54 protein-coding genes and 1 tRNA gene (2 of these 55 cut by a window edge) are annotated in these 55374 nt (G+C 66.8%); 28 read left to right on the top strand and 27 right to left on the bottom strand.

Annotated elements, in window-relative coordinates; genetic code table 11:
• The 3 genes in view from C0V75_RS08935 to C0V75_RS08925 are tightly spaced (at most 41 nt apart) and all read left to right on the top strand, a layout consistent with a single transcriptional unit that may run on beyond the window.
• Window positions 1-203, top strand: partial view of a DUF6778 family protein gene (locus tag C0V75_RS08935; RefSeq protein WP_101920523.1) — the 3' end only. The gene continues 487 nt to the left of window position 1, outside the view; 203 of the gene's 690 nt are visible here — the last part of the coding sequence; its start codon lies off the left edge, out of view; the stop codon is at window positions 201-203.
• Between the two features lie 41 nt (window positions 204-244).
• Entirely contained in the window at window positions 245-1474 is a 1230-nt protein-coding gene (locus tag C0V75_RS08930) for an RSP_2647 family RNA methyltransferase (protein ID WP_101920785.1), read from the top strand.
• Window positions 1474-2034 carry an RSP_2648 family PIN domain-containing protein gene (locus C0V75_RS08925; protein ID WP_101920522.1) on the top strand — a complete coding sequence of 187 codons (561 nt, stop codon included), beginning with the start codon at window positions 1474-1476 and terminating at the stop codon, window positions 2032-2034. The genes C0V75_RS08930 and C0V75_RS08925 overlap by 1 nt, the downstream gene beginning before the upstream one ends.
• Here C0V75_RS08925 and C0V75_RS08920 read toward each other — a convergent pair.
• The 7 genes from C0V75_RS08920 to C0V75_RS08895 form a co-directional block, all read right to left on the bottom strand.
• Window positions 2010-2714, bottom strand: a complete 705-nt coding sequence (locus C0V75_RS08920; RefSeq protein ID WP_101920521.1) for a M48 family metallopeptidase — start codon at window positions 2712-2714, stop codon at window positions 2010-2012. The two genes, C0V75_RS08925 and C0V75_RS08920, sit on opposite strands and share 25 nt — an antisense overlap.
• Before the next feature lie 42 nt (window positions 2715-2756).
• Window positions 2757-3350, bottom strand: a complete 594-nt coding sequence (locus C0V75_RS08915) for a DedA family protein (protein ID WP_101920520.1) — start codon at window positions 3348-3350, stop codon at window positions 2757-2759.
• A complete protein-coding gene (locus C0V75_RS08910) occupies window positions 3347-3679 on the bottom strand; it encodes a hypothetical protein (RefSeq protein WP_101920519.1) in 333 nt (110 codons plus the stop codon). Before C0V75_RS08910 ends, C0V75_RS08915 begins: the two co-directional genes overlap by 4 nt.
• A complete protein-coding gene (locus C0V75_RS08905) occupies window positions 3676-4857 on the bottom strand; it encodes a VWA domain-containing protein (RefSeq protein ID WP_101920518.1) in 1182 nt (393 codons plus the stop codon). Before C0V75_RS08905 ends, C0V75_RS08910 begins: the two co-directional genes overlap by 4 nt.
• Window positions 4858-4867: 10 nt before the next feature.
• A complete protein-coding gene (locus C0V75_RS23165) occupies window positions 4868-5035 on the bottom strand; it encodes a hypothetical protein (RefSeq protein WP_173861058.1) in 168 nt (55 codons plus the stop codon).
• 41 nt (window positions 5036-5076) lie between these two features.
• A complete protein-coding gene (locus tag C0V75_RS08900) occupies window positions 5077-6462 on the bottom strand; it encodes a DUF2927 domain-containing protein (RefSeq protein WP_101920517.1) in 1386 nt (461 codons plus the stop codon).
• A 492-nt stretch (window positions 6463-6954) separates the two neighbouring features.
• Window positions 6955-7794, bottom strand: a complete 840-nt coding sequence (locus tag C0V75_RS08895; protein WP_101920516.1) for a MoxR family ATPase — start codon at window positions 7792-7794, stop codon at window positions 6955-6957.
• A 172-nt stretch (window positions 7795-7966) separates the two neighbouring features.
• Between C0V75_RS08895 and dksA the strand changes: the two genes are divergently transcribed.
• Window positions 7967-8389: an RNA polymerase-binding protein DksA gene (gene dksA, locus C0V75_RS08890; RefSeq protein WP_101920515.1), complete on the top strand. Its 423-nt coding sequence runs from the start codon at window positions 7967-7969 to the stop codon at window positions 8387-8389.
• Window positions 8390-8502: 113 nt separating this feature from the next.
• Window positions 8503-9684 (top strand): FAD-dependent monooxygenase, encoded by a 1182-nt coding sequence (locus tag C0V75_RS08885; protein WP_101920514.1) that lies wholly within the window; start codon window positions 8503-8505, stop codon window positions 9682-9684.
• Between the two features lie 168 nt (window positions 9685-9852).
• Here C0V75_RS08885 and C0V75_RS08880 read toward each other — a convergent pair whose 3' ends face one another.
• The 4 genes from C0V75_RS08880 to erpA form a co-directional block, all read right to left on the bottom strand.
• Entirely contained in the window at window positions 9853-10179 is a 327-nt protein-coding gene (locus C0V75_RS08880; RefSeq protein WP_101920513.1) for a hypothetical protein, read from the bottom strand.
• Between the two features lie 138 nt (window positions 10180-10317).
• Window positions 10318-11100, bottom strand: a complete 783-nt coding sequence (gene xth / locus C0V75_RS08875; RefSeq protein WP_101920512.1) for an exodeoxyribonuclease III — start codon at window positions 11098-11100, stop codon at window positions 10318-10320.
• Between the two features lie 66 nt (window positions 11101-11166).
• A complete protein-coding gene (locus C0V75_RS08870) occupies window positions 11167-11883 on the bottom strand; it encodes a hypothetical protein (protein WP_101920511.1) in 717 nt (238 codons plus the stop codon).
• Between the two features lie 78 nt (window positions 11884-11961).
• Window positions 11962-12294 (bottom strand): iron-sulfur cluster insertion protein ErpA, encoded by a 333-nt coding sequence (gene erpA, locus C0V75_RS08865; RefSeq protein ID WP_101920510.1) that lies wholly within the window; start codon window positions 12292-12294, stop codon window positions 11962-11964.
• 77 nt (window positions 12295-12371) lie between these two features.
• Here erpA and C0V75_RS08860 point away from each other — a divergent pair, with 77 nt between their 5' ends.
• Entirely contained in the window at window positions 12372-13544 is a 1173-nt protein-coding gene (locus C0V75_RS08860; protein WP_101920509.1) for a deoxyguanosinetriphosphate triphosphohydrolase, read from the top strand.
• Window positions 13541-14458, top strand: coding sequence for a hypothetical protein (locus C0V75_RS08855; RefSeq protein WP_101920508.1), 918 nt, complete (start codon window positions 13541-13543; stop codon window positions 14456-14458). Before C0V75_RS08860 ends, C0V75_RS08855 begins: the two co-directional genes overlap by 4 nt.
• A 30-nt stretch (window positions 14459-14488) precedes the next feature.
• Here the strand turns inward: C0V75_RS08855 and C0V75_RS08850 are convergent, their stop codons facing one another.
• Window positions 14489-14974, bottom strand: a complete 486-nt coding sequence (locus C0V75_RS08850; protein WP_101920507.1) for a disulfide bond formation protein B — start codon at window positions 14972-14974, stop codon at window positions 14489-14491.
• A gap of 122 nt (window positions 14975-15096) precedes the next feature.
• Here C0V75_RS08850 and C0V75_RS08845 point away from each other — a divergent pair, with 122 nt between their 5' ends.
• Both C0V75_RS08845 and C0V75_RS08840 read left to right on the top strand, forming a co-directional pair.
• Window positions 15097-15951, top strand: coding sequence for a neutral zinc metallopeptidase (locus tag C0V75_RS08845; protein ID WP_101920506.1), 855 nt, complete (start codon window positions 15097-15099; stop codon window positions 15949-15951).
• 54 nt (window positions 15952-16005) lie between these two features.
• A tRNA-Leu gene (locus C0V75_RS08840) sits at window positions 16006-16089 on the top strand.
• A gap of 114 nt (window positions 16090-16203) precedes the next feature.
• Here the strand turns inward: C0V75_RS08840 and C0V75_RS08835 are convergent.
• The 3 genes from C0V75_RS08835 to C0V75_RS08820 all read right to left on the bottom strand — a co-directional run bounded on the left by C0V75_RS08835 (window position 16204) and on the right by C0V75_RS08820 (window position 21166).
• Entirely contained in the window at window positions 16204-17727 is a 1524-nt protein-coding gene (locus tag C0V75_RS08835; RefSeq protein WP_101920505.1) for a methyl-accepting chemotaxis protein, read from the bottom strand.
• A gap of 144 nt (window positions 17728-17871) precedes the next feature.
• Entirely contained in the window at window positions 17872-18480 is a 609-nt protein-coding gene (locus C0V75_RS08830) for an NTP transferase domain-containing protein (protein ID WP_101920504.1), read from the bottom strand.
• 259 nt (window positions 18481-18739) lie between these two features.
• A complete protein-coding gene (locus tag C0V75_RS08820) occupies window positions 18740-21166 on the bottom strand; it encodes an FAD-dependent oxidoreductase (RefSeq protein WP_101920502.1) in 2427 nt (808 codons plus the stop codon).
• A 254-nt stretch (window positions 21167-21420) separates the two neighbouring features.
• Between C0V75_RS08820 and C0V75_RS08815 the strand changes: the two genes are divergently transcribed.
• Complete coding sequence (locus C0V75_RS08815; RefSeq protein ID WP_101920501.1) at window positions 21421-23466, top strand: methyl-accepting chemotaxis protein; 2046 nt, start codon at window positions 21421-21423, stop codon at window positions 23464-23466.
• A gap of 68 nt (window positions 23467-23534) precedes the next feature.
• Here C0V75_RS08815 and C0V75_RS08810 read toward each other — a convergent pair whose 3' ends face one another.
• The 5 genes from C0V75_RS08810 to C0V75_RS08790 all read right to left on the bottom strand — a co-directional run bounded on the left by C0V75_RS08810 (window position 23535) and on the right by C0V75_RS08790 (window position 28654).
• Complete coding sequence (locus C0V75_RS08810; RefSeq protein WP_101920500.1) at window positions 23535-24833, bottom strand: branched-chain amino acid ABC transporter permease; 1299 nt, start codon at window positions 24831-24833, stop codon at window positions 23535-23537.
• Entirely contained in the window at window positions 24830-25840 is a 1011-nt protein-coding gene (locus C0V75_RS08805) for a branched-chain amino acid ABC transporter permease (protein ID WP_101920499.1), read from the bottom strand. The genes C0V75_RS08810 and C0V75_RS08805 overlap by 4 nt, the downstream gene beginning before the upstream one ends.
• A 3-nt stretch (window positions 25841-25843) precedes the next feature.
• Entirely contained in the window at window positions 25844-26554 is a 711-nt protein-coding gene (locus C0V75_RS08800; RefSeq protein WP_101920498.1) for an ABC transporter ATP-binding protein, read from the bottom strand.
• Entirely contained in the window at window positions 26547-27341 is a 795-nt protein-coding gene (locus C0V75_RS08795) for an ABC transporter ATP-binding protein (RefSeq protein ID WP_101920497.1), read from the bottom strand. Before C0V75_RS08795 ends, C0V75_RS08800 begins: the two co-directional genes overlap by 8 nt.
• 131 nt (window positions 27342-27472) lie before the next feature.
• On the bottom strand, window positions 27473-28654 hold the full coding sequence (locus C0V75_RS08790) for an ABC transporter substrate-binding protein (protein WP_101920496.1): 1182 nt from the start codon (window positions 28652-28654) through the stop codon (window positions 27473-27475).
• 185 nt (window positions 28655-28839) lie between these two features.
• Here C0V75_RS08790 and C0V75_RS08785 point away from each other — a divergent pair, with 185 nt between their 5' ends.
• Window positions 28840-29952 (top strand): PQQ-dependent sugar dehydrogenase, encoded by a 1113-nt coding sequence (locus tag C0V75_RS08785; protein ID WP_101920495.1) that lies wholly within the window; start codon window positions 28840-28842, stop codon window positions 29950-29952.
• 4 nt (window positions 29953-29956) lie between these two features.
• Here the strand turns inward: C0V75_RS08785 and C0V75_RS08780 are convergent, their stop codons facing one another.
• Together C0V75_RS08780 and C0V75_RS08775 are read right to left on the bottom strand one after the other, a co-directional pair.
• Window positions 29957-31285, bottom strand: a complete 1329-nt coding sequence (locus tag C0V75_RS08780; protein ID WP_254216411.1) for an NAD(P)/FAD-dependent oxidoreductase — start codon at window positions 31283-31285, stop codon at window positions 29957-29959.
• 8 nt (window positions 31286-31293) lie between these two features.
• Complete coding sequence (locus C0V75_RS08775) at window positions 31294-32310, bottom strand: GlxA family transcriptional regulator (RefSeq protein WP_101920494.1); 1017 nt, start codon at window positions 32308-32310, stop codon at window positions 31294-31296.
• Window positions 32311-32467: 157 nt separating this feature from the next.
• On the opposite strand from C0V75_RS08775, the gene C0V75_RS08770 reads away from it, so the two are divergent.
• Window positions 32468-33838 (top strand): class II 3-deoxy-7-phosphoheptulonate synthase, encoded by a 1371-nt coding sequence (locus tag C0V75_RS08770; RefSeq protein ID WP_101920493.1) that lies wholly within the window; start codon window positions 32468-32470, stop codon window positions 33836-33838.
• Window positions 33839-33865: 27 nt separating this feature from the next.
• Here C0V75_RS08770 and C0V75_RS08765 read toward each other — a convergent pair whose 3' ends face one another.
• On the bottom strand, window positions 33866-34483 hold the full coding sequence (locus C0V75_RS08765) for a PAS domain-containing protein (RefSeq protein ID WP_158241809.1): 618 nt from the start codon (window positions 34481-34483) through the stop codon (window positions 33866-33868).
• 136 nt (window positions 34484-34619) lie between these two features.
• On the opposite strand from C0V75_RS08765, the gene C0V75_RS08760 reads away from it, so the two are divergent.
• The 8 genes from C0V75_RS08760 to iolB all read left to right on the top strand — a co-directional run bounded on the left by C0V75_RS08760 (window position 34620) and on the right by iolB (window position 43340).
• On the top strand, window positions 34620-35519 hold the full coding sequence (locus C0V75_RS08760) for a YicC/YloC family endoribonuclease (RefSeq protein WP_101920491.1): 900 nt from the start codon (window positions 34620-34622) through the stop codon (window positions 35517-35519).
• A 2-nt stretch (window positions 35520-35521) separates the two neighbouring features.
• Window positions 35522-36157 carry a guanylate kinase gene (gene gmk / locus C0V75_RS08755; RefSeq protein ID WP_101920490.1) on the top strand — a complete coding sequence of 212 codons (636 nt, stop codon included), beginning with the start codon at window positions 35522-35524 and terminating at the stop codon, window positions 36155-36157.
• Window positions 36154-36672, top strand: a complete 519-nt coding sequence (locus tag C0V75_RS08750) for a gamma carbonic anhydrase family protein (protein WP_101920489.1) — start codon at window positions 36154-36156, stop codon at window positions 36670-36672. Before gmk ends, C0V75_RS08750 begins: the two co-directional genes overlap by 4 nt.
• Before the next feature lie 181 nt (window positions 36673-36853).
• On the top strand, window positions 36854-37657 hold the full coding sequence (locus tag C0V75_RS08745; RefSeq protein WP_101920488.1) for a MurR/RpiR family transcriptional regulator: 804 nt from the start codon (window positions 36854-36856) through the stop codon (window positions 37655-37657).
• A gap of 97 nt (window positions 37658-37754) precedes the next feature.
• Window positions 37755-39671 carry a 5-dehydro-2-deoxygluconokinase gene (iolC, locus tag C0V75_RS08740; RefSeq protein WP_254216410.1) on the top strand — a complete coding sequence of 639 codons (1917 nt, stop codon included), beginning with the start codon at window positions 37755-37757 and terminating at the stop codon, window positions 39669-39671.
• Window positions 39668-41497 carry a 3D-(3,5/4)-trihydroxycyclohexane-1,2-dione acylhydrolase (decyclizing) gene (gene iolD / locus C0V75_RS08735; RefSeq protein WP_101920486.1) on the top strand — a complete coding sequence of 610 codons (1830 nt, stop codon included), beginning with the start codon at window positions 39668-39670 and terminating at the stop codon, window positions 41495-41497. Before iolC ends, iolD begins: the two co-directional genes overlap by 4 nt.
• A gap of 14 nt (window positions 41498-41511) precedes the next feature.
• Window positions 41512-42420, top strand: coding sequence for a myo-inosose-2 dehydratase (gene iolE / locus C0V75_RS08730; protein WP_101920485.1), 909 nt, complete (start codon window positions 41512-41514; stop codon window positions 42418-42420).
• A gap of 110 nt (window positions 42421-42530) precedes the next feature.
• On the top strand, window positions 42531-43340 hold the full coding sequence (iolB, locus tag C0V75_RS08725) for a 5-deoxy-glucuronate isomerase (RefSeq protein WP_101920484.1): 810 nt from the start codon (window positions 42531-42533) through the stop codon (window positions 43338-43340).
• Window positions 43341-43355: 15 nt separating this feature from the next.
• Here iolB and C0V75_RS08720 read toward each other — a convergent pair whose 3' ends face one another.
• Window positions 43356-43760, bottom strand: a complete 405-nt coding sequence (locus tag C0V75_RS08720; protein ID WP_101920483.1) for a hypothetical protein — start codon at window positions 43758-43760, stop codon at window positions 43356-43358.
• A 72-nt stretch (window positions 43761-43832) separates the two neighbouring features.
• Between C0V75_RS08720 and C0V75_RS08715 the strand changes: the two genes are divergently transcribed.
• From C0V75_RS08715 to phoB, 7 genes are all read left to right on the top strand, one after another.
• Window positions 43833-44852, top strand: coding sequence for a cell wall metabolism sensor histidine kinase WalK (locus tag C0V75_RS08715; RefSeq protein ID WP_101920482.1), 1020 nt, complete (start codon window positions 43833-43835; stop codon window positions 44850-44852).
• Between the two features lie 151 nt (window positions 44853-45003).
• Window positions 45004-46065, top strand: coding sequence for a PstS family phosphate ABC transporter substrate-binding protein (locus tag C0V75_RS08710; protein WP_101920481.1), 1062 nt, complete (start codon window positions 45004-45006; stop codon window positions 46063-46065).
• 58 nt (window positions 46066-46123) lie between these two features.
• The gene (pstC, locus tag C0V75_RS08705) at window positions 46124-47584 is read left to right on the top strand and encodes a phosphate ABC transporter permease subunit PstC (protein WP_101920480.1); all 1461 of its coding nucleotides are present in this window, start codon (window positions 46124-46126) and stop codon (window positions 47582-47584) included.
• The gene (gene pstA / locus C0V75_RS08700) at window positions 47581-48930 is read left to right on the top strand and encodes a phosphate ABC transporter permease PstA (RefSeq protein ID WP_101920479.1); all 1350 of its coding nucleotides are present in this window, start codon (window positions 47581-47583) and stop codon (window positions 48928-48930) included. Before pstC ends, pstA begins: the two co-directional genes overlap by 4 nt.
• Window positions 48931-48941: 11 nt before the next feature.
• Entirely contained in the window at window positions 48942-49736 is a 795-nt protein-coding gene (pstB, locus tag C0V75_RS08695; protein ID WP_101920478.1) for a phosphate ABC transporter ATP-binding protein PstB, read from the top strand.
• 10 nt (window positions 49737-49746) lie between these two features.
• Window positions 49747-50454, top strand: coding sequence for a phosphate signaling complex protein PhoU (phoU, locus tag C0V75_RS08690; RefSeq protein ID WP_101920477.1), 708 nt, complete (start codon window positions 49747-49749; stop codon window positions 50452-50454).
• 7 nt (window positions 50455-50461) lie between these two features.
• Window positions 50462-51148, top strand: a complete 687-nt coding sequence (gene phoB, locus C0V75_RS08685; protein WP_101920476.1) for a phosphate regulon transcriptional regulator PhoB — start codon at window positions 50462-50464, stop codon at window positions 51146-51148.
• Between the two features lie 27 nt (window positions 51149-51175).
• On the opposite strand, the gene C0V75_RS08680 is transcribed toward phoB, so the two are convergent.
• The 3 genes from C0V75_RS08680 to mazG form a co-directional block, all read right to left on the bottom strand.
• Window positions 51176-52123: a nucleoside hydrolase gene (locus C0V75_RS08680; protein ID WP_101920475.1), complete on the bottom strand. Its 948-nt coding sequence runs from the start codon at window positions 52121-52123 to the stop codon at window positions 51176-51178.
• Between the two features lie 201 nt (window positions 52124-52324).
• Window positions 52325-53326 (bottom strand): Fe(3+) ABC transporter substrate-binding protein, encoded by a 1002-nt coding sequence (locus C0V75_RS08675; protein ID WP_101920783.1) that lies wholly within the window; start codon window positions 53324-53326, stop codon window positions 52325-52327.
• Window positions 53327-53494: 168 nt separating this feature from the next.
• Complete coding sequence (mazG, locus tag C0V75_RS08670) at window positions 53495-54340, bottom strand: nucleoside triphosphate pyrophosphohydrolase (RefSeq protein WP_101920474.1); 846 nt, start codon at window positions 54338-54340, stop codon at window positions 53495-53497.
• A gap of 57 nt (window positions 54341-54397) precedes the next feature.
• Between mazG and C0V75_RS08665 the strand changes: the two genes are divergently transcribed.
• Window positions 54398-55374: the 5' portion of a M20 aminoacylase family protein gene (locus C0V75_RS08665; protein WP_101920473.1), read on the top strand. The gene runs 199 nt beyond the window's last position; only the first 977 of its 1176 coding nucleotides appear in the window; its start codon is at window positions 54398-54400; its stop codon lies beyond the right edge, outside the window.

Genomic DNA, 55374 nt, shown 5'->3' with positions numbered 1-55374 from the left:
CGCGCCGGATCGAGGCGGATGCCCGTGCGGCGGGCGGTCAGGCGGCGATCCAGGAGGAACTGGCCGGGCGCACCCAGAAGGTGGTGGTGACCGAGAAGCTGGTCGAGACGCTGCGGCGCGAACTTTCCGGCACGGTGACGGACCCTGCGCTGGTCGCGCGGGCGATGCAGAACCCGGCGCAACCGGTGCTTGTCACGCGCTGAGACTTTCACAATCGAGCAGGACGGGGTAAGGGGAGGGCATGATGTCCTCCCCTTCCTCATTTCCCGAAGATGGGGCCGCGGCGCGCGGCCTTCCCGTGGTGCGGCTGAAGCCCAAGGCCGAGGCGCGGGCGATCCGCCACGGCTTCCCCTGGGTCTATGCCGACGAAGTGGTGATGGATCGCCGGACGGGGAATATCCCGCCCGGCGCGCTGGCCTTGCTGGAGGATGGCGAGCGGCGGGCGCTGGGTCTGGTCACGGTCAATGTGCAGTCGAAGATCGTGGCGCGGATGATCGACCGCGATCCCGCGGCGGTGGTGGATGAGGCCTGGTTCGCGGCGCGGCTGACCCGTGCGCTGGCCCTTCGGGAGCGTCTGTTCGATGCGCCTTTCTACCGGCTGGTCCATGCCGAGGCGGATGGTCTGCCCGGTGTGGTGATCGACCGTTTCGGCGATGTGGCGGTGGTGCAGCCGAATGCGGCCTGGGCGGAGAGGCTGCTGGAGCCGCTGGTCGCGGCCTTGCGGGCGGTGACGGGGGTGGCGACGGTCGTCAAGAACGGCACGGGCCGGGCGCGGGCTCTGGAGGGGCTGGCGGAAGAGACGGTGGTCCTGTGCGGCGGGGTCGAGGGGCCGGTGCCGGTGCCGATGAACGGGGCCGTCTACATGGCGGATGTGACGGGGGGGCAGAAGACCGGCCTCTTCTATGACCAGCGGCCCAACCATGCCTTTGCGGCGCGGCTGGCGCGCGGGGCGCGGGTTCTGGATGTCTTTACCCATGTGGGGGGATTTGCCCTTGCCGCGCTGGCGGGTGGGGCGGTGTCGGCGCTGGCGGTGGATGCCTCGGCCCCGGCGCTGGCGCTGGCAGAGGCGGGGGCGAAGGCCTCGGGCGTGGCGGATCGCTTCGCCACGCGGCAGGGCGATGCCTTTGCCGTGCTGGAGGCGCTGGGCGGCGAGGGGGCGCGGTTCGATCTGGTGATCTGCGACCCGCCCGCCTTTGCGCCCGCGAAACCTGCGCTGGAGGCGGGGTTGCGCGCCTATGAGCGGATCGCGCGGCTGGCGGCGCCGCTGGTTGCGCCGGGGGGGTATCTCGTCCTCTGTTCCTGTTCCCATGCGGCGGATCTTGCGGCTTTCCGCAATGCCAGTGCACGGGGGATCGGGCGCGGGGGGCGGCGCGGGCAGCTTCTGCATACGGGCTTTGCCGGGGCGGACCATCCGATGCTGCCGCAACTGGCGGAAAGCGGTTACCTGAAGTCGCTCTTCTTCCGTCTGGATTGATGCGCGCGGTTCTGGATGCCTGCGTCCTTTACCCGCCGGTGCTGCGGGACCTGTTATTGGGTTGTGCCGAGGCGGGGCTTTATGAGCCGAAATGGTCGGAGCGCATTCTTGAGGAATGGGCGCGGGCGGTGGTGAAGCTGGGGCCGGCGGCCGAGGTGCAGGCGCGGGGCGTTGCGGTGGTGATGCGCGAGGTCTTTCCCCGTGCCATGGTGGGGGCCGCGCCGGGGATCGAGGGGCGGCTGGTGCTGCCCGATCCGAATGATGCCCATGTGCTGGCCGTGGCGATTGCCAGCGGGGCGGATGCGATTGTCACCTTCAACGCGCAGGATTTTCCCCGCCATGTGCTGGCAGGCGAAGGGGTGGATCGGCGCGACCCGGACGGGTTTCTGTGGGAGCTTTGGTCGGGCGACCCGGCAAAGGCAGGCGCGGTGATCGCGCATGTCCATGCGCGGGCCGAGGAGATGGCGGGGGGGCCCGTGTCGCTGAAGGCGCTGTTGAAGCGGGCGAGCCTGCCGCGGCTGGCGAAGGCCGTGACTCAGGAGGGCAGTCGGGCGGGTTGAAGCCAGCGGCGTTCGTTCGCCTCGATCTGCGCGATGCGGTCGGCGCTGGAGGGGTGGGAGAGCAGCCAGGCGGGCATGTCGCCCCGGTTCGCCTTGGTCATCGCATCAAGCTTGCGGAAGAGCGATTTCTGCGGCCCGGTGCCGATGCCCGATTTCAGAAGCAAAGCCGTGGCATAGGCATCCGCCTCGTATTCGTCGCGCTGCGACAGGCGGGCGGCGAGGGCGGCGGAAATGAGGTTGGCGATCCAGAAGCCGATGAAGGGCAGGAAGCGGTTCAGGACCGCCGACAGGACGACGAAGACGGCGTTCTGACCGGTGAAGTCGATCATCCGGCGGCGGGTATGGCCAAGGGCCACATGCCCCATCTCATGCGCGATGACGGCGGCGAGTTCTTCGGCCGTCACCTCGCCCCGGACCTTGCGGTTGAGGAAGCCGCGCGTCAGGAAGATGCGCCCGTCGGGGGCGGCGAGGCCGTTGACAGGTTCCACCTCGAAGACATGGACGGGGATCGACGGCAGGTCGAGGGCTGCGGCCATCCGGTCGGCGAGGCGGGTGATGGAGGGATCGGTCAGCGGGCGGGACTGCTGATCCAGCATCTTGTGCGTCCGCCAGACGGAAAAGCGGTACATCATCAGCGCATAGCCGATGGCGATGAGGGTGGGGATGATCAGCGCGGCCATGCCCAAGCATATGGGAGGGCCGCGCCGGATGGGAAGGGGCGGTCAATCACGCTCTTGCGCGTTGCGCCAGAGGATGCGGCCGAGGATCATCGCCACGACAGCCGAGGCGATGGCCGCCGCGAGATTGCCCAGCACCGCGCCGAGTTCCTGGATGTCGGAGGAAAAGGTGTAGCCCAGCCCGATATAGAGCGAGACCCAGACGCAGGTTCCGGCCATGGCGGGCAGGGTGAAGCCCGCCCAGTTGATGCGCGCCGCCCCCGCCGAGAAGTTGACATAGGGGCAAAGCGCCGAGACGAGCCAGCGCGACAGGAAGATCGCGGGCAATCGGCGCTGTTCCAGCCAGGTCACGGCGCGGTCCACCAAAGCGGCGGTGCGACGGCGGCGTTGCAGCCTTTCGATCAGGCGCGGGCCGAAGGTGCGGCCCAGCCAATAGCCCGACTGGTCGCCGAGGGCGGCCCCGGCCATCGCCCCGAGCCAGAGCGGCAGCGCCGACAGGTCGCCCGCGGCCGCGAAGGCCCCTGCCGCCAGCATGACCAGCGAGGCCGGGATGGGCAGGGCGAGGCAGGCGAGGAAATTCGTCAGCGCGATCAGCAGCGCCCCCCAGGTCGGGACGAGGGCGAGCAGGGTTTCGGTCATTCCACACCCTCCTGCGCATCCACCAGCGCCTGCACCTCGGCGATCAGGTCGGCGACGGGAAGGCCCTGTTCCTGTGCGAGGGAATAGAGCGGCTGGCGCGCATCGTCGCGGTCGGCAGTGGCAAGCACGGCGGCCAGGTCTTCGCGTTCCAGCCCGTAGGAGCGGGCGATGTAGCGCGGCGTCATCCAGCCTGCCACCGGCTTGTCGGCGCGGTTCGCAAGGATGAGCGCCATGTTCATGGCCCGCCCCGTGAAGAAGAAGCAGGCCGCCAGCGCCAGCAGGAAGGCCAGCGTCAGGATCGGGTTGCGCTGCCAGATGCGCCGGATCATCGCAACTCCTTCAACCCGCGGGCGATGCCGTCCAGCGTCATGGGCACCATGCGCGCGTTGAAGATATCGCGGATCAGGCGGATGGATTGGGTGTAAGGCCACTGCGCCTCGGGCAGGGGATTGATCCAGAGATGGCGCGGCCAGCGGGTGACGGCGCGTTCCAGCCAGACGCGGCCCGCCTCGCGGTTCCAATGTTCATTGGCGCCGCCGGGATGGGTGATCTCGTAGGGCGACATGGAGGCATCGCCTACGAAGATGCAGTGCCAGTCGGGGCCATAGGTGTTGAGCAAATCCATCGTCGGGGTCTGGTCGTCCCAGCGGCGGCGGTTGTCGCGCCAGACGCCTTCGTAAAGACAGTTGTGGAAGTAGAAGGGGGCGAGATGCTTGAATTCGGATCGGGCGGCGGAGAAGAGTTCCTCCATAACCCGGATGTAGGGGTCCATCGACCCGCCCACGTCGAGAAAAAGGATCAATTTCACGGCATTGCGGCGTTCCGGCCGGGTCTGCACGTCGAGCCAGCCGTGATCGGCGGTGGCGCGGATCGTGGCGTCGAGGTCCAGTTCCTGTTCCGCCCCGTCGCGGGCCCAGCGGCGCAGGCGGCGCAGCGCGACCTTGATATTGCGGGTGCCGAGTTCGACCCGGTCGTCGAGGTTGCGGAAATCGCGCCGGTCCCAGACCTTGACCGCGCGTTTGTGGCGGCTTTCGGCTTGCCCGATGCGCACGCCTTCGGGGTTGTAGCCATAGGCGCCGAAGGGCGAGGTTCCGGCGGTGCCGATCCATTTCGATCCGCCCTGATGGCGGGCCTTCTGTTCCTCCAGCCGCTGGCGGAGGGTTTCCATCAGCTTTTCGAACCCGCCCATGGCTTCGATCTGGGCGCGTTCCTCGGCGGTCAGATGCCGCTCGGCCAGCTTTTCCAGCCAGTCGGGGGGCAGGTCCACCGCCTCCATCAACTGATCCGGGGTGATCTGCTCCAGCCCGTTGAAGGCGGCGGCGAAGGCGCGGTCGAAGCGGTCGAGATGGCGTTCGTCCTTCACCATCGCCACGCGGGCGAGGTGGTAGAAGCCTTCGAGGTCATAGGTGACAAGGCCGGCGGCCATCCCTTCGAGGAAGGCCAGGTATTCGCGCAGGGACACGGGGATGCCTTCCTTCCGGAGCGTCTGGAAGAAGGGCAGGAACATCGGCGCGGCCTCAGAGGACGAGGCGGTCGAGGAGGAGGGTCGCGAAGAGGCCCAGAAGCGAGAAGGCAATGCCGAAGCCCGCCCCGTATTGCAGCAGGTCAAGCCGCTTGCCCCCGGCCTTGCGGGCCTTGCGGACGCCATAGACGGCCCCGAGAACGAACCCTGCGATGATGATCATGCCTTGCCCCTTGCCTTCCGGAGGGGCGGTGATCCTGCCCCTCAGCCGTCGCGCCCGCTGGCCGCCAGACCGGAAATGTCGGTCAGCCTGGCCCGCACCTCGGCCTCTGTGCCGAAGCCATAGCGCGCCCAGCCCAGACTGTCGAGACGGGCGGCCTCGGCCTCGGCGGGGCGGCCAAGGGCGGTATTGGCCTCGGAGCGGATCATCAGCAGGGTGGCGAGAAGGGCCGCATTCTCGGCCCGGCGCACCACGGGAATGGCGCGGTCGGTCAGGGCCAGCGCCTCGGCAAAGCGGCCATCGGCAAGGGCGAAGGCGGCAAGCTGCATGTCGATATGGGCGACGCGCACCTCGCCGCCCGGCAGGCGCTGCCAGATGTCCTGCGCGGCGCGGAAGGCGCGGGTGGCGGCGCCCATGTCCTTGCCCACCTGCGCGCGGCCGAGCGCGAACCAGGAGAAGGCGAGGCGGTTGTCCTGCCAGCCCTGCGCGCGGGCGATGGAGAGCATCCGGTCGGCGGCGCGGCGGCGCGCGGCATCCGAGACGCGGGGGGAAAGGGCGGTGTCCACTGCCTCGACCCAGGCGCGGGGGGCGATGGTCGCGGTGCCGCGCCCGCCGCGGCCTTCGCCGGCGGGGTTCAGCCGGGCGAGGATCTCGGGCAGGCGGGCGGCCACCTCGGCCTCGGTCATGCCGGAGGCGAGCGCGGGGTCGTAATGGATGCGCAGGACCAGCATGTCGAAGGCGGTCAGGACGGTGTGGAAATTGTCGTCGTTGAAGACGGAATCGGGCAGGCGATAGAGGTCGTTCAGCGGGCCGATGGCCTGGGCCAGTTCCTCGTGCAGGCAGTCGCGCACCTCTTGCGGCGAGGTGTCAGAGGGCACGATGATCGCGGCGCGGTCGCGCCGGGTGAGGCTGGCCCAATCGGTGGCCCCGCTTGCCCGCGCGGCACGGTATTCGGCGAAGGAGCCGACGCGCGGCACGACGAAGCAGGCCGCCGACGGGACGGCGCGGCGCATTGCCGCGCGGGGCTGGAAGTCGATGGTGATGCTGGCCGCCATGCCGCCGGGGGCCGGGCGGATGTCGATGCCAGCCTCGGCGCGGATGCGTGCCATGACGCGGGACAGGTCGGCATGGGCCGAGGGCGGCACCTGGCCTGCCAGCGCGACGGTGATCGGTCCTTCGAAGCGGGTCAGGACGGGCAGGCTGCGGCCGCTTTCCAGCCGGAAGCCGAGATCGAGGAAATCGCGGGCAATGTCGGCATTTCCGCGTGCCACCGGCTGGGTGGCATGGTTCTTGAAGCTTTGCATCGGTGCCAGCGCTGCGCCCCGCATCACGGGGGCGGCGGTGTTCATGGTGACCGGGGCGTCGGGGGTGGACTGGACACAGCCGGAAAGGACGAGGGTCAGGGCCGCGAGGGCCGGAAGAATGCGCATGAGTGGCAGCTCTGCATGAAAAGTGAACCCAAGGGCCTCGCGGCCCCACCGACATTCGGGACGGAGGAAGCGGCCCCCGCACCGTCACACCGGGAAAGGCGGCGCCCCCGCACCGCATTCCCGAAACCATTCCCGTTTCGACCATGACCTGCGCCCGGCGCGACAGCCTTGCGGCCCGCGCAGCGCGGGACGGGCGGCAGGTCAGGCCATTGGAGCACTGTCAACACGATCACCTACGAACACGGGAACGGATGCCCCCAATAGCATGTTAGCCAGTGTCGGTATCGGGACGTGCCGGTGTCAATTCCGGGAAAAGTCCGAGACGAAGGTCGGAACTACGGATCGTGGTGCCACAGGAGTTAACCCACTTCATCTGTGGCGGAATTGTGGCGGAAGATCACGGAATGTTACAAAAAAATCCGGCACTTGGCCGCAGGAGTTAAGGCAATGCGGCAGAATCGTGGCGGCGCGATGGCGAAACGGCCCGATTCGCTAGCGCCCGCTGCGGGCAATGAAGGCAAGCCTTTCGAAAAGATGAACGTCCTGTTCGTTCTTCAGCAGCGCGCCATGAAGTCGCGGCAGGGTCGGCCCGCCGTCGCGGCGCAGGTCTTCGGGCGACAGATCCTCGGCCAGCAGGAGGCGGAGCCAATCCAGCACCTCGGAGGTCGAGGGTTTCTTCTTCAGACCCGGTATGTCACGCAATTCGTAAAACTGCGTTAAGGCGGCGGTCAGAAGCGCGGGCTTGATGCCGGGGAAGTGGACTTCGACGATGGCGCGCATCGTGTCGAGGTCGGGAAAGCGGATGTAGTGGAAGAAGCAGCGGCGCAGGAAGGCGTCGGGCAGTTCCTTCTCGTTGTTCGAGGTGATGATGACCACGGGGCGATGGGCGGCGCGGATGGTTTCGCCGGTTTCGTAAACGTGGAACTCCATCCGGTCGAGTTCCTGGAGGAGGTCATTGGGAAACTCGATATCGGCCTTGTCGATCTCGTCGATCAGCAACACGACCTTCGCGGGTGCAGAAAAAGCCTGCCAGAGCTTGCCCTTGCGGATGTAGTTCGTCACGTCATGGACGCGTTCATCGCCAAGCTGGCTGTCGCGCAGGCGGCTGACGGCATCGTATTCGTAAAGGCCCTGCTGCGCCTTCGTGGTGCTTTTCACATGCCATTCGATCAGCGGCATATCCAGCGCCTGCGCCACCTGCCGGGCGAGTTCGGTCTTGCCGGTGCCGGGTTCGCCCTTCACCAGAAGGGGGCGTTCCAGCGTGACGGCGGCATTGACCGCGACGGTCAGGTCTTCGGTGGCGACGTAACCGGAGGTTGAAGAGAACTTCATGTTGTTTCGCAAGGATATCCTGGGGGCCGGGATGGACCCTAGCGGCGACAGGTTTCCGTCGCAACTGCTAGTGACAAGTGGCCCTTGATGGTCTAGATGCACCGCCAACAGGAGAGCGCCCATGCAAGCAGACCCCCTGTCGGCGCGATCCGACCAGACGGAGAGACGTGTGATGAAGCCTGAGGTGTTCCTTCCCGACGACTATCGTCCCGCCGAGGACGAGCCCTTCATGAATGATCGCCAGCTGGAATATTTCCGGCGCAAGCTGATCAACTGGAAGGCGGAGCTGCTGGAACAATCCGCCGAGACGATCGACAATCTTCAGGACAGCGCCCGCAACGTGCCGGATCTGGCCGACCGCGCCAGCGAGGAGACGGATCGCGCGCTGGAACTGCGGACGCGGGACCGGCAGCGCAAGCTGGTGGCGAAGATCGACGCCGCGCTGCGGCGGATCGAGAATGGCGAATACGGCTATTGCGAGATGACGGGCGAGCCGATCAGCCTGAAACGGCTGGATGCGCGCCCGATTGCCACCATGACGCTGGAAGCGCAGGAAAAGCACGAGCGGCGCGAGAAGGTGCACCGCGACGACTGATCGCGGCCCGAAGGCGGGGATGGGGCCTTGTTTCAGGGGCCTGCAAGAGGGACAGTGACGCCGGGCCTTGTGCCCGGCGTTTTTCGTTTTCTTCGGCTTTTCAGGGGGTTGGGATGAGCCTGATCGGGCGGCGGGTCACTGTGCTGGGCGCGGGGGTGGCGGGTCTGGCGGTGGCGCGGGCCCTGGCGATGCGCGGCGCGGCGGTGACGGTGCTGGAACAGGCCGATGCGATCCGCGAGGTGGGGGCGGGGTTGCAGGTGTCGCCCAACGGGGCGGCGGTGCTGCGGGCGCTTGGCCTTGGCGCGGCGCTGGAGGCGGTGTCGCTGCGGGCTGCGGCCGTGGTGTTGACGCATGGGCTGGACGGGGCGGCGGTGCTGCGGATGGATCTGGCCCGGCTGCGCCCCGATCAGGGCTGGCACTTCGTCCATCGGGCCGATCTGATCGCGCTGCTGCTGGAAGGGGCGCGCGAGGCGGGGGTGGAGATACGGCTGTTGCAGAAGGTGCAAGCCGTTGATCTGACGGGGGAAAGGCCTGTCGCCCTGATGGCGCAGGGCGCGCGGGTGGAGGCCGATCTGATGATCGGGGCCGATGGGTTGCATTCGGCGGCGCGGCTGGCGCTGACGGGGAAGGTGGCGCCCTTCTTCACGCATCAGGTGGCCTGGCGGGCGGTGATTCCGGGGGATGCCGCAGACCCGCCGGAGGCGGAGGTTCATATGGGGCCGGGGCGGCATCTGGTGAGCTATCCGCTGCGCGGGGGCGCCTGGCGCAATATCGTGGCGGTGGAGGAGCGGCGGCGCTGGGTCGAGGAGGGCTGGTCGCTGCGGGATGATCCGATGGAGCTGCGTCTGGCCTTTGCGGGCTTTTCGCCGCGCGTCAGGGGATGGCTGGAGCGGGTGGAGGATGTCTGGCTCTGGGGGCTGTTCCGGCATCCGGTGGCGAAGGTCTGGCACAGGGCCATGCCCTTGGGATCCTTGGCGATTCTGGGGGATGCGGCGCATCCGACGCTGCCCTTCCTGGCGCAGGGGGCGAATATGGCGCTGGAGGATGCCTGGACGCTGGCGGCGGCCCTTGCCGGGCATGACGGGGATGCGGCGGCGCTGGCGGCCTGGGAGGCGGCGCGGAAACCGCGCTGTGCGCGGATCGTGGAGGCGGCCAATGCAAATGCGCGGAATTACCATCTGACGGGGCCGAAACGGGCCGTCGGGCATGGGCTTTTGCGCCTGTCCGGCATGGTTGCGCCGGGCCTGGCGCTGAAGCGGTTCGACTGGCTTTACGGTTTTGACGCGACAGCCTGAAGGGCTGCATCGACTGTGCCGCAACTTGTGCCGCAAACTGTGCAGACGGGTGTGGCCACGCGGCGCGCGGTGGTGGCGGGGATGGTTAAGGTTAACGGGGCTGGCCTGCCTGCATCCCGCGCTGCGCCGAGGATGGGACGGGCAGCCCCGTTACGGGGGTGGCGCGGCTCACTCGTAGGTGAAGGTGCCGATCTCGCAGACATTCACCCCGCCGCGTTCCAGCACGTCGCCATCCTCGAATTCGGCGCGGAAGTCGAACATGCAATAGCCGGTGGAGTCATCGAAATTGATCACGACGGATGATCCCGAGGGCAGCACATCCTCGCCGAGGATGTCTTCCTCCCAACTGCCGGAGCCGGTGTTGGACCCGAAGAAGCGGACGATGGTGAAGCCCGTGTTGTTGACGATCGTCACCCGACGGTCGAGCGACAGGGCCGGCGCGGCGCTCGTGAAGGCGAGGGCGGCGGCGAGGGCGAGGGGGGCGAAGAGGCGCATGGCAACATCCTTGGCAGAGTCTGAAACCCAGCGGAAATTCGGATGCGGCCCGAGGGCGGGCAAGTGATATCGACAGATGGCAATGTGTAATCTTTGCCATGTGTTCTGGCCGCATCACGCAGATGTGACCGGCGCGGCTCAGGCGTCGAGGTCCACCCAGACGGGGACATGGTCGGAGGGTTTCTCGCCGCCGCGCGTGCCCTTGTCGATGCCGGCCTCGCGCAAGAGATCGGCGCATTGCGGCGACAGGAGCAGGTGGTCGATGCGGATGCCGTTGTTCCGTTCCCATGCGCCGGCCTGATAATCCCAGAAGGAGTATTGGCCGGGGCGGGGGTCGCGGGCGCGGAAGGCATCGGTCAGGCCGAGATTGACGATGCGCCGGAAGGCGGCGCGGGTTTCGGGCAGGAAGAGCGCATCGGTGAGCCAGGCATCGGGCTTGGCCGCGTCCTGCGGTTCGGGGATCACGTTGTAATCGCCGCAGAAGGCGAGGGGGTCTTCGGTCGCCAGCAGCGCCTTCACCCGCGCCTCCATCCGCGCCATCCAGGCGAGCTTGTAATCGTATTTCGGCCCCGGCGCGGGGTTGCCGTTGGGCAGGTAGAGGCCGCAGACGCGGATGGCGCGTTTTTCGCCGATCACTGTCGCCTCGATCCAGCGGGCCTGTTCGTCGGTCTCATCCCCCGGCAGGCCGCGCGTGACATCTTCCAGCGGCAGGCGGGACAGGATCGCCACGCCGTTGAAGGATTTCTGGCCATGGGTTTCGACGCGGTAGCCCATGTCTTCGAAGACCTCGCGCGGGAAGGCCTCGTCCACTGACTTGATCTCTTGCAGGCAGACGACATCCGGCGCGGACTCGCGCAGCCAGGCGGGCAGGGCCTCGATCCGGGCCTTGATGCCGTTGATGTTGAAGGTGGCGAGTTTCATGGGCGTCTCCCTGTCCCCTCCGTTCTAGGCCGGAGGGGGTGGGGGAAACAAGTCGGGGCGTTTGGATCAGGCCGTGGCGGCGAGGCCTGCGCGGGCGGCGGCGAGCCAGAGCATGTCGAGGCGGCGGAGTTCGGCCGGATCGAAGCGGTCAGCCTCTTCCCAGTAGCGGCCCGAGGGGACGCGATAGCCCAGATCATCTTCGCGCCGCAGCGCCTGATCGGCGAGGCGGAGGTCGAACGGCAGAGGGCGGGCATGGGCGGCGCGGTCGCGCGTCACGCGGGGGAAGATCAGGCGCGAGGGGCCGAAGGAGAGGTTGACCATGGCGCAGCCTTCCATCGCGGCCAGGATCATCAGGCGGGCGGATTTCGCCTCCAGGCTTTGCAGCGTGATGTCGGCGCGCAGGGGATCGGCGGTGCCCGCGCCGTAGAAATGCGTCTGGCCCTTGGGGTAATGCATGTCGCAGCCGAAGGCCGCGATGACGCGCGGTTTCAGCGCGTGCAGCGCCCAATAGGCGGTGGTGAAGGCCATGGTGCCGCCCGCATAGACGAAGCCGCCAAAGGCGTTCTGGGCGGGGACGAAATCCTCCTGCGTGACGATGCGCTGGCCGTCACCGGCGATCCCGCGCCGTTCGGCGGGGAAATCCCAGGGGTAGATGTGATGCGTCCAGTCGGGGCGCACGGCATGGGCGTTGTTGATGGCAACCACATGGTCGAAAGGGGCGCGAGGCCAGTGGGCGGCCTCGGTCACGGTCGGGCCGGAGCCGAGCATCAGGACGCAGGTCATTGAAATCTCTCCACCATCGCTGCGCGAAAGGGTAGGGCGTTGCGTCCCGAGGGCGAGAGAAAAATGCAGATATGCGGATCAGATCGAGAAGGAAGTGCCGCAACCGCATGAAGAAGTGGCGTTCGGGTTCTGGATGACGAAACGCGCGCCGATCAGTTCTTCGGTATAGTCGATCACGGCGTTTTGCAGGAAGGGCAGCGATACCGCATCGACCAGCACCCGCGCCCCGTCCTTTTCAAGGATCAGGTCATCGGCAACCGGATCGTCCAGCTTGATGTCATATTGGAAGCCCGAGCAGCCGCCACCTTCGACGGCGACGCGGAGGGCCTTTTCCTCGCCCGTCGCCTCGCAGATTTCGCGCAGCCGTGCATAGGCGCGGTCGGTGACTTTCGGGGGCAGGGCGAGGTCCATGATGAAATCCGTGGTCCTGAAGGGCTGGTTGCAATATAGGCTACGGCCAAAGGCGGAACAAGAACAGGCAGATAGTGATGCTCGCCCCCTATGCCTGCCAGCCCGGCGCGTCGCGCGGGCGGCTGCACCCGGAACGGATGTCGTCCTTCCGGTCGCCCTTTCAGCGTGACCGGGACCGGATCATCCATTCCAGCGCCTTCCGGCGGTTGAAGCACAAGACGCAGGTCTTTGTGGAACATGAGGGCGATTACTACCGCACCCGCCTGACTCATTCGATCGAGGTGGCGCAGGTGGCGCGCACGATTTCGGGCGTCTTGGGCCTGAACACCGATCTGGCCGAGGCCATAGCCTTGGCGCATGACCTGGGCCATACGCCATTCGGCCATACCGGGGAGGATGCGCTGGGTCTGCTGATGGAGCCCTATGGCGGGTTCGACCATAACGCGCAGGCCTTGCGGATCGTGACGCGGCTGGAGCGGCATTATGCCGATTTCGACGGGCTGAACCTGACATGGGAATCGCTGGAAGGCATCGCCAAGCATAACGGGCCGGTCACAGGCCCCAATGCCGACAAGAAGCATGAGGGGCCGCTGCCCTATGCGCTGGCCGAGGTGAATGCGGCCTGGGATCTGGAACTGCACACCCATGCCAGCGCCGAGGCGCAGGTGGCGGCGATTGCGGATGATGTGGCCTATTCCCATCACGATCTGCATGACGGTCTGCGGTCGGGGCTGTTCACCGAAGATGACCTGATGGAATTGCCCGTCACCGGGCCGGCCTTCGAGGAGGTGGACAGGCTTTATCCGGGGCTGGAGAAGATGCGGCGGCGGCATGAGGCGCTGCGGCGCGTGTTCGGGCGGATGGTGGAGGATGTGATCGCCGTGGCGCAGAACCGGCTGGCGGCGGCGCAGCCGAAATCGGTGGAGGATATCCGCCATCTGGGGACGACGGTGATCCGGTTTTCCAAACCGCTGTATCAGGAGTTGAAGGCGATCCGGTCCTTCCTGTTCCACCGCATGTATCGCGCGCCCTCGGTCATGGCCGAGCGGGCAAAGGTGACGCGGATCGTGAACGAGCTTTTCCCGCTGTTCCTGGCCCAGCCGGACCTTCTGCCGACGGAATGGCGCAAGGATATCGAGGCGGCGCGGGATGAGGTGACGCTGGCGCGGATCGTGGCGGATTACGTGGCGGGGATGACGGACCGCTTCGCCATCCAGGAACATGCGCGGCTGTTGGGGGGCGGGGCGTGAGATATCTGTGGGCGGCGATGCTGCTGCTGGGGTCCGGGCCTGCGGTGGCGCAGATGCTGGACACGGGTGAGGCGTGGCGCAGCCTGCCCTTCACGGTGAGGGAGGGCAAGCCGATGCTGCCCGTGACCGTGGCGGGGCAGGACGGGGTGATGATGTTCGACCTTGGCACGCCGTCGCCCGTGTTCCTGAACCGGGGCGCGGCTGATCTGGCGCCGGGGCAGGAGGTGGCGCGGGGCTTCGCCGCCTCGGGGCAGGAGATCGTGGTGCATCTGCATGACGCGCCCGAGCTTGCCGTGGCGGGGCAGGCGCTGCCCCTGCCCGCCAAGGTGCAGAGCGGCGATTTCAGCTTTGCCGAAGGGGCCTTCGGGGCGGAGTTCATGGGTTTTGTCGGGTTGCCTGCGGTGGAGGGTCATGGCCTGCTGCTGGATTACGGGCGGTCTCTGCTGACCGTGATCGCTGTGGCAGAGGATGGGGGGATGGCGCTGCCGCCGCCTGACCCGACCGAGGTGGTCGCGACGCTGGACTTCCTGCTTTTCCCCGAGGAACTGCCTCTGGCCGTGGGGCGGATCGGCGAGCTTCCGATCCAGATCAGCCTTGATTCCGGCGACAGCGGCACCGCCTATCTGACGGCGGCGACGCGCGGGCGGCTGATGGCGGCGGGGCTGCTGGCCGAAGGGGCGACGGGGCTTTGGGAATTGTCGGGGCTGACGCTGGGCGGGGCGCTGATGCTGCCCCAGCCCGTGGCCCTGATCGAGGCCGGGGGGGAAGAGGATCGGCGCAATCGCGGCCGGCCTGACGAGCTGCGCCTCGGCGCGGCCTTCTTCGCGGCCTATCCGACGCTGTGGAACTTTCCGGCGCGGCGGGTGATGATCCTGCGCCCGGATGCGGCCATCCTTGCAGCCCCGGCACCCTGAGGCGGCAGTCTGGCCGGGTCTGCGGCCCGGTCAGGCCGTGCGGCGGAAGGCGGCGAGCCAGAGCAGCGCGAGGAAGACCGACAGGACGACGTTCCAGCCCGCCATGGACAGGCCGAACATGGACCAGGCGATTTCGTCGCAGCGGACGACCGCGCCCACATCCACATCGGGGTTGAGCAGATCGGCGGTGGAGATGCCCGCGATGGAGCCGGCGCTGCACGAGGCCAGGCCCTGCCACCAGCCCTGTTCGACGCCGACATGAAAGGCGCCGATCCCCGCCGCCGTCAGCGCGGCCAGCGCGCCCAGCAGGGGCAGGGCGCGACCGGCGATCCCGCGCGGCAGGAGCAGGGCCAGCAGGCCGATGAGGATGGCGGCGGCATGGGGCCAGCGCTGCCAGAGGCAGAGCTGGCAGGGCGCGAGCCCGGCCAGATACTGGAAGCCGAAGGCCGCAGCCAGCACGGCGGCAGAGCCCCCGGCGGCAAGAAGGACGGTGAAGGCGCGGGTATCGGTGATCATGGCCCTGTTGAACAGGAGCGCGCGCCGAAAGGCAAGCCCGTGGCAGGGCGGGTGGAAATGCGGCTTTGCCGCAGCGGCCAAGGCATGGTTAACATTGCGGAGGGCGGTGCGGGAGAAGACGGATGCAGTGGCGCGGGCGCAGGGGCAGCGAGAATGTCGAGGACCGCCGCCGTCTGGGCGGGGCCGGGGGCGGGCGCGGCGTGGGCATCGGCGGGGCGGGGGTGATCGTCCTCCTGCTGCTGGGCTGGTTCCTCGGCGTGGATGTTACGCCGCTGCTGCAACAGGCGCAGGACCCGGCCGCGATCGGCGGCGAGGCCCTGACGGCCGAGGATGTGGCGATGGGCGATTTCGTCTCGGTCACCCTTGCCGATACCGAAGAGGTCTGGGCGGCGCTGTTCGAAGAGCAGATCGGGCAGGATTACCGCCCGGTGACGCTGGTTCTGTTCAAGGGCCATACCGGCTCGGCCTGCGGCGGGGCTTCGGAGGCGACGGGACCCTTCTACTGCCCGCTGGACCGCAAGGTCTATCTCGACACCGCCTTTTTCACCCTGCTGGAAGAGCGGATGGGCGCGGGCGGCGATTTCGCCGCGGCCTATGTGGTGGCGCATGAGGTGGGCCATCATGTGCAGAACGAACTGGGCATCCTGGAACAGACCACACGGCTGCGCCAGCAGGTGAGCGAGGTGCAGGCGAACGAGATTTCGGTGCGGGTGGAACTGATGGCCGATTGTCTGGCCGGTGTCTGGGCGCATGAGGCGGCGGCGCGGTTCGGGTCGATCGAACGGGGCGATGTGGAAGAGGCGATGAATGCCGCCGCGCGGATTGGCGACGACACGCTGGCGCGCGAGGCCGGGCGGCGACCGATGCCCGACAGCTTTACCCATGGCACGAGCGAACAGCGGATGCGCTGGTTCGTCACCGGGCAGGCCTCCGGCCTGATCCAGAGCTGCGACACCTTCCGCGCCGCACGCCTGTAGCGCCCGCACGGCGTTGACGCAGGCGGTGCGAGCGGCTAGACCGCGCATCAGGTGGCCCGAGTGGCGGAATGGTAGACGCAGCGGATTCAAAATCCGTCGCCGCAAGGCATGTCGGTTCGAGTCCGACCTTGGGCACCACCTTCAACTTCCCCGGATGGATCGAAATTCCAGCGGCAGCCTGCAACGGGCGGTCATGGGAAAGGCACGCCCTGCCGGGCGTGCCCTTGTGATGTGGGGTTTCCTGCGCTGCGATCAGGCGGCGCGGAGGAACTGGCGCTCTTCCGGCAGCTCTTCCTGCGAGACCAGATCGACCTGCGCGGCAGCAGAGGCGTTCTGCTGGATCACCGCGTCGAGATCGCGGATCGCCTCGTTGATCTGTTCGATGCCGATGCTCTGCTCGCTGGAGGCGGCGCTGATGCCCTGCACGAGGTTCGCGGTCTGCTGGATCGCCGGCACCAGTGCGGCCAGTTTCTCGCCCGCCTTGCGGCTGACCTGAAGGGTGGTGCCGGAAAGCTGGCTGATCTCGGCGGCGGCCTGCTGGCTGCGTTCGGCAAGCTTGCGCACCTCGGAGGCGACGACGGCAAAGCCCTGGCCGTGCTGGCCCGCCCGCGCCGCCTCGACCGCCGCATTGAGGGCGAGGAGGTCGGTCTGGCGGGCGATTTCGCGGATGATGGTGATCTTTTCGGTGATCATCGTCACTGCCTTGACGGCATCGGTCACCACCGCCCCGGTTTCCGCCGCATCATTGGCGGCCTGGAGCGCGATGGATTCGGTCTGGGCCGCGTTGTCGGCGGATTGGCGGATATTGGCGCGCATCTCTTCCATCGAGGCGCTGGCCTTTTCGGCGGCGGCGGCCTGTTCGGTGGCGCCCTTGCTGAGCTGGGCCATCAGGCGATCCATCTCGGCCCGGCGCTGTTCGCGTTCGGCGGCCTGGGCATCGGCGATCCGGGCCAGGCGCGCGCCTTCGCGCAGGTCGTCGCGCAGCTTGATGCAGGCGGTGGTCAGTTCGCCCACCTCATCCTTCGTGGCGACGGGGCGGATTTCGGCGTCATAGTCACGCTCCTTCAGGCGGTTCACGCTGTTGGCCAGCGTCCGCACCGGGCGCATCGTCCGGTTGATCAGGAAGAAGCAGGCGATGGAGGCCACGAGGTTGAGCGCCAGCATGACGAGGGTAAGCTGGATCGTGGTTTCGCGCAGCGACGTGTTCAGTTCGGCGATGGACTTGCCGACGCCGACAGACCCCACGATTTCTCCCGCCGCGTTATAGACGGGTTCATAACGGGTCAGGTGCACCTCGCCGAGGATCAAGCCGTCGCCGATATAGATTTCGTCACGCAACAGCGCGGCGGTGGCGGGGCCGGTCGGATCGAGCGGCGAGCCGACGGCGCGGGTGCCATCCTTGGCGGTGACGCTGGTCATCACGCGGACGAATTCCTGCTTGGCCGGGTCGAGGCGGAAATAGGTCACATGCACGCCCATGCCTGCATAGATGGTGTCGGTCACGGATTCCGAGATGGCGACCTTGCTGTCATCGACGATGAGGCTGTTGACGCGCCCCTCGATCGGGGTGCCGAGGGTGAAGCCCTCCGCCTGGACCGGCAGATTGTGCGACAGCGCCCAGATCGCCGAATTGACCCTTTCATTGGCGAAGTCGCGCAATTCCCTTTCCTTCTGGGAGAGGACGACCGCCAGCAGCGCCGCCGTGACGAGGATCATGGCGGTGAAGAGAAGGGCCAGCAGTCGAGTTCTGAGAGAAAGTCGGGACAGGAAGGTCATGCTTCGGGGCTCCGGAATGATAACTCTTTCGAAACCCTGAGAACGGCTTGCAATCGCAAGGCGATAGGCGATCACGGAAATGTCATGACCCGGAGATGCCCAGAAGTACCCGGGGGCGGCGCCTGCTGCCTGCGGCCTTGCCGGTCAGCCTTGGGGGCGGAGCGCGGTCTGCGCGGCGCGCCAGGCGGCCCAGTCTTCGGGCGTGTCGAGATCGGTGGTGGCATGGCGGCCGGGCAAGGGCACAAGCCGCAGCCGGGCGCGGTGGCGGATCAGCACGCTGCGCGCGCCTTCGTCGCCCTGAAGCGTCATCAGATCGTCGCGCAGGTCGGGGGGGAAGCAGACGGGATGGCCGGGGGTGCCGTCTTCGGCGGCGCCCCGCAGTATGGCCTCGGGTTCGGCCCGCCACTGGTCGCGCAGGGTGATCAGGTCGGCGGCGGTGAGATCGGGCAGATCGGCGAGAAGGAGCATGACGCCCGCGCCGGGGGGCAGGGCGGCGAGGCCGGTCTTCAGGCTTTCGGCCATGCCCTTGCCCGGGTCCGGCACGGTGACGTGGCGGAGGTCCAGCCCCGCCAGGGCGGCGCGGCGGGCGGGGCGGTCCGGGGGCAGGGCGACGGTGACGGGCAGGCCGGTGGCGAGGGCGGCGCGGGCGATGCGGGCCAGCAGCGCCTCGCCCGCCACCTGTTCCAGCAGCTTGTCGCGGCCGCGCATCCGCGCGGCGGCACCTGCGGCGAGGAGAAGGATATGGGCGTCCATGGCGCGACGTTCCCAAGCCGTGGCGCGGGCGTCAAGCGGGGATCAGGCGGCGCGGCGTGCCGCCGCAAGCCTTTCCTCTCGCCTGCGCGCGTGCCGCGCGTCCGGCTCGGGCGTCTTGAGTATTTGGGCCAAGATGAAGACCTGCCCCTTCATCTTGGAAAAATACTCCGGGTGGGTCCGGGAGGGCAGGGCCCTCCCGGGGGAGATGCAGGGCGCGACGCCAGGCTGGCCGGGGACCGGACCCTTGGCCTCAGGCGGATCAGCCGCGCATCCGGGCGCCGTCGCCATCCCAGAGGGGGGCGAGATGGACCGTGGCGCGGCGGCGGTCGCCGAGGATCTCGATCTCGCAGGCCAGCCCGTCCTTGACTGCCTCGGCCGGCAGGAAGCCCATGGCGACCGACTTGCCCGTCCAGTGGCTGAAGCCGCCGCTGGTGCAGAAGCCCACCACGCTGCCCTCCAGCCAGATCGGCTCCCAGGCGACAACATCGGCATCGGCGGCATCGACGATGAAATTGACCAGCCGCCGCTTGGGACCAGCCGCCTTTTCCGCCGTGGCGGCGGCCTTGCCGATCCAGTCGGCCTCCTTGTTCCAGCGGATGAAACGGTCGAGGCCGGTTTCGGCGGGGGTGTAGTCGGGGCTGAATTCGCGGCCCCAGGAGCCGAACCATTTGTCGAGGCGCAGGGACATCATGGCGCGCATGCCGAAGGGGCGGATGCCCAGATCCTTGCCCGCCGCCGTCAGCACGTCCCAGAGGTGGCGGACCGACATGTGATCGGTGAAGATTTCAAAGCCCAGATCGCCGGTGTAGCTGACGCGCTGGACGATGCAATTGGCCATGCCGACGGTCATGCGCTTGACGTCCATGAACCTGAACGCCTCGGAGGAGACGTCGGAGCGCGTCACGCGGGAGAGAAGCTCGCGCGCCTTCGGCCCCGCGATCTGGAAGCCGGAGCGGGCGTCGGAGATGTTCTCCACCCGGACGCCGTCCATCATGTTCATGTCGAACCAGCGGGAATGCCAGCCCTGCGCACCATAGGAGGCGGTGAGCTGGAATTCCGTCTCCGACAGGCAGGAAACGGTAAAATCGCCGATGATCTTGCCCGAATGGGCCAGCATCGGGGTCAGCGACAGGCGGCCCGGTTTCGGGATCGCGCCGGCCATGATCCGGTCGAGCCAGGCCCGCGCATTGGGGCCGGTGACGCGGTATTTGCCGAAGTTCTGCACTTCGTTGATGCCCACGCCTTCGCGCACCGCCAGAACCTCTTGCCGCGTTGCTTCCCAGGCGTTGGAGCGGCGGAAGGTCGGGGTTTCATAGCGCGGTTCACCCGGCAGGGCGTGGTAGTTCACAACTTCCAGCCCGTATTGCTGGCCCCAGACGGCGTTCATGCCATCGAAGACCTCATACATCGGGGTGGTGCGGAAGGGGCGGGCGGCGGGGCGTTCCTCATTCGGGTAGCTGACCGAGAAGCGCATCTGGTAGTTTTCGATGACCTTCGGGACGGTATAGCCCGGGCTTGTCCAGTTGCCGAAGCGGGCGACGTCGAAGCCGCGCGGGTCACGCTCCACTTCGCCATTGATCATCCATTGGGCAAGGGCGAGGCCCATGCCGCCGCCCTGGGAGAAGCCCGCCATCACGGCGCAGGCGGACCAGTAGTTGCGCAGGCCAGGAACCGGGCCGATCAGCGGGTTGCCATCGGGGGCGAAGGTGAAGGGGCCGTGGATGACGCGCTTCACGCCCGACCGTTCCAGCACGGGGAAGCGGCGATAGGCGAAGTTGACCGAGTCTTCGATCTTGTCGAATTGTTCGTTCAGGAGTTCATGGCCGAAATCCCAGGGGGTGCCATCCACCGACCAGGGTTCGCAGGGCTTTTCGTAGAACCCGATGCAGAGGCCGCGGCCCTCCTGCCGCAGATAGCTTTCCCCGCCCGGGTCCATCACATGCGGGAATTCGCGGCCCGATTTCAGGATATCCATGATCTCGGGGATGTCGTCGGTGACGAGATACTGATGCGCCATCGGCAGGAGCGGCAGATAGACCCCCGCCATCGCCCCGATCTCGCGCGCCCAGAGGCCGCCTGCGTTCACCAGATGCTCGGCGATGATGGTGCCCTTTTCCGTGACCACTTCCCATGATCCGTCAGGGCGCGGATTGGTTTCCAGCACGCGGTTGTGCAGGACAATCTCCGCCCCGCCCATGCGGGCGGCCTTGGCATAGGCATGGGTGGTTCCCGACGGGTCAAGGTGGCCGTCCAGCGGATCATAAAGCGCGCCGATGATGCCTTCGAGGTTCACCATCCCGTCGGTCAGCTTGTGAATCTCTGCCGGGCCGAGGATTTCGGTATCCAGCCCCATATAGCGATGCTTGGCGCGTTCGGCCTTGAGCTGTTCGAAGCGCGCCTCGTTATCGGCCAGCGTGATGCCGCCCACATGGTGCAGGCCGCAGGACATGCCGGTGATCGCCTCAAGTTCCTTGTAGAGGCGGATCGTGTAGCCCTGAAGCGCGGCCATGTTGGTGTCGCCGTTCAGCGTGTGGAAGCCCCCCGCCGCGTGCCAGGTGGAGCCGGAGGTCAGTTCCGACCGTTCGACGAGCATCACGTCCGACCAGCCCAGCTTCGTCAGGTGATAGAGGACCGAGCAGCCGACGACGCCGCCGCCGATGACGAGGACTCGGGTATGGGTTTTCATGGAAAGGGACTCCGTTTCAGGACTGGTCGGCAGATTGGCCGCAAGGACCGGCGCGAGGCATGTTGATCTGCGACATGAATATGTCGGAAATTCTGCTTGCCTTGCGGCCTGCCGCCAGGGCGGGCGCGGAAGAGGCCGGGGCGGGCGGGGAATCCTATCCTTCGGCAGTAGGTGCCACAGTTTTGCCTAAAGCTTTGTAACCGGTTGCCGTTCTCTGCGCTGATGGGGTGCTTGTCGCTGCGAGGGATGACTTTATGCGTTTCAGGTGGAAGGTGATCCTGGCCTTGTTGCTGGCCGGGCTGGTGCCGATGGGCGTGGTTATGAAGATCGAGGTTGATCGTCTCTCCGCCTTTTCTAGCGAAACCGTGCGCGAAGAGATCCAGACCTCTGCGGAACTGCGCGGTGAGGCGGTCGAGCGCTATTTCGACGGGCTGGTGAACCTGGCCAAGGGGCTGGCCGATCTGCCGCAGACGGCGACGGTTCTGGGCGATCTGGACAAGGCAGTTGATCTGCTCGGATCGGTCGGGGCGGTGGAGCCGGACATGGCGCTTCTGGAGGAGCGATACGCCCATCAGATGGCAAATACGCCCGGCGCGACGGAAGAGGACAAGGCGCGCTGGATGGCGGGGCTTGATCCGATGGGGCTGGCGCTTCAGCATCTTTATATCGGGAAGAACCGCGCCAAGGTTGGGCAGAAGCAGATGCTGAACGATGCCCGCGACGGCAGCCGCTATTCCCAGCTTCATGCCGAACTGCACCCTGTCTATCGCAGCTTCATGGAGCGGCACGGCTTTTACGACATCCTGATCGTGGAGCCGCATCAGGGGCGGGTGATCTATTCGGTCTTCAAGGAAACGGATTTCGGAACCTCCTTCATCGACGGGCCCTATGCCGAGACGGGGCTGGGTCGGGCGGTGCAGGCGCTGATAAAGTCGGACGGGTCGGAGCCCTATCTGCTGACGGATTTCGAACCCTATGAGCCGTCCTTCAACGCCAAGGCCTTTTTCCTTGTGGTGCCGGTGAAGGAAAAGCGGACGTTGATGGGCTTGATGATCTTCCAGCTTCCGATTGATTTCGGCGCGGCGATCCTTGCGCCCAGCGAGTTTGAACGCGAGTCGACGGATGCCTTCATCGTGGGGGCGGATGGGCATCTGCGGTCCAAGCCGCGCTTTGCCGAGACCTTTGACCCTGACGCTAAGGTTCCGGGCGAGATCGTCGCGGCGGCGATGCGGGGCGAGCGGGGCAGCATGGCCGCGCCCGACCATCAGGGCGTGGATGTGGTGGCGGCCTTTCGCCCGCTGGAGATTCCGGGGCTGGACTGGTCGCTCGTGGCCGAGGTGAAGCAGGAAGAGGTGATGGCCGTGGCCGTCGCGGCCCAGGCTTCGGCCTTGCGGACCGGCGGTATCGTGGCAGGGGCGGTGATCGTCTTCGGTCTGCTGCTTTCGACCTGGCTTCTGCGCCCCATCCGGGCGCTGGGGGCGGAATTGCAGGATCAGGCGGCCGGTGTGATCGACACGCTGCGCGAGGCCTCGGTGCAGGCGCGGGGGGCGGCGGAATCGATGGCATCGACCGCCGAAGAGACCAGCCGCCAGACCCAACAGGTGAAGGCGGGCGCGGATCTGACGGCCACCGATGTGGCCAGTGTCGCCTCGGCGGTGGAGCAGTTGTCCTCGTCGATTTCGGAAGTGGTCGGCGGCATCCGCCAGACCACCGATCTGGCCGGCAGCGCCGCCAGCCAGGCCGAGGACGCGGCGCGGCTGCTGGCGGAACTGGAGCAGGTGGCGGGGCGGATCACCGGCATCGTGACGCTGATCAACGATGTGGCGAACCGCACCAACCTTCTGGCGCTGAACGCTGCCGTGGAGGCAAGCCATGCGGGCGAGGCCGGGCGCGGCTTTGCCGTGGTGGCGAGCGAGATCCGCAAGCTGGCCGGACGGACGAGCGAATCGACCGAACAGATCGCGGGCGAGGTGAAGTCCGTCCTGTCCGCCGTGCAGCGCAATGCCGAGGCGATCCGGACCATTGCCCTGTCCATCGGGCAGGTGAACGATCAGGCGCGGGGCATTTCCGCATCGGCCAGCCAGCAGGGCGTGGTGACGCAGGAGATTGCAGAGCGCATGGCCCAGACGGCCGGGCGTGTGGCGCAATCGAATGACAACCTGACCGAGGTTCAGGCGGCATCGGAAAGCGCCAACCGCGCGGCGGGGGATGTGCTGGGCGGTGTGCTGTCGGTGGAACGGGCGGCGGAGGCGATGGATGCGGCGCTTGCGCGCTTCCTCGTCCGGGTGCAGACGATCTGACACCCCGCCTTGGGAAATGGAAAGGGGCGGCCTCGGGCCGCCCCTTTCGCTTGCCAGGCTGCCCGGACCTATTTCTCGGGGATCAGGCCGCGCGGGCTGAACCGCAGCACGAGAAGCAGGATCACCCCCATGGTCAGCAGGCGCATGTGTTGCGCGCTGTCGATGAGATGGGCCTTCAACGGCCCCTCGGACAGGCCCGCGACGAGGCCGCCCATCACCAGCGGGCCAAGGCTTTCCACGATCAGCCAGAGCCAACCGATCAGCAGGCCACCCAGCACCGCGCCCCAGTTGTTGCCCGACCCGCCGACGATCACCATGACCCAGACGAGGAAGGTGAAACGCAGCGGGTTGTATTCCCCCGGCGTCAACTGGCCGTTCATCGAGGTGTACATGGCCCCCGCGATCCCCACCACGGCAGAGCCGAGGATGAAGACCTGAAGGTGCCGCTTCGTCACGTCCTTGCCCATCGCGGCGGCAGAGACCTCGTTGTCGCGGATGGCGCGCATCATCCGGCCCCAGGGCGAATTCAGCGCGCGTTCCGACAGCCAGATCACCGCCAGCAGGACCAGCACGAAGAGGCCCGCATACATCAGCTTGACCACGATGGAAGAGGCGGTCGTCACCTCGAAGCCCCAGCGGGTGGCCCAGTCGGTGAAGGCGGGGGTCTGTTGCAGATCCACCTCGTAAGGCACGGGCCAGGGGCGGGGCAGATCGATGATGTTCTTCACGCCGCGGGCAAGCCAATCCTCGTTCTTCATCACCGCAAGCACGATTTCGGCGATGCCGAGCGTGGCGATGGCGAGGTAGTCGGAGCGCAGCCCCAGCGCGACCTTGCCGATCACCCAGGCGGCGGCGGCGGCCAGCAGGCCGCCCACCGGCCAGGACAGGGTCGGCGACAGGCCGAGCCCGCCGATATTGCCGGCGGTGGCGGGGTCGAAGGCCTCGACCGCGACAACGGCAGGGTCGAAGACCGAACGGTAGAGGACGAAACCCGCCACGCAGATGGCCAGCGTGACGATCATCCGCATCCGCCCCTGGGGCAGGCGGTTCCAGGCGAAGATGGCGGCGGCGATGGAGGCGGCGCCGATGAAGAGGCCCAGCAGGATGCCCGGCCCGCCCGCGCCCCAGCCTTCGGCCACGGGCCGGGCCGAGACGAGGACCACCGCCAGACCACCCAGCGCGGTAAAGCCCATGATCCCGGTGTTGAAGAGGCCCGCATAGCCCCACTGGATGTTCACTCCCAGGGCCATGATCGCCGAGATCAGCGACAGGTTCAGGATCGACAGCGCAAGGTTCCAGCTTTGCAGCACGCCCGTCAGGACAAACAGCAGGCCGACGCCCGCGAAAAGCGCAAGGTTCCGGTTCATACCGATTTCCCCTTGAACAGGCCCGTGGGCATGAAGATCAGGACGAGGATCAGGATCGCGAAGCTGACGGCGAATTTGTAATCCGTGCCCATCAGTTGCAGCAGACCGTCCGGCGCCATGCTTTCGGGGACCAGATAGGTGACGACCTTCTTCCAGGCATAGGTCACCATCACCTCGGAAAAGGCGATGACGAAACCGCCCGCGATGGCCCCGATGGGCGAGCCGAGGCCGCCCACGATGGCCGCCGCGAAGATCGGCAGCAGAAGCTGGAAATAGACGAAGGGCTTGAAGCTCTTGTCGAGGCCGTAAAGCACCCCCGCGATGGTGGCCAGCGCCGCCGCGATGATCCAGGTCACCTGCACCACCCGGTCGGGGTTGATGCCGGACAGGAGCGCCAGATCCTCGTTGTCGGAAAAGGCGCGCATGGATTTGCCGGTGCGGGTCTTCTGAAGGAACCAGAAGAGCGCGGCCATCACGGCAAAGGCCGTGACCACCGTCACCGCCTGGGTGCCCTTGATGGCCAGCCCTTCGGCAAGCCCCGTCATCTCCTTGAAATCCCCGGCCGAGATCAGGAAACGCCCGCCATCGGCGAAGTTCTGGTCATCCACCCCGATGATCAGGCGCACGATGCCGTTCATCACGAACATCACGCCGAGCGAGACCATGACAAGGATCACCGGCGCCGCCTTCTGCTTGCGGTAGAAGCGATAGATCGCGCGGTCGGTGCCAAGCGCGAAGGCCGCCGTCACCGCGATGCCGATGGGCAGGGCGAGCAGGGCGGTCGGCAGCACGCCGAAGCTGATGCCGATGGACTGGAACCACCAGGTGACGAGGATGGTGACCATCGTGCCGAAGGCCATGGTGTCGCCATGCGCGAAATTGGAAAAGCGCAGGATCCCGTAGATCAGCGTCACCCCCAGCGCGCCGAGCGCAAGCTGCGCGCCATAGGCGAGGGCGGGGACGAAGACGAAGTTCAGAAAGGCCACAAGGGCGTTGAGGATATCCATGGCTCAGCCCCCGAGGAAGGAACGGCGGACCTCCGGATCGGCAAGCAGCGCCTTTCCGGTGTCGGTGAAGCGGTTCGCGCCCTGGACAAGGACATAGCCCTTGTCCGCGATCTCCAGCGCCTGCCGGGCGTTCTGTTCGACCATGAGGATCGAGATGCCGGTGCGCGCCACCTCGATGATGCGGTCGAAAAGTTCGTCCATCACGATGGGGCTGACGCCTGCCGTGGGTTCGTCCAGCATCAGGACCTTGGGCTGGGTCATCAGCGCGCGGCCCACGGCTACCTGCTGGCGCTGGCCGCCCGACAGTTCCCCGGCCGGTTGCAGCCGCTTCTGCTTCAGGATCGGGAAAAGGTCATAGACCTGCGCCATCGTGTCCTTGAAATCGTCGCGCCGGATGAAGGCGCCCATTTCCAGGTTCTCTTCCACCGTCATCGAGGTGAAGATGTTGTGGGTCTGCGGCACGAAGCCCATCCCCTTGGCCACGCGGGCCTGCGGGGAAAGCGCGGTGATATCCTCGCCATCCAGCTTCACATGGCCTGCGCGCAGTTTCAGCATGCCGAAGACGGCCTTCATGGCGGTGGACTTCCCCGCGCCATTGGGGCCGACGATCACGGCGATCTGGCCCTTTTCCACCGCGATGGTGCAGGCGTGAAGGATATCCGCCCCGCCATAGCCGCCGGTCATCGCCTCGCCGATCAGATAGGGATCAGCCATGGGCGGCCTCCTCCTGCTTGACCTTGTTCTTCAGGCCGGTGCCGAGATAGGCCTCGATCACGCGTTCGTCGTTCTTCACCTCATCCACCGTGCCCTGCGCCAGGACCTTGCCTTCGGCCATGCAGATGACCGGGTCGCAGAGGCGGCCGATGAAATCCATGTCATGTTCGATCACGCAGAAGGTATAGCCGCGTTCCTTGTTCAGCCGGACGATGGCATCGCCGATCGTGTTCAACAGGGTGCGGTTCACGCCCGCGCCGACCTCATCGAGGAAGACGATCTTGGCATCGACCATCATCGTCCGGCCCAGTTCCAGAAGCTTTTTCTGGCCGCCCGAAATCTGGCTGGCCTTCTGGTCTGCCAGATGGCTGATCGTCAGGAAATCCAGCACCTCCAGCGCCTTCTTGCGGATGGCGGCCTCTTCCTCGGCCACCGCGCCGCGGTTGAACCAGGCGTTCCAGAGCGTTTCGCCCTTCTGGCGGGCGGGCACCATCATCAGGTTTTCCAGACAGGTCATCGACCCGAATTCATGGGCGATCTGGAAGGTCCGCAGCAGGCCCTTGTGAAACAGTTCGTGCGGCGGCAGGCCGGTGATTTCCTCGCCATCCATCAGCACCCGGCCCGAGGTGGGCGGCAGGCGTCCGGCGATGACGTTGAACAGCGTGGTCTTGCCCGCGCCATTGGGGCCGATCAGCCCCGTGATGGACCCGGTCCTGATCTCCAGCGAGGCACCATCGACGGCATGGAAGCCGCCGAAATGCCTGTGCAGGTCTTCGACAACGATCATGTGGTGTTCCCCTGTGCCCCGTCATGGCCGCACGCCGTTTGCCGGCGCCGCTGCGGGGCTTTTGATTATGGCAACGGCCCGGGACAATGCCCGGGCCGCGCCTGATGCCTTAGCTCATGTCAAGGGGCAGATCAACGGAAGCCGACCGTTTCGATCTTGCCGTCCTTGATCTCGTACTGGCGGTAGTTGCCGGCGGATTCGCCCGGCCCGATCAGTTCCACCGCGGTCGCGCCGACATAGTCGATGTCGGTGCCAGCAGCGATCAGTTCCAGCGCCTTGCCGAGTTCGCCGGGCTGGATCGGTTCGCCGGGGGCATTGGCCAGATCCAGAACCTTGCCCGCCCAATCCTTGGAATTGGTCGAGTTGGCGGCAGCCATCGCCATCATGATGAGCGCGGCAGCGTCATAGGATTCCGGCGCGAAGGCCGAGGTACCGTCGAAACCGGCGGCGGTGGCCATTTCCTGGAATTTGGCCGCCCCTTCCGAGTCGGTGCCGGGCACCGCGCCGAAAGAGCCGTTCAGCGGTTCGCCGATGGCTTCGATCAGGCTTTCGCCATACATGCCGTCCACGAGGTAGAAGGTCGAGAAGGCGCCCGAGTCGAGCGAGGCCTGGATCACGCCCTTGCCGCCCTGATCGACATAGCCCGCGACGACCAGCATCTCGCCACCGGCCGCGGCCAGCGAGGCGACTTCGGCCGAATAGTCGGCCTTGCCGTCTTCATGCGGGGTGGAGATCGTCACCGAACCGCCCTTGGCGCCGAAGGCCGCCGCGAAGCTGTCGGCCAGACCCTTGCCGTAGTCGTTGTTGGTATAGGTCAGCGCGACGGATTTGATGCCCTTTTCCGTCAGGATGTCGGCCATGATCTCGCCCTGGCGCGCGTCGGAGGGCGCGGTGCGGAAGAACAGGCCGTCATCTTCGGCGGTCGAGAGCGCGGGCGAGGTGGCCGAGGGCGAGATCATGCCGATCCCGTTCGGACGCGCCACGTTCTGAAGCACGGCACCGGTGACACCCGAGCAGTCGGCGCCCATGATGGCGGTCACGCCATCGGCGGTGACGAGGCGTTCGGCGGCGGCGGTGGCGGCAGCGGCATCGACGCAGGTCGAGTCACCGCGCACACCGGCGACGGTGCCGAGGCCGAACTTGCCGGAGTCATTCACTTCCTTGATCGCGAGTTCCGCGCCCGAGCCCATGGCCGGGGTGATGGATTCCAGCGGGCCGGTGAAGCCGAGCAGAATCCCGATCTTGACGTCCTCGGCCATGGCGGCACCGGCGAAAAGCGCGGTGGCGGTCGAGGCGAGCAGCAGTTTCTTCATTGGGTAACTCCCTGGTTGGATCTGTGTCCTGACGCGAACCTAATGTGCTTGTGATCAAAAGAAAAGCACTTGGCGGATGGGTTTTTCGGCAGGATTCCGGGCCGGAACGGGATCAGAAGGGCGTGAGGCGACTTGATTCAACCGCAGGTGCGCCCACCTGCCTGCCAAATGCAGGAGGTTCCTTGATGTCACGCCACGCCCGCCTTTCCCTTGCCCCCGCCGCGCTGGCCGCGGTCTTGCCCCTGACGGCCTTCGCCAGCGGGGCCGCGACGGTGGACAGCTCTGCCGGCCCGCTGCGGGTGGAGGCGATGGTGACCGGGCTGGAAGAGCCCTGGGCCATCGGCTTCCTACCGGATGGGGCAGTGCTGGTGACGGAAAGGGACGGGCGGCTGCTGCGCGTGGCCGGGGGCGAGACAGTCGCCATCGCGGGTGTGCCGGAGGTCTTTGCCCAGGGGCAGGGCGGGTTGCTGGATGTGATGGTGCCGCGCGATTTCGCGCAAAGCCGCGAGGTCTGGCTGAGTTACGCGATGCCGCTGGATGGCGGGGCGGCGACGGCAGTGGGCAAGGGCGTCTTGTCGGCGGATGGCACGCGGCTGGAAGGGTTTGCCACGCTCTATCACGGCGATGCCGTGCGGGGCGGGCGGCATTTCGGATCGCGTCTGGTGGAGGCGGGGGATGGCACGGTCTTCCTGACGACGGGCGACCGGGGCACCGGGCCGGAAGGGTTGGAGTCGCAGGACCCCGCGCGGGTGGAGGGAAAGGTGATCCACCTCAACCGCGACGGCAGCCCGGCGACCAGCCTGCCGGGGCATCGGCCGGGGGTCTATTCGCTGGGCCATCGCAATGCGCAGGGCGCGACGCTGGGGCCGGACGGGGCTCTCTGGCTGGTGGAGCATGGCGCGCAGGGCGGTGATGAGGTCAACCGGGTGGAGGAAGGGCGCAACTATGGCTGGCCCGTCATCACCTATGGCGAGGATTACGGCGGGGGCCGCATCGGCGAGGGAACGGAAAAGGCGGGGATGGAGCAGCCCCTGCATTACTGGGACCCCTCCATCGCGCCTTCGGGGATGATCTTCTATCAGGGCGATCTGTTCCCCGACTGGAAGGGGGATATCTTCACCGGATCGCTCAACACCAGTTTCATCAGCCGTCTGGACCCCGAGGCGGGGTTCGCCGAAGAGCGGATCGAGAGCGATCAGACAGGCCGCGTGCGCGACATCGTGGAGGCACCGGACGGGTCGATCTGGTTCCTGTCGGTGCTGGACGGGGCGGCCTATCGCCTGACCCCGGGCGGCTGAGGCCTCAGCCGAGCAGGTCTTCGGCGGCGGCCAGCCCCGAAAGCCAGGCGCCGTGGACGGTGGAAGGATGATCGGCAGAGGCGGCCTCGCCTGCGAAGGCGAGCCGCCCGTCCCAATCCAGCCCGGCCAGAGCGCGGCGCGTGTCGGCGCCGCTGCCGATGGCACGGAAGGAATAGGACCCATAGGCAAACGGATCGGCGCGCCAGCGGCTGACCTTCGCGGCACGGGGGGCGCGGAAGGCGCTGCCGAACATGCCCTTCAGCGCCGCATGGGCCGATGACAGGGTGGCGGCGTCATCCAGCGCCTCCACCTCCTCGGCGCGGGGGCCTGCGTTGAAGGCCAGAAGCAGGGGCGCAGGCGCGGCGGCGGAGGGGTTCACCCATTCGGGCCAGAGATCGGCGGGCGGGCCGAGGTTCAGGATCCAGTCCGCCGCAGGAACCGGCGGGGGCGCGTCAAAGCGCAGCCAGCATTTGTTCAGAAGCCCCATGCCGAGGTTTTCGATGGCCGCCTGCCGCGATGGGGCGAGGGGCGGGTCGAAGGTCACATCGCTCGATTGCAGCACGCCGAGGGGCAGGGTGCAGACCATCGCATCGGCCTCCGTCTCCGACCCTTCGGCAAAGGTCAGGCTGAGCCCGTCGCGCGTGGCCCTTACCGCCGTCAGCCTTGCGCCGAGGCGGATGGCGAGTCCCCGGGCGGCATGGCTGGCCAGTTGGTCATAGCCCTGCGGGAAAAGCGCATCACCGCCGCCGAAGGCTTCGGCCTCGTCATAGGACCAGGCGGAGAGGGCGCCCCAATCGGCCCCGTATTCATGTTCCACAATCCGGTGAACCGCTGCCCGGAAGGCATCGCGTTCCGCCGCCGTCATGGCGGCCCAGTCGGGCGATGCCTCCACCGCCGCACGAAGGGAAAGGTCGCTGTCTCCCTGCCAGGCGCGGTCCTGCGCCGCCGCCAGCATCTCCCAGGGTTCCGCAGGGTAGGGGCGTTCGCGGCCCGCGCCGAAGGCGGCCGCGCTTGCGTAATCGGTCGGGTGCAGCGCGGCGCCCGCTTCGCGGGCAAGGGCCGTCAGGGGGTTGCCGGTCAGGCCGTGAATCCAGCTTGCCCCCATGTCCACCGGCAGGCCGGGCCATGACCGATCCGTCCAGACCCGCCCGCCGATGCGGTCGCGCGCCTCGAAGACCGTCACCTCGGCCCCGGCGTCGCGCAGCGCCCGCGCGGCGGCGAGGCCCGCCATGCCGGCACCGATCACCGCGATGCGCCACCCCTCTGCCGCCCGTGCCGCCATGCCGAAAGACCCCGCCGCCAGAAGCCCGATCACCGTTCGACGGCCCAGCATCGCGGCGGTCAGATCGACAGCCGCACGCCCGTCCCGCCGCCCTGCGTGCCGCGTTCGCGATAGGGCGTGGTGTTGTAATGCGCGCGATAGCATTTGGAGAAATGCGAGGGCGAGGCGAAACCGCAGGCGAGCGCCACGTTGATCACGCTCATATCCGTCTGCATCAGCAGGTTGCGCGCCTTTTGCAGCCGCAGTTCCATGTAATAGCGCTTGGGCGAGCGGTTGAGATAGCGGCGGAACAGCCGTTCCAACTGCCGGGTGGACATGCCCACCTCTTCGGCCAGATCGGCGGGCGACATCGGGTCTTCGATATTGCCTTCCATCATCTGGATGACCTGGGACAGTTTCGGATGCCGCACCCCGATCCGGGTGGGGATCGACAGGCGCTGCGTGTCCTGATCGGTGCGGATCGAGGAATAGATGAGCTGATCGGCCACGGTATTGGCGAGGTCTTCGCCATGATCGGCGGCGATCACCTTCAGCATCAGGTCGATGGAGGAGGTGCCGCCCGCCGTGGACCAGCGGTTGCCATCCATCACGAAGACGGATTTCGTCAGCTTCACATCCTCGAATTCCTCAAGGAAGCCATCCTGGTTCTCCCAATGGATGGTGGCCTTCTTGCCGTCCAGAAGCCCGGCCTTGGCCACGGCATAGGCCCCGGTGCAAAGCCCGCCCACCGTGACGCCGCGCCGCGCCTCGCGCCGCAGCCAGTTCAGCACGCCCTTGGTGGTGGCCTTCTGCACGTCGATCCCGCCACAGACCAGAAGCGTATCCTCGCGGTCGATCTCGTCCAGTCCCATATCCAGCTTGAACGAGGCCCCGTTGGAACAGGTGGCCGTGTCGCCGCCTTCGCCTGCCAGTTTCCAGACATAGAGCGTCTCGCCCGAGATGCGGTTGGCCACCCGCAGCGGTTCGATCGCGCCGGCGAAGGGCAGCATCGTGAATCGGTCCAGAAGCAGGAAGACAAAGCGCCGCGGCGCGGCGTTCTTGGCAATCTGCTGGGCCTTTTTGGCGGGGAGAAGCATGATGCGACCTGCGCATGTCGGATTTCGACACACCCAATCAGGAAAATATTTTGACTGCAAGGGCAATACCGACGGAAAGGTGACGCGTTTCTCCCTTTGCATCGCGCGGCTTAATCCTTATACCGCGCCCGTTGCCGCAAACTTTCGGAGAAGACCGATGACCAAGGGCTGGACAAAGACGGATTGGCGCGCGAAGCCGCGCATCCAGATGCCCGATTACCCGGATCAGGCCGCGCTGACCGCCGTCGAGGCGCAGCTTGCCAAATATCCGCCGCTGGTCTTTGCCGGAGAGGCGCGCAAGCTGAAGAAACAGCTTGCCCTGGCGGCGGAAGGCAAGGCCTTCCTGTTGCAGGGCGGGGACTGTGCCGAAAGCTTTGCCGAATTCAGCGCCGACAATATCCGCGACACTTTCCGCGTCATGCTTCAGATGGCGGTGGTGCTCACCTATGGCGCAAAGGTGCCGGTCATCAAGGTGGGCCGCATGGCGGGGCAATTCGCCAAGCCGCGCTCGGCGCCGACCGAGGTCATCAACGGGGTCGAGATGCCCTCCTACAAGGGCGACATCATCAACGGTTTCGATCCGACACCCGAGGCGCGGGTCGCCGATCCGCAGCGGATGTTGCAGGCCTATACCCAGGCGGCGGCCTCGCTCAACCTGTTGCGCGCCTTCAGCACGGGCGGCTTTGCCGATATCCATCGCGTGCATAGCTGGACGCTGGGCTTTGCCGAACATGACAAGGCCGAACGCTATCGCGAATTGTCGAACCGCATCTCGGACGCGCTGGATTTCATGAACGCCGCCGGGGTGAATGCCGAGACGGCGCATACGCTGGCGACCGTGGATTTCTACACCAGCCATGAGGCGCTGCTTCTGGAATATGAAGAGGCGCTCTGCCGCATCGATTCCATCACCGGCCAGCCGGTGGCGGGATCGGGTCACATGATCTGGATCGGCGACCGCACGCGCCAGCCGGACGGCGCGCATGTGGAATTCGCGCGCGGCGTGCTGAACCCGATCGGGTTGAAATGCGGGCCTTCGACCACGGCAGAGGACCTGAAGGTCCTGATGGCCAAGCTGAACCCGGCCAATGAACCTGGCCGCCTGACCCTGATCGCGCGTTTCGGCGCGGGCAAGGTGGGCGAGCATCTGCCGCGCCTGATCAAGACGGTGCAGCAGGAAGGGGCGAATGTCGTCTGGTCCTGCGATCCGATGCATGGCAACACGATCAAGTCGTCCACCGGCTACAAGACCCGTCCCTTCGACAGCGTGCTGCGCGAGGTGCGCGAGTTCTTTGCCATCCACAAGGCGGAAGGCACGATCCCCGGCGGCGTGCATTTCGAGATGACGGGCAAGGACGTGACCGAATGCACCGGCGGCCTGCGCGCGGTGACGGATGAGGATCTGTCGGACCGGTATCACACCGCCTGCGACCCGCGGCTGAATGCCAGCCAGTCGCTGGAACTGGCCTTCCTCGTGGCCGAGGAACTGACCACGCTGCGCGGTGCGGCGCGGCGCGTGGCGCTGTAATCCCGGGCGGGAGCGGCGGGTCGCGCCTCAGGCGCGGCCGCCGCTCCGGCTCCAGGCGAGGACGGGGGCAGAGCTGGGCGCGCTGTCTTCGACCGCTGCGGCGGGTGATGCTGCCGGTGTCAGCGTTTCGCCCAGCACCCGTTCGATGCGGAAGCGGCGCGGCGGATGGCGGGTCGGCCCGTCCAGATCGACGCAGCCCAGGGCCGAGATCGCCCCCGTCGCCCCGCAGGCCACCGGCAGGAGCGTGAGCCGCCCCCCCAGGCGCGGGCGCAGCATCCCCTGATCCGACAGGATCGCCATGTCCACCGTGCGCGCCCCGTCCAGCACCTGATCCAGCGCCTCGGCCAGCGCGGGCCGCGCGCCCGGCTCGAACAGCACCGAGAGCGGCCGGTCGGTCAGATCCTGGCCGTAGAGCGTGGTCACATCCAGCCCGGCATAGCGGATGATCGGCACCCCGGCCGACCAGCGTTCCACCAGCAGAAGCTGCGACAGGATCGGCGTCAGCCGCCGCGGCGGCAGCGCCTCGCGCCGGGGCAGCGCCTGATCGCGCCGCGCCGCCTGCCACAGCCGCCGCAGGAAGACGCCGGACGACCACAGCGTCCCGCCCCCGGCTGGTCCCGCAGTTCCGATCCACTTCCGTTCCATCGCCTCATGCTCCTGCTTCGACAAGCCCGGTTGCCCGTGTTTCGCCCCTCTGTTACCCCCAATAACGGCAGGGCGCGCAAAGCGGTTAGCCATGCGGGTTACACCCCGCCGAGGCCCGAGGATTCAGGAGACAGGCATGACCCTTTCGATGACCGGTTTCGCCACCCGCAAGGGGCAGGGGGCGGGCCATGGCTGGACCTGGGACCTGCGGGCGGTGAATGGCAAGGGGCTCGATCTGCGGCTGCGGGTGCCGGACTGGATCGACGGGCTGGAGGCGGGGCTGCGCACCGAACTGGGCCGCGCGCTGGGGCGGGGGAATGTGTCGCTCTCGCTCAAGGTGGCGCGCGATGCGGCGGGCGAGGGGGCCGATGGGCTGCGCATCAACCCCGCCGCGCTGGCCGCTGTGCTGCGCGCCTTGGGCGAGGTGGAGGCGGCGGCGATGGCGGCGGGGGTGACGCTGGCGCAGGCGACGGCGGCCGATGTGCTGGCGGTGCGCGGCGTTCTGGACCTGACCGCCGCCGATGAGGACACCGCGCCGCTGCGCGCGGCGATCCTGGCCGATCTGCCGCCCCTGCTGGCCGAGTTCAACGCAATGCGCGCCGCCGAGGGCGCGGCCCTTGCGGCGGTGATCGCGGCGCAACTGGACCGGATCGCGGCCCTGACCACCGCCGCGAGGACCGAGGCCGAGGCGCGGCGCGAGGCGAGTGCCGCCGCGCTGAAGGAGGCACTGGCAAAGGTCATCGCCAATGCCGACGGTGTGGATGAGGCGCGGCTGACGCAGGAACTGGCCCTGATCGCTGTGAAGAACGACGTGACGGAGGAGATGGACCGCCTGACCGCCCATGTCGCCGCCGCCCGCGACCTGCTGGCCGAAAGCGGCCCGGTGGGGCGCAAGTTCGATTTCCTGATGCAGGAATTCATGCGCGAGGCGAACACGCTCTGTTCCAAGGCGCAGGCGCTCAGCCTGACCCGGATCGGGCTTGACCTGAAAACGGTCATAGATCAGATGCGCGAACAGGTTCAGAACGTGGAATAGGCATGGCGCGCAAGGGGCTTCTCCTCATCCTCTCCTCGCCCTCGGGGGCGGGGAAATCGACCCTGACGCGGATGCTGATGGCGTGGGATCCGTCCATGCGCTTTTCCGTCTCGGCCACGACGCGCGCCCCGCGGCCGGGCGAACAGGATGGGCGCGAGTATTTCTTCCGCTCGCGCGCCGAATTCGAGGCGATGGTCGCGGCGGGCGAGATGCTGGAACATGCCGAGGTTTTCGGAAACCTCTACGGCACGCCGCGCGGGCCGGTGGAGGCCAATATGAAGGACGGCTGCGACACGGTCTTCGACATCGACTGGCAGGGCGGGCAGCAGATCACCAGTTCCTCGCTGGGCCGCGACGTGGTGTCGATCTTCGTTCTGCCCCCCTCCATCGCAGAGCTTGACCGCCGCCTGCGCGGGCGTGGGCAGGACAGCGACGAGGTGATCGCGGGCCGCATGGCGAAAAGCCGCGACGAGATCAGCCATTGGGCGGAATATGACTATGTGCTGGTGAACGAGGATCTGGAAGCGACCTTTGACAGGTTGAAGACGATCCTCGCCGCCGAACGCCTGCGCCGCGACCGCCAGCCGGGGCTGGCCGATTTCGTGCGCGGCCTGAACCGGGAGTTTGAGGCGCGATGATCTATGCACTCGACGGGGTGGAACCGCAGGTGGACCCGGAGGCCTGGGTCGCACCGGATGCCAATATCATCGGGCGGGTGGTGCTGGAGGCGGGCGCCTCGGTCTGGTTCGGCGCGACGCTGCGCGGGGATAACGAGGAAATCCGTGTGGGCCGGGGGTCGAATGTGCAGGAGGCCTGCGTGTTGCACACCGACATGGGCTATCCGCTGGTGATCGGGGCCGATTGCACCATCGGCCACAAGGCGATGCTGCATGGCTGCACGATCGGGGAAGGGTCCTTGATCGGGATGGGGGCCACCATCCTGAACGGGGCGCGGATCGGGAAGGGCTGCCTGATCGGGGCCTGCGCCCTTGTCACCGAAGGCAAGGAGATCCCGGACGGATCGCTGGTCATGGGCAGCCCCGGCAAGGTGGTGCGGGAGCTGGATGCCGAGGCGCGGGCGCGGCTGTTGCAATCGGCGGCGGGCTATCGGGCCAATGCGATGCGCTTTCGTGCGGGGCTGCGGGCGCTGTAGCGAAAAATGACGCATTTTTCGCGGCGATGTCTGACGCAGACATCGGGCCCGGACGGTGGGAGCCCGGAATTTGCGTCAAATTCCGCCGCGATTTCTGTGCCAGAAATCGCCGCCGCCGTTCCAGAAACGGTTGGAATATTCGTTCCACGCTGCTAGCCTGCGCCTCCAAACGGGGACAACCATGACCGCACCGGCCAGCATCGACGATTTCCGCCTGCGTCTGGCCGAGGTGACGGAAACCCTGCCAAAGCGCCTGCGCCAATGCGCCGAGTATATCGCGGCCAATACCGACCGCATCGCCGTGTCCACCGTGGCGGAACTGGCCGCCGGTGCCGATGTGCCGCCTTCGGCGTTGATGCGCTTTTGCCAGATCCTCGGATTCTCCGGCTTTTCCGAAATGCAGCGCCTGTTCCGCGAGGCCTATAGCCCCGGCTGGCCCGATTACGCGACGCGGCTGAAGAACCTGAAGGAGGGCGGCGCCGGCAGCCCTGCCGCGCTTCTGGCGGAATTTGTCGAGGCCGGGCGGCTGTCGCTGGAACAGCTTGCCAAATCGGTGGATGAGGCGGCGCTGGCGCAGGCCGTGGCGCAACTGGCACAGGCCGGGACGCTGCATGTGGTGGGGCTGCGCCGCGCCTATCCGGTGGCAAGCTACCTGACCTATGTCTTCGAGAAGATGCAGGTGCCGGCCATGCTGCATGACGGGGCGGGCAAGCTCGACCATCGCCATGCGCTGCGGGCGGGCGATGCCTGCATCGCCATCACCTTCGCCCCCTATTCCGACGAAACCCTCGCTTTGGCGCAGGATGCGCAGATGCGCGGCCTTGCCGTGATCGGGATCACCGACCGGCTGACCAGCCCGCTCGCCCGCCATTGCAGCACCGTCCTTACGGTGCCGGAGGTGGATTTCGGGGCCTTCCGGTCGCTTTCGGCGACATTGGCCCTGTCCATCGCGCTGGCCGTGGCGGTGGGGTCGGCGCGGGGCTGAAGAAAGCGCTTTCCTCGCCTTACGGAATGGAATAAAAATTCCAAAACACAGGACGGGCCGAATCCCTGCACCGCAGGCCATGGCCGGAGGAGGAACCGTGTCGCCAGCCAGGACGCTTGATGTCATCACCATCGGCCGGTCATCGGTCGATCTTTACGGCGCGCAGGTCGGCGGGCGGCTGGAGGATATGGGATCCTTCCAGAAATACATCGGCGGCAGCCCCACCAACATGGCGGCGGGCACTGCGCGGCTGGGCCTGCGCTCGGCCCTCATCACCCGGGTGGGCGACGAACATATGGGCCGCTTCATCCGCGAGGAACTGGCGCGGGAAGGCGTCGATGTGCGGGGCGTGAAGACCGATCCGGAGCGTCTGACGGCGCTGGTCCTGCTGGGCATCCGGGATGAAACGCAATTCCCCCTGATCTTCTACCGCGAGAATTGCGCCGACATGGCGCTCTGCGAGGCGGATATCGAAGAGGCTTTCATCGCCGAGGCGCGGGCCGTGGTGGCGACCGGCACGCATCTTTCCCATCCGCAGACCGAGGCGGCGGTGATCAAGGCGCTGGCGCTGGCGCGCAAGCACGGATTGCAGACGGCGCTGGACATCGACTATCGCCCGAACCTCTGGGGGCTGGCTGGGCATGGCGCGGGCGAAAGCCGCTTCATCGAAAGCGCCGCCGTGACGGCCAAGCTGCAATCGACCCTGCATTACTTCGACCTGATCGTCGGAACCGAGGAAGAGTTCCACATCGCGGGCGGCACGACCGATACCATCGCCGCCCTGCGCGCGGTGCGGGCGGTGTCGAAGGCCACGCTCGTCTGCAAGCGCGGGCCGATGGGGGCGGTGGCCTTCACCGGTGCCATTCCCGACACGTTGGATGAAGGGGAATCCGGCCCCGGCTTTCCGATCGAGGTCTTCAATGTGCTGGGGGCGGGGGATGGCTTCATGTCCGGCCTGCTGAAAGGCTGGCTGGATGGCGAACCCTGGCCTGTGGCGCTGAAATACGCCAATGCCTGCGGGGCCTTTGCCGTATCCCGCCACGGCTGCACCCCCGCCTATCCGTCCTGGGAGGAATTGCAGTTCTTCCTGAACCGGGGTGTCAAGGAAAAGGCGCTGCGCAAGGATGCGGCGCTGGAGCAGATCCACTGGTCCACCAACCGCCATGGCGACTGGTCCAGCATGCGGGTCTTCGCCTTCGATCACCGGATGCAGCTTGAGGCGATGGAGGGCGCGACCCCCGCCAGGATCGGCGCTTTCAAGGAGCTTTGCCTGAAGGCGGCGCTGACCGTGGCGGATGGCCAGCCAGGCCATGGCATCCTCTGCGACAACCGCCTTGGCCGCCGCGCGCTGCATGCCGCGGCCGGGACGGGCCTTTGGATCGGGCGGCCGGTGGAATGGCCGGGGTCGCGGCCCCTGACGCTGGAACCCGAACTGGGCCCCGATTTCGGCGGGCTGTCGGAATGGCCGCTGGGCCATGTGGTCAAGGTGCTGTGCTTCTACCACCCGGATGACGCGGCCGAGATGAAGGCGCAGCAGGAAGAGACGGTCCTCCGCCTGTTCCATGCCTGCCGCCGCAACCGGCTGGAGATGCTGCTGGAAGTGATCCCCTCCAAGGTCGGCCCGGTGGATGACATGACTTCGGCGCGGGTCATAGAAAGGTTCTATGACCTTGGGGTTTACCCGGATTGGTGGAAGCTGGAGCCCTTTGCCACCGATGCCGCCTGGACCAATGCCTGCACCGCCATCACCTCGCGCGATGCCCATGTGCGCGGCATCGTGGTGCTGGGGCTGGACGCGCCGGAGGATCAGTTGGCCGCCTCGCTGGCCCTTGCCGCGCGGCATGAACTGGTGAAGGGTTTCGCTGTGGGTCGCACCATCTTTGCCGATGCCGCACGCGGCTGGCTGGCAGGGTCCCTGGGCGACGAGGAGGCCATCGCCATGATGGTGGAGAGATACCGCCGCCTGTGCCTGATCTGGGACGAGGCGCGCGCCAAGGGGGAGAAAGCCGCATGACAACCGTCCGACTGACCGCAGCGCAGGCCATGGTGCGTTGGCTGGCCAACCAGCAGGCCGAGGATGGCACCCGTTTCATCGAAGGCATCTGGGCGATCTTCGGCCATGGCAATGTGGCAGGCCTGGGCGAGGCGCTGCATGGTGCGCGCGACGTCTTTCCCACCTGGCGCGGGCATAACGAACAGACCATGGCCCATACCGCCATCGCCTATGCCAAGGCGCAAAAGCGGCGCAAGGCCATGGCGGTGACCACCTCCATCGGCCCCGGCGCGACCAATGTGGTGACCGCCGCCGCGCTGGCCTATGTGAACCGCCTGCCGCTGCTGATCATCCCCGGCGATGTCTTTGCCAATCGCGCGCCCGACCCTGTGCTTCAACAGGTGGAGGATTTCGCCGATGGCACGGTGAGTGCGAATGACTGCTTCCGCCCCGTCAGCCGCTATTTCGACCGCATCACGCGGCCCGAACATATTCTGACCGCGCTGCCCCGCGCCCTGCGGGTGATGACGGACCCGGCGGAATGCGGGCCTGTCACGCTGGCCTTCTGTCAGGACGTGCAGGCCGAGGCCTATGATTACCCTGAAAGCTTCTTCACCCCCAAGGTCTGGCGCATCCGCCGCCCGGAGCCCGATCAGGCGGAACTGGAGGCGGCCATCGCGGCGATCAAGGCGGCGAAAGCGCCGGTGATCGTGGCGGGCGGCGGCGTGATCTATTCGGGGGCCGAGGCGGCGCTGGCCGGATTTGCCGCCGAACATGGCATCCCGGTGGTGGAAACCCAGGCGGGCAAGTCGGCCTTGGCGCATGACCATGATCTGAACTTCGGCCCCGTGGGCGTGACCGGCGCCTCTTCGGCCAATATCATCTGCGAAAGCGCCGATCTGGTGATCGGCCTTGGCACGCGGTTCCAGGATTTCACCACGGGGTCCTGGTCGCTGTTCAAGAACCCCGCGCGCCGCATCCTTTCCATCAATGTGCAGCCCTATGATGCGGGCAAGCATGGCGCGATCAGCCTTGTGTCCGATGCGCGGGTCGCGCTGGAACGGCTGGGCGGGGCGATCAAGGGCCTGCGCTTTGCCGCCCCCGATGCGCGGCTGAAGGCGGATTGGGCGGCGGCCAAGGCGGCGGTCAAGGCGGCCCCTGCGGCGGGCAACGCCCTGCCCACCGACATGCAGGTGGTGGGTGCGGTGCAGCGCGCCTCTGGCCCGGCGACCATCGTGATGGGCGCGGCGGGCACCATGCCGGGCGAGTTGCACAAGATCTGGGATGCCGCGCCGGGCGGCTATCACATGGAATACGGTTTCTCCTGCATGGGGTATGAGATTGCGGGGGCGCTGGGGATCAAGATGGCGCGGCCCGATGCGGATGTGGTCTGCATGGTGGGCGATGGCAGCTACATGATGGCCAATAGCGAATTGGCCACGGCGGTGATGATGGGCCTGCCCTTCACCGTCGTCATCACCGACAACCGCGGCTATGGCTGCATCAACCGCCTGCAAAAGCATACCGGCGGCGCGCCTTTCAACAACCTGCTGGACGACGCCTATCACGTGAACCCTTCGGCCATCGACTTCGTGGCCCATGCCGCCAGCATGGGCGCGCGGGCGGTGAAGGCCGGGTCGGTGGCGGAACTGGAGGCGAAGATCACCGAATTGCGCGGCGGCGAGGTGCCATCCGTCATCGTCATCGACACCGATCCCGGCCCCTCGACGGCGGCGGGCGGCACCTGGTGGGAAGTGGGCGTTCCCGAAGTCTCGGCGCGGGCCGAAGTGCGGGCGGCGCGTGAGAAATTCGAATCTGCCAAAGAAAAACAGCGGCTTGCCGACTGAAGCTGAGAAAGAACATGATCCTTTTCGGAACCAATCCCATCGCCTGGGCGAATGACGACGACCGCAGCATCGGCGCCGATATCGCCACCACCCGCATCCTCGACGAGGCCGGCCGCCAGATCGGCTTTGACGGCATAGAGAACGGCCATCGCTGGCCGGATGAGCCCGAGGAATTGCGCGCCCTGCTGGCCTCTTACGGGCTGAAATTCATCTCGGGCTGGTATTCGACGGAGCTTCTGGTCCGGTCGGTGGAGTCGGAGATCGCCGCCTGCCAGCCCCATCTGGCCAAGCTGAAGCACAATGGCTGCGCCGTGATGATCGTCTGCGAGACGTCGAATGCCATCCATGGCGATGCGGGCAAGGCGGTCAATGACCGCCCGCGCCTTTCTGCCAGCGAGATGAAGGACTTCGGCGCGAAACTTGAAGCCTTCGCCGCCTACCTGGCCGGGCAGGGCGTGACGCTGGTCTATCACCATCACATGGGGACCATCGTGGAATCCCCCGAAGAGATCGACGCGCTGATGGCGGCGACTGGGCCGCATACTCATCTTCTGTTCGATGCGGGCCATTGCGCCTTTGGCGGCGGCGATCCGGTGGCGGTGCTGGCCCGCCATATCGGCCGGGTGAAGCATTTCCACGCCAAGAACATCCGCCCCGCCGTGGTGGAGAAGGTCCGGGCCGAGGGCTGGTCCTTCCTGAAGGGCGTGGTGGAAGGGGCCTTCACCGTGCCGGGCGATCAGGAAGGCGGCATCGACTTCGCGCCGCTTTTGCAGCAACTGGCCAAGGCGGGCTATGGGAAGGGCGGCGACGCCTGGATCGTGATCGAGGCGGAACAGGACCCGAAGGTCCGCAACCCGCTGCTGTACCAGACGCTGGGCCTTGCGACGCTGAAACGGCTGTCGCGGGAGGCCGGTCTCTTGTGACAACCCGGCGGAACCGGGGGTTTCACACCCCGTCAGCCATCGGTCTCGAACCGATGGCGACTCGATGGCTGACCCCGTGGGATATTTGAGAACAGATGAAGGGCAGGGGAATGACCGGGCTTTTGCGGAAACCGACGGGGACCAATGGCAAGGTCCATGACATCACGCCGGAAGGCGCGGGCTGGGGCTATGTGGGCTTCGGCCTCTATCGTCTGACGCCGGGGCAGTCGGCGGCAGAGGCGACGGGGGATCGGGAAGCCATCCTCGTGCTTGTCGAGGGCCGCGCGCAGATCACGGCAGGCGGGCAGGACTTCGGCGAGATGGGCGCGCGGATGAGCGTCTTCGAAAGGACGCCGCCGCATTGCCTTTATGTCCCGAATGGCAGCGACTGGGCGGCGGTAGCGACCACCGATTGCGTGCTGGCCGTCTGCACGGCGCCGGGCAAGGGCAATCATCCCGTGCGGCGGCTGGGGCCGGAGGGGATCGAACTCACCCCGCGCGGGCAGGGGGCCAATACGCGTTTCATCAACAACATTGCGATGGAAGGCCGCGAGGTGGCCGACAGCCTGCTGGTGACCGAGGTCTTCACCCCGGCGGGGAACTGGTCCAGCTATCCGAGCCACCGCCATGACGAGGATGATTTCCCGCGCATGACCTATCTGGAAGAGACCTATTACATGCGCCTGAATCCGGCGCAGGGCTTCGGCATCCAGCGGGTCTATACCGAGGATGGCAGCCTCGATGTCACCATGGCGGTGAAGGACCATGACGTGACCCTGGTTCCGAAGGGGCATCACCCCTGCGGCGTGCCCTACGGCTATGACCTCTATTACCTGAACGTCATGGCCGGGCCGCGCCGCAACTGGCGATTCCAGAACGACCCCGATCATGACTGGATCTGGCGCCGCGATAATCCGTGACGGTCAGGCTTCGGTTCAGGGGCGGAGGACGACCGCAACCTTGATGCCGCCCGCCTGGTTGCGGATTTCACGCTCTACCATGCGGGGATTGGGCAGGTCGGGCGCGACCACGACCAGCGTGCCGTTGAAGCCAAGCTTGGTGAGAAGCTGCGCCACGACCAGCGCGTCGTAGTTTTCGGAAAAGAGCGGGCAGATCACCTTGTCCGGCGCCATCGTCGCCAGGAGGACGGCGTCGATCTTGTCCGGCCCGTCCACCGCGATGCTTTCGGGCGGCTGTGCCGGATAGCCCAGCACGATGGCACGGGTCGGGGTCTCTGCCACCTCGCCCGTGCGCACCTGCGGGGCGCGCGTCCGGCGCGCAGCCGTGCTCCGCGGCGGCCTTGGCCGCGAGGGAAGCTGCTCCTGTCCACCCGTCTGCATGACGCCCGCCCCTTCTGCGCTGGCCTATCGGATTCTCCATGCTATGAGGGCGGAACACGGCAGGAGCGTGGCATGTATACGGAAATGATGCGGACAATCGTGGCAGCGATTCCCCTGCCGGTGCTGGCCATCGGGCCGGACGAGCGCATCCTTGCGGCCAATGCGGCGGCCCTTGCGCTGTTCGGGCCGGGGGTGGAGGGGCGGCATCACCTGCTGGCCCTGCGCCAGCCGGCGCTGCAATCGGCCATCGCGGCGGCGCTGGGAGAGGGCGAGACGGGCACGGCGCGCCATGTCATCCCCGGCCCGTCGCAGGACATCATCTATCGTGTCACCGTCGCCCCCGCCGAGGGCCATGCCATCCTGACCTTCGAGGATGTGACCGAGGCCGAACAGATGGGCCAGATGCGCCGCGATTTCGTGGCCAATGTCAGCCATGAATTGCGCACGCCGCTGACCGCGCTGCTGGGATTCATCGAGACGCTGAAGGGCGCCGCCCGCGACGATGCGGCGGCGCGGGAACGGTTTCTGGGCATCATGGAACGCGAGGCGGGGCGGATGAATCGCCTGATCTCGGATCTTCTGCACCTGTCGAAGGTGGAGGCGGATGAGCGTGTCCGCCCGACGGAGCGGGTCGATCTGGCATCCCTGATTGCCAGCGCCGCGAACGGGTTGCGCCCGCTGGCCGACGGGGCCGGGGTGCGGCTGGAGATCACCGGCGAGCCGGGGCCTTTGCCCATGCCCGGCGATGCCGACCAGATCACGCAGGTTCTGGTGAACCTGATCGAGAATGCGGTGAAATATGGCGGGGCAGGGGGCGTGGTCACGCTGCATGTGGCGCGCGAATCCCTGCCGCGCGGGCCGGGGCTGCGGGTGGATGTGATCGACCGGGGCGAAGGGATCGACGCGGTCCATATCCCCCGGCTGACCGAGCGATTCTATCGCGTGGACGGCCACCGCTCGCGCGAGAAGGGCGGGACGGGGCTGGGTCTGGCCATTGTGAAACATATCCTGCAACGCCATCGCGGTCGCATCCGGATTGAAAGCGAGCGGGGAAAGGGCAGCGTTTTCAGCGTGATCTTCCCCGAAACCTGACCCCGGCACCGCAGGGTGCAGGACGGGCGGCAGGGGCTGGCGGCGGGTGATGTGACGGCATTGTCATCGAACTGTTACAAAGCTGTCGCAAAAGGCGCGCGCGTCCCCGGGCTCTCCTGACCCTGATGGCGCGACCCCAGACGGAGTCCGCATGTCCAGCCGCCTGCCTTTCCCTGCCGTCACCGCCCTGCTGGCGGCGCTTTGCCTCGCCGCGCCTGCCGCCGCGCGGGACAATATCCAGATCGCGGGCAGTTCCACCGTGCTGCCCTATGCGACCATCGTGGCCGAACTCTTCGGCGAGAATTTCGAACATCCGACCCCCGTGGTGGAAGGCGGCGGGTCGGGGGCAGGGCGCAAGAAGCTGTGCGAAGGGCTGGGCGAGGGGACCATCGACATCGCCAATTCCTCCAGCCGGATCAAGCAATCTGATATCGACCTCTGCAATGCCAATGGCGTGACCGGGGTGATGGAGGTCCGCTTCGGCTATGACGGCATCGTCTTTGCCGCCTTGCGCGACCAGCCCGATTTCGCCTTCACCCCCGCCGATTGGTATCGCGCCCTGGGCGCCCGGATCGTGCAGGACGGTGCGCTGGTCGAGAACCGCCTGCGCGACTGGGCCGAGGTGAACCCCGCCTTCCCGTCGCAGGAGATCCTCGCCTTCATTCCCGGCACCAAGCATGGCACGCGCGAGGTCTTTGACCACAACGTCCTTCTGGCGGGCTGCAAGGAGACGGGGGCGCATGACCTTTACGCCGCCACCGCCGAGGGGGATGAGGAGGCGAAGAAGAAGGCCGCCGACGAGGCCTGTCTCGACCTGCGCACCGATGGCCTGTCGGTCGATATCGACGGCGACTATACCGAAACGCTGGCGCGGGTGCAGTCCAACCCCGTGGGGATCGGCGTCTTCGGCCTGTCCTTCTACCAGTCCAATACCGACCGGCTGCGCGTCTATCCGATGAGCGGCGTGATGCCATCGGTGGAAACCATCGCCTCGGGCGACTATCCGGTGTCCCGGCCGCTCTACTTCTACGTCAAGCTGGCGCATATGGGGGTGATCCCGGGCCTGCGGGAATATGTGGCCTTCTTCCTGTCCGACGAGGTGGCGGGGCCGGATGGGCCGCTGGCGGATTACGGCCTCGTCTCCGATCCGAAACTGGCCGAGACGCAGGCCCTTGTGGCCGCCGAACGCCCGATGGAACCGCTGAGCCAATGAGGATGACCGATCCCGCCAGACCGGCCCCCACCCTACCGCATCGCAGGATGACCGGATCATGAGCCTTGGCCTTCTCCTTCTTCTTCTGATCGGGCTTGCGGGCCTTGGCTTCGTCGCGGGGCGCCAGCGGGCGCTGGCCGCCGTGCGCGGCGATGCGCGCGACCTGCATTCGCTGCCGGCCTATTACGGGCAGGCCGTGGCGCTGGCGGCGGCGGTGCCTGCCGCGCTGCTGATGCTGGTCTGGCTGATCGTGCAGCCTCTGGCGGTGGAACGCAGCACGCTGGCCCTGATCCTGCCCGAAGACATCGGCGCCGGGTCGTCGCGCGAACTGGTCATGGCCGATATCCGCCGCATCGCCGAAGGGATGGAGGTGCTCGTCGCCTCCGGCACAGCGAATGAGGGCGAGATCGTCGCCCTGGCCAGTCAGCCCGAGGCGCTGAAGGCGCGGCTTGCAGAGGTGAATGTGGCACTGGCCGCGCCGATCTCGGCCCATGTGGCCGGGGCGGCGCTGGTCTATCGCCAGTCCATGGCGACGGGGCAGGGGGCGATGGCGGTGGCGGTGCTGGCCCTGGCGGTGGCGGGGTTCCTGCTGGCGCTCTGGCGCGTGACGCCGCAGTTCCGCGCCCGCAATGTGGTGGAACGGGTGATGCAGGTGCTGCTGATCGCGGCCTCCTCCATCGCGATCCTCACCACGGCGGGCATCATCTTTTCGCTGGTCTTCGAAAGCTGGCATTTCTTCCAGCTTTACCCCGCGCGGGATTTCTTCCTGTCGCTGACCTGGTCGCCCAAATTCGGCGGCGGGTCCGATCTCGGCCTCTGGCCGCTGCTCTGGGGAACGCTCTATGTGTCGGCCATCGCGCTTTTGGTTGCGGTGCCGATCGGGCTGATGGCGGCGATCTACCTGTCGGAATATGCAAGCCCCGCCCTGCGCGCGGTGGCGAAACCGGCAATCGAGATCCTCGCCGGCATCCCCTCCATCGTCTATGGCCTTTTTGCGCTGATGACGGTCGGCCCCTTCCTGCGCGACTGGTTCGCCCAGCCAATGGGACTGGGTGACAGTTCCTCTTCGGTGATGACGGCGGGGGTGGTCATGGGCATCATGCTGATCCCCTATGTCTCGTCCCTGTCGGATGACATCATCAACGCCGTGCCGCAGGCCCTGCGCGACGGGTCCTACGCCATCGGCGCGACGCAATCCGAAACCATCCGCCAGGTGGTCTTTCCTGCCGCCCTTCCCGGCATCGTGGGGGCGATCCTGATGGCCGCCAGCCGCGCCATCGGCGAGACGATGATCGTCGTCCTTGGCGCGGGGGCGGCGGCGAAGCTGGACCTCAACCCCTTCGAGGCAATGACCACCGTCACGGTCAAGATCGTGAGCCAGCTTACGGGCGACACCGAATTCGCCAGCCCTGAAACGCTGGTGGCCTTCGCGCTTGGCCTCACGCTCTTCGTCTTCACGTTGGGGCTGAATGTCCTCGCGCTCTACATCGTCCGCAAATATCGGGAGCAGTACGAATGACCGCGCCTTCCCTGGCCGCGCCGGCGCCTGCGAAGGGCGCCTCGCTGATCGCGCCCGATGCCCGCACCCGCCGCCGCAACGCTTCGGAACGCCGCTTCCGCCTGCTGGGCCTCTCTGCCGTCGGCCTGGGGCTGCTGGCGCTGGTGGTCCTGCTGACATCGGTCCTTGGCAACGGGCTTTCGGCCTTTCGCCAGACCTGGATCACGGTTCCCGTCACGCTGGACGCGGCGCTGCTGGACAAGGAGGGGAACCGCAACCCCGAAGAGATGCGGCAGGTCACCACGCTGGGCTATGGCAAGCTGCTTGAGGCGGCGCTGATCGCGGCCCTGGCCGAAAAGGGCATCGCCACCGATGCCCTGTCGGAAAAGGAGGTGACGGGCCTGCTGTCCAAGGAGGCCGCCGCCGACCTGCGCACGGCCGTCCTCGCCGATCCCTCGCTGGTGGGGCAGACCCTCACCTTCCGGGCGCTCGCCACCTCGCGCATCGACGGCTATTTCAAGGGCCGGGTGACCCGCGAAAGCGCGGCCCGCGATGCCAATGTCACCCCGGCACAGCTTGACCTTGCCGATCGCATGGCCGCTGCGGGGCTGATTGGGACGCAGGGCAATGCGGGCTTCCTGACCCGCCCCGATGCCTCGGAACTGCGGCCCGAGGCGGCGGGTCTGGGTGTCGCCATCCTCGGCTCGGCCTATATGATGGTTGTGGTGCTGGTCCTGTCGCTGCCCATCGGCGTGGCCGCCTCGATCTATCTGGAGGAACTGGCGCCCAGGAATCGCTGGACCGACCTGATCGAGATCAACATCGCCAACCTCGCCGCCGTGCCCTCCATCGTCTATGGCATCCTCGCGCTGGCGCTCTTCATCAATATCCTCGGCCTGCCGCAATCCGCGCCGCTGGTGGGGGGGCTGGTGCTGACGCTGATGACGCTGCCCACCATCATCATCGCCACCCGCGCCAGCCTGAAGGCCGTGCCGCCCTCGATCCGCGACGCGGCGCTGGGGGTGGGGGCCTCGAAGATGCAGGCGATCTTTCACCATGTCCTGCCGCTGGCCATGCCCGGCATCCTGACCGGCACCATCCTTGGCCTTGCCCGCGCGCTTGGCGAATCCGCCCCGCTCCTCCTGATCGGGATGGTGGCCTTCGTGCGCGATTTCCCCGGCGCGCCGCCGCAGGGCCTGCTTGACCCCGCCGCCGCCCTGCCGGTGCAGGTCTATAGCTGGACCCAGCGCGCCGATCCCGCCTTCGTGGAACGCGCCTCGGGCGCCATCATCGTGCTTCTGGCCTTCCTTCTGGCCATGAACGCCCTCGCCATCATACTCCGCCGCCGCTTCGAGCGGCGCTGGTAAAGGGGACCCCCATGAACGACATGCGTCTGACGGAGAGAGTCGTGACAGAAACCGCCAAGATGACGGCCCGCGGCGTGCAGGTCCATTACGGGACGAACCACGCGCTGAAGGATGTCGATGTCGATATCCTCGACAAGACGGTGACGGCCTTCATCGGCCCCTCGGGCTGCGGGAAATCCACCTTCCTGCGCTGCCTGAACCGGATGAATGACACCGTGGCCAGCGCCCGCGTCACCGGCCGGATCGAGATGGACGGGCAGGACATCTACGACCCCCGCGTCGATCCCGTGCAACTGCGCGCCAAGGTGGGGATGGTGTTCCAGAAGCCGAACCCCTTTCCGAAGTCGATCTACGAGAATGTGGCCTATGGCCCCAAGATCCATGGCCTTGCCCGCAGCAAGGCGGATCTCGACGAGATCGTCGAAACCTCGCTGCGCAAGGCCGCGCTGTGGAATGAGGTGAAGGACCGTCTCACCGCCCCCGGCACCGGCCTCTCGGGCGGTCAGCAGCAGCGGCTCTGCATCGCCCGCGCCGTTGCCACCTCGCCCGAAGTGCTGCTGATGGACGAACCCTGCTCCGCCCTCGACCCCATCGCCACGGCCCAGGTGGAAGAGTTGATCGACGAATTGCGCGCCCAGTTCTCGGTCGTGATCGTGACCCATTCCATGCAGCAGGCCGCCCGCGTGTCGCAGCGCACGGCCTTTTTCCATCTGGGCAGCCTCGTCGAATATGGCGAGACGGGCCATATCTTCACCAACCCGACCGACCCCCGGACCGAAGCCTATATCACCGGCCGCATCGGCTGACGGAGAACCCATGTCCCAGTCCCATATCCTCTCCGCCTTCGACCGCGATCTTGAATCCATCCAGGCGCTGCTTGCGCGCATGGGCGGCCTGGTGGAGGCCGCCATCCTTGACGCCGCCGAGGCGCTGGAAACCCGCGACGAGGAAATCGCCCAGCGTGTCCGCGCCGGCGACAAGGCCATCGACGCGCTGGAAGAGCAGATCAATTCCGAATGCGCCCGCGTCATTGCCATCCGCGCCCCCGCCGCCTCGGACCTGCGCACGGTGCTGACGGTGATGAAGATCGCCGCCAATCTGGAACGCTGCGGCGACTATGCCAAGAACCTGGCCAAACGCTCCATGGTGCTGGCCCAGATGACGGCCCTGCCGGGCTCCACCGGGTCGATCCGCCGGATGGCCAAACAGGTGGCGCTGCTGCTGAAGGACGGACTCGATGCCTATATCGCCCGCGATGCACGGCTGGCCGAGGATGTGCGCCAGCGCGACCACGAGGTCGATCAGATGTATAACGCGCTCTTCCGCGAACTCTTGACCCATATGATGGAAGACCCGCGCAACATCACCCCCGCGATGCATCTGCATTTCATCGCCAAGAACATCGAACGGGTCGGGGACCATGCCACCGCCGTGGCGGAACAGGTGATCTACCTTGTCACCGGGCAATTGCCCGGCGATGCCCGCCCCAAGGTGGACAGCACGATGACAGGGCCTGCGGTCTGAGGCGGAGATGACCACGCGCCCGACCGTCCTTCTGGTCGAGGATGAACCCGCCCAGCGCGAGGTTCTGGCCTATAACCTTGCCGCCGATGGGTTCGAGGTGATGCAGGCCGTCTCGGGGGCCGAGGCGGAACTGATCGTCGCCGAAACCCCGCCCGACGTGATCCTCCTCGACTGGATGCTGCCCGAACTTTCCGGGATCGAGCTCTGCCGCCGCCTCAAGGCCCGGCCCGAGACGCGCGCCATCCCCGTCATCATGATCTCGGCCCGCAGCGAAGAGGTGGATCGCGTCCGGGGCCTTGAAACCGGGGCGGATGACTATGTGGTCAAACCCTATTCGATGGTGGAACTCATGGCGCGGGTGCGGGTGCAATTGCGCCGCGTGCGCCCTGCCACGGTGGGGATCGTGCTGGAACATGGCGATATCCGGCTGGATACCGAAACCCACCGCGTGCATCGCGCAGGGGGCGAGGTTCGGCTGGGGCCGACGGAATTCCGCCTGCTCGCCTGTTTCATGGAACGCCCGGGGCGGGTCTTCACCCGCGAGGCGCTGCTCGACCGGGTCTGGGGCCGCGACATCTATGTCGAGACGCGCACCGTGGATGTCCATGTCGGCCGCCTGCGCAAGGCGCTGACAGAGGCCGGGGGCGAGGACCCGATCCGCACCGTGCGCGGATCGGGCTATGCGCTTGGCTGAGGGGCAGGATGGGCAGTCCTGCCCATCCTACGGCAACCGCGCGAGCCGCTCTGTCAGCAGGCCATAGAACCCGTCCGCATCGACCGATCCGATGAACAGCGCATTGGCCGGCCGTTTCGTCACCCCCCACCAATCCGCGACCGTCATGCCCAGTGTGAGCTCCGACTGCGTCTCGATCTCCACATTGATGTGGCGACCGGCGAACAGGTCGGGGCGAAGAAGATAGGCGATCACGCAGGGGTCATGCAGCGGCGCGCCCTCGCTGCCGTATTTCTGCATGTCGAAGCGTTCGAAGAAATCCGTCCATTCCGCCACCATCCGCCCCGCCTCGTTGCCGAGGGCGCGGAAGGCCTCCACCCGCGCGCGGGTGGTCAGCGCTTTGTGCGTGACGTCCAGCGGCATCACCACCAGCGGCACGCCCGAACCGAAGACGATCGCCGCCGCCTCGGGATCGACATAGATGTTGAACTCTGCCGCCGGGGTGATGTTGCCCACCTCGAAATAGGCCCCGCCCATCAGCACGATCTGCTGCACCCGATCCACGATATCGGGCGCGCGTTCAAAGGCCGTGGCGATGTTCGTCAGCGGCCCGAGCGGGCAGAGCGTCACCGTATGCGCCGCCTCGCGCCGCAGCGTCTCGATGATGAAATCGACGCCATGCTGATCCTGCAAGGCCATCACCGGATCGGCCATCTGCGGCCCGTCCAGCCCGGTCTTGCCATGCACATGTTCCGCCGTCACCAGCTTGCGCCGCATCGGACGGTCGCAGCCCGCAAAGACATGCAACTCCGGCTTGCCGGCCAGTTCGCAGATGATGCGGGCATTCTTCTGGGTCAGGGCCAGCGGCACATTGCCCGCGACGGCGGTGATCCCCAGAACCTCGATTTCCTCCGGGCTGGCAAGGGCAAGAAGGATCGCCACCGCATCATCCTGTCCGGGATCGGTGTCGATGATGATCTTGCGCGTCTGTGTCATGCCTGTGCCTTTCGGAATCATTCATCTTTTGTCGCCCTATCGGAACATCCCCAAGTCCGATGTTCACTCGCGCTTCGTGAGTGATTTGCGACATTCGTCGTAATTTGGGCAGAGAAACTGATGAAACCGGTCTTGTCCAGACAGTCAAAACGGAAAAGGGGCGCCGGTGGCGCCCCTGCACCCGTCAGACATTGTCGACGGTCAGCCGTCGAAATTGACCTCTTCGATCAGTTTCAGCGCCTCGGGACGCAGCTTCGCCACATCGGTCAGCGGCATCGGATCGGCGGTGAATTCACCCCAGCTTGTCACCAGTTCCGACCGCGCCACGCCCGGCTTCACCGGATATTCGTGGTTGGTTTCGGCATAGATGCGCTGCGCCTCGTCCCCGGCCAGCCATTCCATGAACTTCAGCGCGTTCTCGCGATTCGGGGCGGCCTTGGTCATCGCCACGCCCGACACGTTCAGATGCGTGCCCGCGCCTTCGAAGACCGGGAAGAGGATGCGCACCGCCTCGGCGGCCTCCTTCTGCTCCGGGTCATTCAGCATCTGGCCGATGTAATAGGTGTTGCCCACCGCGATGTCGCATTGGCCTGCCGCGATCGCCTTCACCTGATCGCGGTCCCCGCCTTCCGGCTTGCGCGCCAGATTGGCCTTCACGCCTTCCAGCCAGGCCTTGGTCTCTTCGGCACCGTGATGGGCCAGCATCGCCGCCGTCAGCGCCACGTTATAGTCATTGGTCCCCGAGCGGATGCAGATGCGGCCCGCCCATTTCGGATCGGCGAGGTCCTCGTAGGTCGTGACCTCGCCCTCGGCCACGCGGTCCACGCTGGCATAGACGATGCGCGCCCGGCTGGTCAGCCCGAACCAGTGATCCTCGGCATCGCGCAGATCGGCGGGGATATTCGCCTCCAGCACATCCGATTGCACCGGCTGGGTCACGCCCGCATCGACGATCTGGGTCAGCCGCGCGATATCCACCGTCAGCACCAGATCGGCGGGCGACCGGTCGCCCTCGGCCACCAGACGCTCGGCCATGCCCTTGTCCACGAAGGCCACGTTCACGGTGATCCCCGTCTCGGCGGTGAAGGCATCGACGAGCGGCTGGATCAGTTCCGGCTGGCGGTGCGAATAGACGTTGATCTCTTGCGCGAAGGCGGGAAGGGCCGTGGTCGCGCAGGCAAGGGCCAGAAAGGAAAGGCGCATCGACATTTGCTTGAGTCCTTTTGTCGGAATTTGATGCGCCCCATAAACCTTACTATTTCACTCGGGTCAATATCCGACGAAAATGATCGGCAAATCTGCCGCAGCCCCCCGGCCCTTGATCCTGCGACGGCATCTCAGCCTCGTTCCGCAAATTACGGAAAATTCGGCTCAATCGCCCTTGCGCGCCGCCTTCTCCTCGGCCTTGGCGCGGTTCCACAGCGCGTCCATCTCGGCCAGGTCGCTTTGATCGGGCCGCTTGCCCGCCTCGGCCAGCCAGTCCTCGATCCGCCCGAAACGGCGGGTGAACTTGGCATTCGCCGCCCGCAGCGCCGCCTCCGGGTCCACCTCCAGATGCCGCGCCAGATTGGCCATCACGAAAAGCAGGTCGCCGAATTCCTCGGCCACCTCCGCCTCCGTCAGCCGGTCGCGCGCCTCCACCAGTTCCGCCGCCTCTTCCGCGATCTTGGCCACCACCTCATCGGTCGAGGGCCAGTCGAACCCCACCCGCGCCGCGCGCTTTTGCAGCTTCACCGCCCGCGTCAGCGCCGGCAACCCCAGCGCCACCCCGTCCAGCACCCGCGCCGCGCCCCGCTCGGCGGCCTTGATCCGTTCCCAATCCGCGGTCTGCTGCGCCGCGCTCTTGTCCCGGCTCTCCGCGCCAAAGACATGCGGATGCCGCGCCACCATCTTGTCCGAGATCGCCCGCACCACATCGTCAAAGGCGAAATGCCCGGCCTCCTCGGCCATCTGCGCATGATAGACGACCTGGAACAGCAGGTCCCCCAACTCCCCCCGCAACTCGCCCCAGGCGCGGCGGGCGATGGCATCGGCCACCTCATGCGCCTCTTCCAGCGTATAGGGGGCGATCGTGTCGAAATTCTGCTCCAGATCCCAGGGGCATCCCCCCGCCGGGTCGCGCAGGGCGCGCATGATCGCCAGCAGCCGCGGCACCCCGCCCTCGGGATCGGTGATCAGCTTCCCGCCTGACGCCCCGTCACGTTCATCCACGGCCATTGCAGCCCCCCCGGAATTCGGATTTGATCAAAGGCAACCACGCGCAAGGAAACCGCAATGCCCGTCCTCAACCGTATCGCCGCTTACGCCGAAGAAATGAAGGCCTGGCGTCGCCATCTCCATGCCCATCCGGAACTGGCCTTCGACTGCCACGATACGGCAGCCTTCATCCAGGACCGGCTGCGCGAGATGGGTGTGGACGAAATCCATACCGGCATCGCCAAGACCGGGATCGTGGCGATCATCCGGGGGCAGGGGGGCGATGCCCCCGATGCCCCCACCATCGGCCTGCGCGCCGATATGGACGCATTGCCCATCGAAGAGATGACGGGGGCGGCCCATGCCTCCACCATCCCCGGCAAGATGCATGCCTGCGGCCATGACGGCCATGTCGCCATGCTGCTGGGGGCGGCCAAGTATCTGGCCGAAACGCGCCGATTTTCGGGCCGCGTCGCGCTCCTGTTCCAGCCTGCGGAAGAGGATGGCGGCGGCGGCGAGGTGATGGTCAAGGAAGGCGTGATGGACCGGTTCGGCATCGGCTCCGTCTATGGCATCCACAATGCGCCGAATGTGGAATTCGGCCATTTCCACACCAATCCGGGTGCCCTGATGGCCTCGGTCGATACGGCCTTCGTCTATATCACCGGCAAGGGCGGCCATGGGGCCAATCCGCATGAATGCATCGACCCGGTCATCGCCGTGGTGGGCATGGTGCAGGCGATCCAGACGATCATCCCGCGCAATGTCTATGCGCTGGACGAGGCGGTGATTTCCGTCACGCAGATCCATACCGGCACCGCCTCGAACATCATCCCCGAAGAGGCGATGTTCTGCGCCACGATCCGCTGTTTCAACCCCGATGTCCGCGCCCTGCTCAAGCGCCGCATCCACGAAATCATCGAAGGCCATGCGCTGGCCTATAACGTCACCGCGCGGATCGACTATGACTGGGGCTATCCCGCCACGATCAACGAAGCCGCCTCTGCCGCCTTCGCCGCCGAAGTGGCGCGCGAGGTGTCGGGCGAGACGGCGGT

Source organism: Tabrizicola sp. TH137, assembly GCF_002855575.1.
Lineage (GTDB): Bacteria > Pseudomonadota > Alphaproteobacteria > Rhodobacterales > Rhodobacteraceae > Paragemmobacter.
Note: the sequence above shows the minus strand (reverse complement) of the source record. Positions and strands in the feature narration are given on the sequence as shown.

Excerpts from the sequence above, each read along its gene's own strand:
- pstA (WP_101920479.1), top strand. The coding sequence starts at position 47,581 with ATGACCGCGCCTTCCCTGGCCGCGCCGGCGCCTGCGAAGGGCGCCTCG.
- C0V75_RS08710 (WP_101920481.1), top strand. The coding sequence starts at position 45,004 with ATGTCCAGCCGCCTGCCTTTCCCTGCCGTCACCGCCCTGCTGGCGGCG.
- erpA (WP_101920510.1), bottom strand. The coding sequence starts at position 12,294 with ATGGACCTCGCCCTGCCCCCGAAAGTCACCGACCGCGCCTATGCACGG.
- C0V75_RS08830 (WP_101920504.1), bottom strand. The coding sequence starts at position 18,480 with ATGGACGCCCATATCCTTCTCCTCGCCGCAGGTGCCGCCGCGCGGATG.
- C0V75_RS08800 (WP_101920498.1), bottom strand. The coding sequence starts at position 26,554 with ATGGCTGATCCCTATCTGATCGGCGAGGCGATGACCGGCGGCTATGGC.
- xth (WP_101920512.1), bottom strand. The coding sequence starts at position 11,100 with ATGAAACTCGCCACCTTCAACATCAACGGCATCAAGGCCCGGATCGAG.
- C0V75_RS08930 (WP_101920785.1), top strand. The coding sequence starts at position 245 with ATGTCCTCCCCTTCCTCATTTCCCGAAGATGGGGCCGCGGCGCGCGGC.
- iolE (WP_101920485.1), top strand. The coding sequence starts at position 41,512 with ATGATCCTTTTCGGAACCAATCCCATCGCCTGGGCGAATGACGACGAC.
- phoU (WP_101920477.1), top strand. The coding sequence starts at position 49,747 with ATGTCCCAGTCCCATATCCTCTCCGCCTTCGACCGCGATCTTGAATCC.
- mazG (WP_101920474.1), bottom strand. The coding sequence starts at position 54,340 with ATGGCCGTGGATGAACGTGACGGGGCGTCAGGCGGGAAGCTGATCACC.
- C0V75_RS08795 (WP_101920497.1), bottom strand. The coding sequence starts at position 27,341 with ATGATCGTTGTCGAAGACCTGCACAGGCATTTCGGCGGCTTCCATGCC.
- C0V75_RS08810 (WP_101920500.1), bottom strand. The coding sequence starts at position 24,833 with ATGAACCGGAACCTTGCGCTTTTCGCGGGCGTCGGCCTGCTGTTTGTC.
- C0V75_RS08860 (WP_101920509.1), top strand. The coding sequence starts at position 12,372 with ATGCTCGCCCCCTATGCCTGCCAGCCCGGCGCGTCGCGCGGGCGGCTG.
- C0V75_RS08815 (WP_101920501.1), top strand. The coding sequence starts at position 21,421 with ATGCGTTTCAGGTGGAAGGTGATCCTGGCCTTGTTGCTGGCCGGGCTG.
- C0V75_RS08895 (WP_101920516.1), bottom strand. The coding sequence starts at position 7,794 with ATGAAGTTCTCTTCAACCTCCGGTTACGTCGCCACCGAAGACCTGACC.
- C0V75_RS08745 (WP_101920488.1), top strand. The coding sequence starts at position 36,854 with ATGACCGCACCGGCCAGCATCGACGATTTCCGCCTGCGTCTGGCCGAG.
- C0V75_RS08915 (WP_101920520.1), bottom strand. The coding sequence starts at position 3,350 with ATGACCGAAACCCTGCTCGCCCTCGTCCCGACCTGGGGGGCGCTGCTG.
- C0V75_RS08870 (WP_101920511.1), bottom strand. The coding sequence starts at position 11,883 with ATGACCTGCGTCCTGATGCTCGGCTCCGGCCCGACCGTGACCGAGGCC.
- C0V75_RS08920 (WP_101920521.1), bottom strand. The coding sequence starts at position 2,714 with ATGGCCGCGCTGATCATCCCCACCCTCATCGCCATCGGCTATGCGCTG.
- C0V75_RS08845 (WP_101920506.1), top strand. The coding sequence starts at position 15,097 with ATGCAGTGGCGCGGGCGCAGGGGCAGCGAGAATGTCGAGGACCGCCGC.
- C0V75_RS08900 (WP_101920517.1), bottom strand. The coding sequence starts at position 6,462 with ATGCGCATTCTTCCGGCCCTCGCGGCCCTGACCCTCGTCCTTTCCGGC.
- dksA (WP_101920515.1), top strand. The coding sequence starts at position 7,967 with ATGAAGCCTGAGGTGTTCCTTCCCGACGACTATCGTCCCGCCGAGGAC.
- phoB (WP_101920476.1), top strand. The coding sequence starts at position 50,462 with ATGACCACGCGCCCGACCGTCCTTCTGGTCGAGGATGAACCCGCCCAG.
- C0V75_RS08885 (WP_101920514.1), top strand. The coding sequence starts at position 8,503 with ATGAGCCTGATCGGGCGGCGGGTCACTGTGCTGGGCGCGGGGGTGGCG.
- iolB (WP_101920484.1), top strand. The coding sequence starts at position 42,531 with ATGACCGGGCTTTTGCGGAAACCGACGGGGACCAATGGCAAGGTCCAT.
- C0V75_RS08680 (WP_101920475.1), bottom strand. The coding sequence starts at position 52,123 with ATGACACAGACGCGCAAGATCATCATCGACACCGATCCCGGACAGGAT.
- C0V75_RS08760 (WP_101920491.1), top strand. The coding sequence starts at position 34,620 with ATGACCCTTTCGATGACCGGTTTCGCCACCCGCAAGGGGCAGGGGGCG.
- C0V75_RS08790 (WP_101920496.1), bottom strand. The coding sequence starts at position 28,654 with ATGAAGAAACTGCTGCTCGCCTCGACCGCCACCGCGCTTTTCGCCGGT.
- gmk (WP_101920490.1), top strand. The coding sequence starts at position 35,522 with ATGGCGCGCAAGGGGCTTCTCCTCATCCTCTCCTCGCCCTCGGGGGCG.
- iolD (WP_101920486.1), top strand. The coding sequence starts at position 39,668 with ATGACAACCGTCCGACTGACCGCAGCGCAGGCCATGGTGCGTTGGCTG.
- C0V75_RS23165 (WP_173861058.1), bottom strand. The coding sequence starts at position 5,035 with ATGATCATCATCGCAGGGTTCGTTCTCGGGGCCGTCTATGGCGTCCGC.
- C0V75_RS08805 (WP_101920499.1), bottom strand. The coding sequence starts at position 25,840 with ATGGATATCCTCAACGCCCTTGTGGCCTTTCTGAACTTCGTCTTCGTC.
- C0V75_RS08750 (WP_101920489.1), top strand. The coding sequence starts at position 36,154 with ATGATCTATGCACTCGACGGGGTGGAACCGCAGGTGGACCCGGAGGCC.
- C0V75_RS08850 (WP_101920507.1), bottom strand. The coding sequence starts at position 14,974 with ATGATCACCGATACCCGCGCCTTCACCGTCCTTCTTGCCGCCGGGGGC.
- C0V75_RS08715 (WP_101920482.1), top strand. The coding sequence starts at position 43,833 with ATGTATACGGAAATGATGCGGACAATCGTGGCAGCGATTCCCCTGCCG.
- C0V75_RS08720 (WP_101920483.1), bottom strand. The coding sequence starts at position 43,760 with ATGCAGACGGGTGGACAGGAGCAGCTTCCCTCGCGGCCAAGGCCGCCG.
- C0V75_RS08820 (WP_101920502.1), bottom strand. The coding sequence starts at position 21,166 with ATGAAAACCCATACCCGAGTCCTCGTCATCGGCGGCGGCGTCGTCGGC.
- C0V75_RS08775 (WP_101920494.1), bottom strand. The coding sequence starts at position 32,310 with ATGCTTCTCCCCGCCAAAAAGGCCCAGCAGATTGCCAAGAACGCCGCG.
- C0V75_RS08785 (WP_101920495.1), top strand. The coding sequence starts at position 28,840 with ATGTCACGCCACGCCCGCCTTTCCCTTGCCCCCGCCGCGCTGGCCGCG.
- C0V75_RS08780 (WP_254216411.1), bottom strand. The coding sequence starts at position 31,285 with ATGCTGGGCCGTCGAACGGTGATCGGGCTTCTGGCGGCGGGGTCTTTC.
- C0V75_RS08910 (WP_101920519.1), bottom strand. The coding sequence starts at position 3,679 with ATGATCCGGCGCATCTGGCAGCGCAACCCGATCCTGACGCTGGCCTTC.
- C0V75_RS08905 (WP_101920518.1), bottom strand. The coding sequence starts at position 4,857 with ATGTTCCTGCCCTTCTTCCAGACGCTCCGGAAGGAAGGCATCCCCGTG.
- C0V75_RS08835 (WP_101920505.1), bottom strand. The coding sequence starts at position 17,727 with ATGACCTTCCTGTCCCGACTTTCTCTCAGAACTCGACTGCTGGCCCTT.
- pstC (WP_101920480.1), top strand. The coding sequence starts at position 46,124 with ATGAGCCTTGGCCTTCTCCTTCTTCTTCTGATCGGGCTTGCGGGCCTT.
- C0V75_RS08880 (WP_101920513.1), bottom strand. The coding sequence starts at position 10,179 with ATGCGCCTCTTCGCCCCCCTCGCCCTCGCCGCCGCCCTCGCCTTCACG.
- C0V75_RS08765 (WP_158241809.1), bottom strand. The coding sequence starts at position 34,483 with ATGGAACGGAAGTGGATCGGAACTGCGGGACCAGCCGGGGGCGGGACG.
- C0V75_RS08675 (WP_101920783.1), bottom strand. The coding sequence starts at position 53,326 with ATGCGCCTTTCCTTTCTGGCCCTTGCCTGCGCGACCACGGCCCTTCCC.
- C0V75_RS08770 (WP_101920493.1), top strand. The coding sequence starts at position 32,468 with ATGACCAAGGGCTGGACAAAGACGGATTGGCGCGCGAAGCCGCGCATC.
- C0V75_RS08925 (WP_101920522.1), top strand. The coding sequence starts at position 1,474 with ATGCGCGCGGTTCTGGATGCCTGCGTCCTTTACCCGCCGGTGCTGCGG.
- pstB (WP_101920478.1), top strand. The coding sequence starts at position 48,942 with ATGAACGACATGCGTCTGACGGAGAGAGTCGTGACAGAAACCGCCAAG.